Here is a 56,850-nt window from a genome sequence, read left to right as displayed (position 1 = left end):
ATAGGCGTATTTGCGGTGCCACTTGACCAGCGGAATCTTGTTCAGCGCTGGGGCCTTTTTTGGCTGGTCGGCAAAGAAAGCACGGCTGCGCGGCCCACCCTGAATCCACAGATTGCCATAGGTGGGGTTTTTGGTGATTGAGTAATTGCCGCTGTCGAACCATTGCGCGATTTCCAGCGGGTCCTGACCGGGCTGATAGGGCATATCGCCCAGTTTCCCCTTGGGATAGACATCAACCAGCATGGCGCTGAAGCTGCGGATCGAGGACCCGTCAAGCCAGTCGGTCAATGCCTGGATCGGGCGGGTGTCACAGAACGGGTAGATAAAGAACTCGTCCGGATCGACAACCAGCGTCCAGTGGCCGTGCGCATAGCTCCGCTTGAGGTAATTCATCCAGTCCACGCCGTGGGTCGCGCGGCGGTAGCTGTGACGCGTGTGCCAGACCGAGATGTCGCTTTGCCCCGATAGGTACTCCAGCGTGCCGTCACTGCTGTCGTTATCGACCAGCAGGAAATGGTCGATACCCATCTCGCGGTAGTATTTCAGGAAATAAGGCAGCCTGATCTTTTCGTTGCGGATGGTGCTGACCAGCAGGACATCGCCGGGTTTGATTGCACTGGTATTGTCATGAACATTTGACAGCTCGCGACCTTTCCGAAGGCACCGCAGCAGTCGGCGCCGGCGCCGCAACCTCATACGATAGGAATCCCACAGACTCACGACATGTCCAACCTTTGAGTGGTACGCCTGGACGGGCCCTAGCCGGAACGACCCGACATGGAGCGATGATTCAACATATAACCCATTTAATCGTATTGAATATCAATTGGGTTAAAATGCGCTATCTTTTTGGCTTTTGTGTCACGCCTCGGTGCCTAAGTGATGGGCAAAACCGGGTCGCGGGGAAATTTGCTTCGCCCCTCACCCCTTGAACAGAAAACTGGGAAACTGGCCCAGCGCGCGCGGACTCTGCATCGCTTGTGCGTTAGGTCTTGTGGTGCCATCCATTTGGCAATGTTGGTAGAAGGCCAGGCCATCGGCGAGCGTACGCATTGCGTCGGGGCGCATGTCCTCATTTATAAAAGGTGCATGGGTCGACAGGTACAGCGACGGGCGCTGCGCCTCCAGCCAGGGCAAAAGCGTCGGCAGCAGCGAAAACTCTGCCCCCTCCACATCCATCTTGACCAGTGAAACACCATTCAGGTCAACCGCTTGCACGATCTGGTCCCATGTGATGCCGATCACATCGGTGCCAAGTTCCGGGTCGCCCAGCACAGAAGTCATCGAGTCGCCTGCCTCGCCGCCGAGGCTGGCCATGCGGACGATGCCGGTCTCTTTCCAAAGTGCCACGCCAAAGGCCGAGACATTGCGGATGTTGTTCAGTTCAAGGTTCCAGATCAGATGGCGGTAGGCCACCGGGTCAGGTTCGAAACACCAGACATGACGGGCGCGCCGCGACGCGTAAAGAACGGTCGGTCCGGCCCAGGCGCCGATATCTACATAGTCGTGATCTGGCGACAAATGCTGGTCGAGAACGGCAAAGGTCTCGGGCTCCCACTGGCCTGCGGTGACCTTGCGCCAGAATTTCGAGTGATAGGGATCCAACCGGAATGGTTCGCCATTCAGCTTGCCGTTGTAATACCCACGAGCGCGGTAGAACATTTTACGCGCTTTGGTGAACATGGCTTGCCTCCGTGTCTTTTCTGCTCTCGTCCATCTTGTGGTCGTCGGGTGCCGTTCCGGCCTGCCTTACCCAGTTAACGTGGCAAGGTCGATAGGTCTTGGCCAAGCCCCGTCATCGCCCGCCCCAGCCGCCGCTGTTGAGCAGACCCAACCGCTCTAGCTGCTGCCAGTCCTCGTAACGCTGCGTTTGCGCGGTCCAGAGGGTCGGGGCGGCGGCAATCTGGTCGTAATAAGGACCAAAATCCTCGGGATGGGTGAAATGTTGTCCGCGCTGACGTTCTATCACCGTTTTGGGCAGTATATCGGGCTGGAATTTAATGTGCAGCAACACGCCCGAAGGCGTCGTGCCTCCGGGCCCGTCATAAGCGAAATTCAAATCGCGTGGCAGGATCGAGTGGCAGGAATTCACGTAAGCAAACCGCCGAGACCAGCGCACCAGCGGGATCTTGTTGAGCGTGGGTGAACGTTCGGGCCGGTTGGAAAAGAATACTCTTTCGCGCGCACCGCCCTGCACCCAGAGATTGCCTAGCGGCACCTGCCACTGCCCGCGATAGGGGCCAGGATCGAACCCGTTCACCACGTCCAGCGGGTTGGTCGCCGGATCCTGGCTTTGCGCGCCGATCGGTCCTTTGGGATAAAGATCCAGCATCAGTGCGCCAAATACCTGACGGTTCTGCGTGTCGAGCCAGCCGGTCAGATCGCGCAATCCTGAGCGGTCGCAATGGGCAAAGACCAGCAGCTCATCCGCGTCCGCCATCAGTACCCAATGCCCATGCGCATAGCGCATCTGCAACCACGTCACCCAGTCGAGGCCGAATCGCGCGTCGCGATAAGAGGCATCCGTATGCCACAGCGATACATCCGGTTGATCGCGCAGCAACTCGGTAGTGCCGTCGTCGCTGCCATTGTCGACAATTAGAAAGTGATTGATGCCCAGCTCGCGGTAATAGTCCAGAAAATGCGGCAACCGGGTGAACTCATTGCGCATCGTGGCAACCAGCAGGATATCCTCTGGCGCGATCAGCGTCGTCCGATCCACCAGCGCCAGCAGATGGTGGCGGCTGCGCCAGGACCGCCACAGTAACCGCCGCCGCTTCCATCGCAAGCGATAGGCGTCTTTCAACCCTATGGCGGTCGGCGGGTCGGAGGCGACAGCACGCATCGGATTACGTCTCGTAATGCCCGTTCTGATGCCAGCGCCAGGCATCGGCGATCATCAGGTCGAGCTTCGAGCGCTCCGGCTTCCAGCCCAGCTCCTGCAAGGCGCGGACCGAGCCCGAGACCAGCTTGGTGCAATCCCCCGCACGGCGCGGACCGATCTCATAGGGGACCTCGCGATTGGTGACCGATTTCGAATGATCGATCACTTCGCGCACCGAAAACCCCGATCCGGTGCCCAGATTGAACACTCGGCTGCCCTTGCCCTCGCGTAGCCAGTTCAACCCCAGCACATGCGCATCCACCAGATCGCAGACATGCACATAGTCCCGGATGCAGGTGCCATCAGGCGTATCGTAATCGGTGCCGAAAACGGTCAGTGCCGCGCGCTTGCCGTCGATGGCGTCCAGCATCAGCGGCACCAGATGGGTCTCGGGACGATGGAACTCGCCCACCTCGCCCTCGGGGTCGGCACCTGCCACGTTGAAGTAGCGGAAGACTACGTGGCGTAGCCCATGGGCGGCTTCGAAATCGACAAGGATATCCTCGATCGCGCGTTTCGAGGCACCATAAGCGTTGAGTGGCAGTTGCGGCGTGTCCTCGTCCAGTACCACATTGTCATGCTCGCCATAGGTGGCGCAGGTCGAGGAGAACACGAAATCCAGACACCCCGCGGCCACCGCCGCCTCAATCAGGTTCAGCGAGCCGGTCACGTTGTTCGACCAGTAGCGGCCTGGCTCTGACATCGCCTCACCCACTTGGCTGAGTGCCGCGAAATGCATCACGGCGGCGGGCTGATATGTGGCAAAGATCTGATCCAACCGCGCGCGGTCCAGCAGGTCGCCCTGTTCGAAGGGGCCGAATTTGACGGCGTCCTGCCAGCCGGTCACCAGATTGTCGAAGGTGACAGGAGTGAATCCCGCCGCGGCAAGCGCCTTGCAGGCGTGCGAGCCGATATAGCCCGCGCCGCCGGTTACCAAAATATTCGTCATGAACTGCCTTGCCTTATCCTGTAATTGCGCGGAATCTGGTCATTCTATCCCCATTTCCTGCATCATCGCTTCTAGCCGGGGCACATCCTCGGGGTTGTTGAGTTCCCAGAACTGACGGCCCCTGGCATCGACCTCGGTACACAGAACGCGGTGCCCCTGTTCCATGAAGCGCAACTGTTCCAACCCTTCCAGCTGTTCCAGCGGTCCGATCGGCCAGGCCGGGTACGAGGACAGCGCCTCGGGCCGGTAAGCATAGACGCCAACATGGTGAAAGACTGGGGTCGGTGCGTCATCGGCATAGATCTGGCTGGTGTAGGGCACGACTTCTTTCGAGAAATACATCGCGGTGTGGTTGGCTGAAAACACCGCCGTGGTCCCCCCGACGCGGTCGTTTTTGCGGTCATGCAGGAAGCTGTTCAGCGCTGCGCCATCGCAGCGCAGGACCGGCGTTGCCACGCCCGCACCGGGCAGGTTGCGCAGGGCCGCGATCAGATCCTCGACAAACCAATGCGGGGTCAGCGGCGCGTCACCCTGCAAGTTCACGATAATCTCATAATCGCCACCCAGCGCCTCATGCGCCTCGGCGCAACGTTCGGTGCCGTTGCGGCAGGTGTCCGAGGTCATCACGACCTCGGCCCCGAATGCTTCAGCCGCGTCGCGGATGCGGTCGTCATCGGTGGCCACCACAACACGATCGACGCCGGAGACGGCGCACGCCGCGCGCCAGGAGCGTTCGATCAGAGTCTGCGACGTGCCAGTCGCACCTTTGAGCGGAACCAGCGGCTTGCCAGGATAGCGGGTCGAGGGGTAGCGCGCGGGGATGACGATCAGGACGGACATCAGGCTTCTTTCAGCTCGACGCCTGGCGCATAGGCGATGAAGAACGGGTTGGCATAGCCGTCCTTGCCGTAGGCCAGCGGTTCATGGGTGTCAAAGCGCACCACCTTGCCGCCCGCGCCTGCCAGAACCGCGTGGCCCGCCGCGGTGTCCCATTCCATGGTGCGGCCGACGCGCGGATAGATGTCGGCTTCGCCGGTGGCGACCAGACAGAATTTCAGCGACGACCCCGCGCTTTTGCTGTCCTTGACGCTGTATTTGTTGATGTAGTCGTCGGTAGCCTGATCGCGATGCGATTTCGAGGCGACCACCAACAACGCGGAATTGTCCGAATTTGACACCGAAATCGGTGCGGTCGCACCCGGTGTCGCCTTGTCCAGCGCACCGGTTTCTTCGACCGAGCAGCCATCGGCCTGCGTATAGAACATGCGGCCCTTGGCGGGGGCATAAACCACGCCGCGCGTCGGCACGCCGTTTTCGACCAGCGCGATGTTGACGGTGAAGTCGCCGCGCCGATGGATGAATTCCTTGGTGCCATCCAGCGGATCGACGATCAGGAAAGTGTCGCCCTTGGCGCTGTGCGAGGCCGCCTGTTCCTCGGTCACCAGCAGGATATCGGGAAAGGCTGCGCGCAGCCCGGCCGAGATCAATGCGTCAGCCGCCTCATCCGCCTCGGTGACCGGGCTGTCATCGGATTTGACTTTCACGTCGAAATCGTCGGAGTTGTAGATCTGCATGATCTTGTCCCCAGCTTCGATTGCCAGCCGCCGGATGACGGGAATTAGGTCTTCGTAAGTCACAAAAATGCTCCGATCTTGTGATTTGTTGCTCTGACGCATTGGTGCTCTTATGCTGTTCCTGTAACGGAACGGCAAGATTTCCGTGCGAGTTTTTGGGCAGCATCACGGGACGAACCAAACGTGTTTCGATACCGCCGGAATACATCTCTGCTGAGCGGCGCGCTCACCATGGCCGAATTGATCTTTCATTCGGTGGCGCGCAGCGTGCGGTCCAAACACAATAATGCCTTTCTCGCTCTGGGGCAGAACATGCTGCAGGTGGTCGTCATGGTGGCGGCATTCTACTTCATGTTTCAGCTGTTTGGGATCAGGACCGCACCGCTGCGCGGGGATTTCGTGCTGTTCCTGCTAACCGGCGTATTCCTGTTCATGACCCATGTGAAATCGGTTGCTGCCGTGATGGGGGCGGAAGGGCCGACAAGCGCGATGATGCTACATGCGCCCATGAACACCATCATCTCGATCAGCTCTTCTGCATTGGGGACGCTCTATATCAACATCCTGACGGTGCTTTTGATCCTGTTCGGGTATCACGCGATATTCGACGCGGTCGAAATTCAGAACCCCGCTGGTGCCTTCGGGATGCTGTTGCTGGCCTGGTTCACCGGATGTGCGGTGGGGCTGATGTTCCTGTCGATTAAGCCCTGGTTTCCAACAACGGTCGGGATCATGTCGACACTCTATCGCCGCGCACAGATGATCGCGTCGGGCAAGATGTTTGTCGCAAATACAATCCCGGCCTCGATGCTGGTGGTGTTTGACTGGAACCCGCTGTTTCACATCATCGACCAGAGCCGCGGTTTTGCCTTCCGCAACTATTTCCCGCACGTCACCAGCTGGCACTATGCGCTTGGCGTTGGTGTGGTGCTGATCATGTTGGGCCTGATGGGCGAATTCTATACCCGTCGCCATGTGTCGGCCAGCTGGTACGCCAAGCGATGAGAATGGTTTGCGCCCTGATGATCCTGCTGATGACAGGTCAGGTTGTTGCGGCAGATCCGTGGCCGCGGCTTTATGCGGTGACGGGCGTTGCCGCCGACGATGTCCTGAACATTCGCAGCGAACCACGTGCCAGCGCTGACAAGATCGGTGCGCTGGCCCCGGGTGCGCGTGATGTTGAGATAGTGCGGCGCGACCGCAGCGGCACCTGGGGTCGGGTCAATGTCATGGAACATGGCGGCTGGGTCTCGATGCGGTATCTTGCCGCGCAGTCCCCCGGTTTCGACGCGGAGTATTCCGGCCCGCTGCATTGCTACGGGACCGAACCGTTCTGGTCGCTAAGCGCCGATCCGGTGGGCACAGCAGAGTTTCGATTCTTTGACGCCGACCCCGTGGCGCTGAGCGCGGGCGCCCGCCAACCGGCCATGGGCTATTCCGACCGCCTGAGATTTGCGCTGGGCGATACCGGACTAGCGATCATCCGACGGGCCGAGTGTTCCGACGGTATGTCCGACAACGCCTTTGCGCTTGAGATCGATCTGATCCTGGATGAGAACCGCTTCCTGACCGGGTGCTGCTCGATCGCGTCGCGTTAGGTCACCACCCGCAGGGTCAGGTTGATGCGCCCGCCCTTGGGGAGCAATCGGGACGAGCCAAAGCGGATACGGTCGATCCCGTGATAGGTCAGCCGCGCTGGACCACCCATCACCACCACATCGCCCGAGTTCAGCCAGATCGATTCGGTCTTGCCACCGCGCGTGGTGTTACCGATCCGGAACAGCGCGTCATCGCCCAGAGACACCGACACGACGGGCCAGGAGAAGTCGGCCTCGTCCTTGTCCTGATGCAGGCCCATCCGCGCGCCATCGCCGTAATAGTTGATCAGGCAGCTGTCGGGGTGCCGGTCTAGTCCGGTAACTTCCTGCCAGATTCGCAGCACGCGCTCGGGGATCGCGGGCCAGGGCTGCCCTTTCGGATGTTGCGCCTCATACCGGTACCCGGCCCGGTCGGTAATCCATCCGACCGTCCCGGCCGAGGTCATGCGCACCGACATTTTCTGGCCCCGCGACGTTACCGGAGTGAACAGCGGCGCCGCTTTCAGAATCGGCCGCAGAACATCAACGAGACCCGCCTGAGCGGCCGCATCCAGATGCGCCTTCCTGATATCGAACCCGCGCAAAAGCAGCCTGTTCATCCCGAACTTCCCATTCCTTGCCAAAGCCTATCCAAAAAGCGCACAGATTCGCGAAAACCCGCGTTTCAGAGTGCTTGCAGCGCCTGTGCCCGACCCCTATATACGCCGGGACGCGCGATGGTGTAGTGCTGTCGCGCAACACAGAATCGGGATCTGAATGCCACAACGGGTTCGGATCTCGGGACATCGCCTTGAGACAGAAAGGGATCGAAACACATGAGCAAAGTTATTGGAATCGACCTTGGGACCACAAACAGCTGTGTCGCCATCATGGACGGCTCGCAGCCCAAGGTAATCGAAAACGCGGAAGGGGCGCGGACCACGCCCTCCATCGTCGCTTTCACCGATGAAGAGCGCCTGGTCGGTCAGCCGGCAAAACGCCAGGCGGTCACCAACCCCGACAACACCGTGTTTGGCGTCAAGCGCCTGATCGGCCGTCGTTACGACGACGCGGCGGTTGCAAAAGACAAGAAAATGGTGCCCTACACCATCGTCGATGGCGGCAATGGTGACGCCTGGGTCGAAGCCAAGGGGGAGAAATACTCACCCAGCCAGATTTCGGCCTTTACCCTGGGCAAGATGAAAGAAACCGCCGAGAGCTATCTGGGCGAGGAAGTCACGCAGGCAGTGATCACCGTTCCGGCCTATTTCAACGACGCTCAGCGTCAGGCCACCAAGGACGCGGGCAAGATCGCCGGCCTGGAAGTGCTGCGGATCATCAACGAGCCGACAGCCGCCGCGCTGGCCTATGGTCTGGACAAGGAAGAAACCCAAACCATCGCGGTCTATGACCTTGGCGGCGGTACCTTTGACGTGACCATCCTGGAAATCGACGACGGGTTGTTCGAAGTGAAATCCACCAACGGCGACACCTTCCTGGGTGGTGAAGATTTCGACATGCGGATCGTCAACTATCTGGCGGACCAATTCAAAAAGGAAAACGGTGTCGATCTGTCGAAAGACAAGATGGCCCTGCAGCGTCTGAAAGAAGCCGCTGAAAAGGCCAAGATCGAGCTGTCCTCGACCTCGCAGACCGAGATCAACCAGCCGTTCATCTCGATGGATCCGTCCTCGGGACAGCCGCTGCACATGGTCATGAAACTGACCCGCGCCAAGCTGGAGCAGCTGGTTGGCGACCTGATCAAACGGTCGATGGACCCTTGTAAGGCGGCCCTCAAGGATGCCGGCCTTTCGGCAAGCGACGTGGATGAGGTGGTTCTGGTCGGTGGTATGACCCGGATGCCGAAAGTGGTCGAAGAAGTGACCAAATTCTTCGGCAAAGAGCCGCATAAGGGTGTGAACCCCGACGAGGTTGTCGCTATGGGTGCCGCCATTCAGGCCGGTGTTCTGCAGGGCGATGTCAAGGATGTGGTTCTGCTCGACGTGACCCCGCTGAGCTTGGGTATCGAAACACTGGGTGGTGTCTTCACCCGCCTGATCGACCGCAACACGACCATCCCGACTAAGAAGTCGCAGGTCTTCTCGACAGCCGAGGACAACCAGAACGCGGTGACTATCCGCTGTTTCCAGGGTGAGCGCGAAATGGCTGCGGACAACAAGATCCTCGGTCAGTTCAACCTTGAAGACATCCCGCCAGCCCCGCGCGGCATGCCGCAGATCGAGGTCACCTTCGACATCGACGCCAACGGCATCGTGTCCGTGTCGGCCAAAGACAAGGGCACCGGCAAGGAACACAAGATCACGATCCAGGCCTCCGGCGGCCTGTCCGATGACGACATCGAACAGATGGTTAAGGACGCCGAAGAGAACGCCGAAGCCGACAAGGCCCGCAAGGAGCTGGTCGAAGCCAAGAACCAAGCGGAAAGCCTGATCCATTCGACCGAAAAGTCGGTGGAAGAGCATTCCGACAAGGTTGACCCAACCACGGTCGAGGCAATCGAACTGGCCATCGCGGCTCTCAAGGACGAGCTTGAGACCGAGAATGCCGACAAGATCAAATCGGGCATCCAGAACGTGACCGAAGCGGCCATGAAACTGGGCGAGGCGATCTACAAGGCGAGCCAGGAAGAAGGCGATGACGAGCCTGCCGCTGCCGATGAAGCGCCGGGCGAAGAAGACATCGTGGACGCCGAGTTCGAAGATCTCGACGACGACAAGCGTAACTAACGGGTCAACCGTGCCTGATTGGGCCGGTCCGGTATCCGGACCGGCCCATACTCGTTGAGGCAGAAGGAAAATCGGATGTCAAAACGCGACTATTACGATGTGCTCGGCGTGTCCAAAGGCGCTTCGGCGGATGAGATCAAGAAGGGCTATCGCAAAAAGGCCAAAGAGCTTCATCCCGATCGCAACAAAGACAATCCAAACGCGGAATCGCAGTTCAAGGAAGCCAACGAAGCCTACGAGGTTCTCAAGGACGGCGACAAAAAGGCGGCCTATGACCGGTTCGGCCATGCCGCCTTTGAGAACGGCATGGGCGGGGGTGGTGGTCGTCCGGGCGGCGGCGATTTTTCCAGCGCGTTCTCGGACGTTTTCGACGATCTGTTCGGTGATTTCATGGGCGGACAGCGTGGCGGCGGCGGTCGTCGTGCGGCGCGCGGTTCGGACCTGCGCTATAACCTGCGCGTCTCGCTGGAAGACGCGTATTCGGGTTTGCAAAAGACCATCAACGTGCCCACTGCGGTCGCTTGTTCGGCTTGCGAGGGGACCGGTGCCGAGGGTGGCGTCGAACCCAGCACCTGCCCGACCTGTTCCGGCATGGGCAAGGTGAGGGCACAGCAGGGCTTTTTTACCGTTGAACGTACCTGCCCGACCTGTTCGGGCCTGGGCCAGATCATCAAGAACCCCTGCAAATCCTGTCAGGGTGCGGGCCGGGTCGAAAAGGATCGCGCGCTATCGGTCAACATTCCGGCAGGCGTCGAAACTGGTACCCGTATCCGTCTGGCGGGTGAGGGCGAGGCCGGAATGCGCGGCGGCCCTCCGGGTGACCTCTATATCTTTGTCGAGGTGACGCAGCATGATCTGTTCGAGCGCGATGGCGTGAACCTCTATTGCCGGGTGCCGGTCTCGATGGCCAAGGCGGCGCTGGGCGGGTCAATCGAAGTACCGACAATTGACGGCGGCCGGGGCCGAGTTCAGGTCCCCTCTGGCAGCCAGTCGGGCCGTCAGATGCGCCTGCGTGCTAAGGGTATGCCTGCGTTGCGCGGTGCTGGCGTAGGTGACATGTTCATCGAATTGGCGGTGGAAACCCCGGTCAACCTGACCTCTCGGCAAAAGGAACTCCTGCGTGAGTTCGAGGATATCAGCGATGACAACAACCCGGAATCGAACAGCTTTTTCTCTTCCGTCAAATCCTTCTGGGACGGCATGAAGGGCTGAATACCGCAAAAATCCCTTTGTCAGAGCCGACCCATTGGGTCGGCTCTTTTGCTTTGCGCTTGTAACGTTGCGTCATTTCCCCCCTTGATTCTTTCCCGCGACCCTGAGATGAACGCGCAAACCGTTGGGGTGCCTCCGGGCTGAGAGCCGCATTTGCGTCGACCCATCGAACCTGATCCGGGCAATGCCGGCGTAGGAAACGGTCTCAGAATATCGAGCGTGCCCGCCGCCCATTGTCCACCCAAAACGGGAGAGCAATGAATGACGCCGATCGCCCTGACCATAGCCGGCTCCGACAGCGGAGGAGGGGCAGGCATTCAGGCCGATCTCAAGGCTATGTCGGCGTTGGGCGTCTATGGTGCCAGCGTCATCACGGCCGTCACCGCGCAGAACACCCAGGCTGTGACCGCTGTCCATGGCATCCCGCTGGACGTGATCCGCGCCCAGATCGACGCGGTGCTTTGTGATCTGGATGTGAATGCGATCAAGATCGGCATGCTGGCTTCACCCGCGATCATTCAAACGGTTGCAGAAGCCCTTCGCGGTTTTAGTGGCCCCGTTGTTCTTGACCCGGTGATGATCGCCAAATCTGGCGACGCGCTGCTTGCGGATGAGGCCGTGGAAACCCTGCGCGAGGTGCTGATCCCTCGGGCCACAGTCATCACCCCGAACCTGCCCGAAGCGGCGCGTTTGCTTGAGGTCAAACCAGCCGAGACACAGGAGCATATGTTCGCTCAGGCGCAGGCTCTGATCGCGCTAGGCGCGCAAGCGGTGGTGATGAAGGGCGGTCACGCCGATGGTCCGGTCTGTCACGACATGCTGGTCAATGGTGTTGGCCTGCTTGCCGACTACACCGCACCGCGCCGAGACACGATCAATACGCATGGCACAGGCTGCACATTGTCCTCGGCCATCGCGGCGGGGCTGGCACAGGGTCACAATCTGGAAGAGGCAATGCAGCGCGCCCATGGATACCTTCAGGGGGCTATCCTGAAAGCGGATGATCTGAAGATCGGGCAGGGTCACGGGCCGGTGCATCACTTTCATCAGGTCTGGGAACGTTGACATTGTACTCTGTCATAGGGGCAGGTGTGGCTGGTCTGACGGTCGCGACCGAGCTGTCCGCGCGTGGCGCGCAGGTGCAGGTTTTTGACCCTGCTGGTCCACCCGGTCCGCATGGCTGTTCGTGGTGGGCGGGGGGTATGCTGGCGCCCTGGTGCGAATATGAAAACGCCGAAGAGCCGGTGCTGCGCCACGGCAAGACCGCCATCGACTGGTGGGGGCGTCACACGAAGGTGGATCGCGCCGGAACCCTCGTAGTCGCCCATCGTCGTGACCTGCCCGACCTGCGCCGATTTTCACGCCGCACCGAAGGATATGCACAGGCCAATCAAGATGAGATCACCCAATTAGAGCCTGATCTTAGCGGTTTTGAGGCTGGGCTGCACTTCCCGCAAGAGGCGCATCTCGATCCCCGCACCGCGCTGCAAAGCCTGCGCAAGGCGCTCGTGGCGCAAGGCGCGGATTTCCACGCCAAACCCGCGCCCGAGACGCTCGACAATGCCATTGATTGCCGGGGTTTTGCTGCCCGCGACCACCTGACAGATCTGCGTGGCGTGAAGGGCGAGATGCTGATCATCCGCTGCCCCGATGTGACGCTCAGTCGTCCGGTCCGGTTGCTCCATCCGCGCATCCCGCTTTATGTGGTGCCGCGTGGCGAAGGTATCTTCATGCTGGGTGCAACAATGATCGAGACCGAGGACAAGTCGCGGATTACCGCCCGGTCGATGCTGGAGCTGCTCAGTGCCGCCTTTGCGTTGAACCCGGCCTTTGGCGAGGCGGAAATTTTGGAAACCGGCGTCGATCTGCGCCCGGCCTTTCCCGATAACCTGCCCCGCATCCGGCGCAGAAACGGGCGCATCTATGCCAACGGCCTCTACCGGCACGGCTATCTCATGGCCCCGGCGCTGGCGCAGGGCGTGGCCGATCTGGCGCTTGAGAACACACATTCGGAGTTCGTCGATGAAGATCATCATTAACGGTGAGCGCCGCGAGGTGTCGGCCATAACCCTGTCCGATCTGCTCACCGAATGCGGTTATTCCGGGCGGGTGGCCACGGCGGTGAACGAGATCTTTGTTGCCTCGTCCGCCCGGATCGGCCACGCGCTTGCCGATGGCGACCGCGTCGAAATCCTTGCACCGATGCAGGGGGGCTGAGCGATGCGAACGTTCTACGGCAGGGAACTTACCAATCCGCTGATGCTGGGAACGGCACAATATCCCAGCCCGGCGATCCTCGAGGCTGCGTTCCGCGACTCGAAAGCCGCCATCGCCACCGTCTCGCTGCGCCGCGAAGGGGCGGGCGGCGCGGGCCAGAGCTTCTGGCAGATGATCCGCGACCTAGATGTGCATATCCTGCCCAACACTGCGGGCTGCCATTCTGTGAAAGAGGCGGTGACAACCGCCCATATGGCCCGCGAAGTGTTTGACACGCCCTGGATCAAGCTGGAACTGATCGGCCATACCGACAGTCTGCAACCGGATGTCTTTCAACTTGTTGAGGCCGCGCGCATCCTGACCGAAGACGGGTTTCAGGTCTTTCCCTACACCACCGAAGATCTGATCGTGGGAGAACGCCTGCTGGGCGCGGGGTGTGAGGTGCTGATGCCCTGGGGTGCGCCGATTGGGTCGGGCCGTGGGCTGGCCAATGAATACGCGCTACGGGCAATGCGGGCCGAGTTTCCCGACACGCCGCTGGTGGTGGATGCCGGGATCGGCCTGCCGAGCCATGCAGCGCACGCGATGGAATTGGGGTTTGACGCTGTCCTGCTCAACACAGCCGTGGCCCGCGCCGGTGATCCCGCCAAAATGGCCCGCGCCATGGCGCAGGCGGTCGAGGCGGGCAGGTTGGCCCATCAAGCCGACCCGATCGAACCGCGCGATATGGCAACGCCATCGACTCCGGTGATCGGAAAGGCGTTCCTGTCATGACGCTCGACCGGTTCTACCCGATCTTCGACGATGTTTCGTGGCTGGCGCGCATGTTGCCGCTGGGCGTGAAGCTGGTGCAGCTGCGCATAAAAGACCGCCCCGAGGCGATCATCCGCACGCAGATCCGCACGGCCGCCGAACTGTGCCGAACGCATGATGCGGTGCTGGTGGTGAACGACTATTGGCAAATCGCTATAGACGAGGGCTGCGACTGGCTGCATCTGGGGCAGGAAGATCTAGACGAGGCCGACCTGCCCGCGATCCGAAAAGCGGGTCTAAAGCTGGGGCTTTCGACCCATGATGACGCGGAGTTGGACCGCGCCCTGTCGCTTGATCCTGCCTATATCGCGCTTGGCCCGGTTTATCCGACGATCCTTAAAAAGATGAAATGGCATCAGCAGGGTCTGCCGAAAGTGACAGAGTGGAAGGCTCTTGTCGGGTCGGTGCCGTTGGTCGGCATCGGAGGGATGAGTGTGGAGCGCGCTTCTGGCGTGCTGGAGGCAGGGGCCGACATTGTTTCGGTCGTGACAGACATCACGTTGAACCCTGACCCCGAGGCGCGTGTCCGGCAATGGATCGAGGTCACGCGATGAGCCGCTATGGGCGCCAGATGCAATTACCTGAGATCGGTGCCGACGGTCAGGCGCTGCTGTCCGATGCCCGCGTTCTGGTGATTGGCGCTGGTGGGCTTGCCGCACCGCTGCTGCCGTTATTGGCGGGCGCAGGGGTGGGGCATCTGACCATTGCCGATCCGGACGCGGTCGACCTGTCAAACCTGCACCGGCAGACGTTGTTCGCCGAAGTAGATTGCGGCCAGCCAAAGGCATTGCGTGCAGCGAAGCGTTGTCAGGAGATCAACTCGGAAGTCTCCGCGGTCGGTGTGGCAGAGGCTTTGACTCCCGCAAACGCGACGGCATATGTGAGAAATGTTGATATCGTGCTCGACTGCGCTGACAGCTATGCGGCCAGCTATGTTCTAAGCGATACCTGCTGCGATCTGAAAACTCCGCTAATCAGCGCCTCGGTTCTGGGGTTGAACGGTTATGTTGCCGGGTTCTGCGGCACCGGCCCCAGCCTGCGCGCCGTGTTCCCCGAAATGCCCGACAACACCCAAAGCTGCGCCAGTTCGGGCGTGTTAGGGCCTGTTGTCTCGATGATCGGGGCGCTGCAGGCGCAGATGGCGCTGTCGGTATTGCTGGGGTTTGATCCCTCGCCCATCGGTCAGATGGTGCAGGTGAATGCCAAGACCTTTCGCCTTTCAACCTTCCGTTTCGACACAGCATCAGAGCCCGAAAGCCGCTTCGCCTTCGTTGCTCCGTCAAGCCTCGGGGCACGGCATAAGATCATCGAGCTACGCGACAGTTCCGAAGCACCGGTTCCGGCCCATCCGGACGCTGTGCGTATCGCACCCGACGAGGTGCGCGCCGCCCTTCCCGATCCGGCGACACCACTTGCGCTGTGCTGCTCCACCGGCCTGCGGGCTTGGCGGGCGGCAGAACAGATCACAGAAATCTGGCCCGGTGAGATTGTTCTCGTCGCGGCCTCCACCTCATGAACAGGGTATTGATAACATGAAGAAAATTCTCACAACTCTGGCGCTTCTCGCCGCCACCCCCGGATTTGCCGGAGACAAGATGACCGTCCTTCTGGACTGGTTCGTGAACCCCGATCACGGACCCATTATCGTCGCGCAGGAAAAGGGCTATTTCGCCGAACAGGACCTCGATGTTGAAATCATCGCCCCCGCTGACCCCTCGGCTCCGCCGCGTCTGGTTGCGGCCGGTCAAGGCGATCTGGCGGTCAGCTATCAGCCGCAGTTGCACCTGCAAATCCATGAGGGCCTGCCGCTGAAACGTGTCGGCACGCTGGTGGCCACACCGCTGAACTGTCTGCTGGTGCTCAAGGACGGGCCGATCAAGACGCCCGCCGACCTGAAGGGCAAAAAGATCGGTTTCTCGGTCGCCGGTGTCGAAGAGGCGGTACTGAGCACGGTTCTCGGCAATTACGGCGTCAAGCTGGACGAGGTCGAGCTGGTCAATGTGAACTTCTCGCTGTCGCCCGCGCTGATGTCCGGTCAGGTCGATGCCGTGATCGGCGCATACCGGAATTTCGAGCTGAACCAGATGGATATCGAAGGTCATCCCGGCACTTGTTTCTATATCGAGGAAGAAGGTGTGCCGCCCTATGACGAACTGATCTATGTTGCCAATCCGGCGATGATGGATGCGGACAAGGTCGCGCGTTTCATTGCCGCGACCGAGAAAGCCACGCAGTTCATCGTGAACCACCCGCAGGAAAGCTGGGAGATCTTCTCGGGCACCTCGACCGAGTTGCAGGACGAGCTGAACAAGCGGGCCTGGAAAGACACGCTGACCCGCTTCGCGCTGCGCCCCGCAGGTCTGGATGCCGGGCGCTATTCGAGGTTCGAGGAATTCCTCAAGGACAAGGGCCTGACCGACAGCGTCAATCCGGTCAGCGACATTGCCATTGATGTGACCGCGCAATGAGTGCGGCCCCGGATTATGGTCGCGCTTTCGGCCTGATGCGCGCAGCCACCGGCGAGACGTGGCGGGACTATACCCGCCACGCCTTTGTCGAGAGCCTGAGCGACGGCAGCCTGCCGAATGACGCATTTCTGCATTATCTGCAGCAGGATTACGTGTTCCTGATCCATTTCTCGCGCGCCTGGGCGTTGGCGGTGGTCAAGGCTGAGACGCATGAGGAAATGCTGGTCGCCTCATCCACCGTGAATGGGTTGATCCACGAAGAGATGATGCTGCATGTCGGCGTCTGCGCCGAAGCCGGTATCTCTCACGACGCGCTGGCCGCGACGCCCGAACGGCCTGAAAACCTGGCCTACACGCGCTATGTGCTCGAGGCCGGGTATAGTGGCGATTTCCTGACCCTATTGGCCGCGCTTGCGCCTTGCGTCATGGGCTATGCCGAGATCGGCTTGCGGCTGAAGCAAGAGGCAGGCTCGGACGCTTATCAGCAATGGATCGACACCTATGCAGGCGATCAGTACCAGAGCTACTGCCGTGACGTTGGTGCCATGATCGACAGCGCTGTGGCCCGCCGCTTGGGCGAGGGATACGATCAACTGCCAGTCTGGCAGAGCCTGTGCAAGACCTTTCGCACCGCCACAGAGCTTGAGGTCAAGTTCTGGGAAATGGGCATGACCCCGTGACAGCAGCACCCGACATAACGGTCGAAGGGGGCGCATCAATCGACGGGGTGCCCCTTTTCGCGCCGTTGTCGCTTGTTCTGAAGGCGGGGGAATGGACCTGCCTGCTGGGCGGCTCGGGTGTTGGGAAATCGACGGTTTTGCGCCTGATCGCCGGGTTACAGACCGGGGCCACGTTTGACGGCACGATTCGCGCCTCGGACGGACAACCTGTGATGCCGCGTGTCGCTTATATGGCGCAGGACGATCTGCTGATGCCTTGGGCAGATGTGGCGCGAAACGTAACAATGGGCGCACGTTTGCGCGGGGAAAAGCCTGACGCTGACCGGTTGGCGAGGTTGCTGGGGCGCGTCGGTCTGACCGAACACGCCCACAAGAAACCTTCTGAAATGTCAGGTGGGCAACGGCAGCGCGCGGCGCTGGCGCGGACGCTGATGGAGGACAAGCAGATTATCCTGCTGGATGAGCCGTTCTCGGCGCTCGATGCCCGGACGCGGGCCGATATGCAGGAACTGGCGGTCGAATTGTTGCAGGGCCGCACCGTTCTGCTGGTGACCCATGATCCCGGCGAGGCTGCGCGTCTGGGTCAGACCATTGCGGTGATGTCGCATCGCAGTCTTGATCATTGTGCCGTGCCCGCTTCGCCTGCGCCGCGTCTGGTGGATGATATCGAGATGTTGGAAACCCAGGGCGCGCTGCTGCGTCTTTTGCGAGAGCGCGCGGCATGAAGATGGGTGCGCCTCTGGCGGCGGCGGTGTTTGCCATCCTGCTCTGGCAGGGTGTGGTGCTGTTCACTGCTCTGCCGCGCTTTATCCTGCCCGGCCCCATTGTAGTGGCCGAAACCTGGTGGGCGAACCGCGCTGTGATTGCTGAAAACACTCTTATCACCGCGCTGGAGGTCCTGATCGGCCTGATCGTCGGATCGGCGCTGGGTGCGGCCACTGCGATTCAGTTGGCCTCGTCACGGGCTGTTCGGGTGCTGGTGCAGCCGATGCTGGTCTTTACCCAGGCGCTGCCAGTCTTTGCCTTGGCGCCGATCCTGACATTGTGGTTTGGCTACGGGTTAGGGTCAAAAGTCGCGATGGCGGTGCTGATTATCTACTTCCCCGTGACCTCGTCCTTTTTCGACGGGCTCATGCGCACGCCCGAGGGGTATCTGGATCTGGCGCGCACGATGCAGGCCAGCCGCCGCGCGATCCTGTGGCAGATTCGAGTGCCTGCCGCGCTGCCCTCTCTAGCCTCGGGGCTACGCCTGGCGGCGGTCTATGCGCCGATCGGGGCGGTGATCGGCGAATGGGTCGGATCGTCGCGCGGGTTGGGCTATCTGATGCTGCTGGCCAATGGCCGGGCCAAGACCGACCTGATGTTCGCCGCGATGCTGACGCTTGGCGTGCTCTCGGTGCTGTTGCATCTGGTGGTTCGAAAGCTGACCGCCCGCATGGCGGGTGAGGCGCGTTAACCGGCTGGAAAGTGATTCCGGGGCAACCTCGCGATATGTCCAGTTCTGACGCCTTTCAAGAAGCCCCGATGTTGTTCGACCCGGATGAGGCTCCGACGGTTGCGCTGCCAACGGGGCGTATGCCGTCTTACATCAAGGATCACCGAACACGCCTGCGCGAGCGGTTCATGTCCGGCGGAGCGGCAGCGATGCCAGATTATGAGATGCTGGAACTGGTGCTGTTCCGCGCCATCCCCCGGCAGGATGTGAAGCCACTGGCGCGGCTGTTGCTGGACAGTTTCGGGGATTTCAACCGGGTGCTCAGCGCGCCACCCGACCGTCTGGCCGAGGTTGCGGGGGTGGGCGCGGCGATGATCACCGAACTCAAGATCGTCGAGGCCAGCGCACACCGGCTGGCCCGCGCTCGGGTGTTGCAGCGCCACGTGCTGTCCGGCTGGGACGCGCTGCTGGATTATTGCCACACCACTATGGCCCATCGCGAGACGGAGCAGCTCCGGGTGCTGTTCCTGGATCGCAAGAACGTTCTGATCGCCGATGAGGAACAGGCGCGTGGTACCGTCGACCATGTTCCGGTCTATCCGCGCGAGGTGGCGAAGCGGGCGCTGGAGCTGAATGCCTCGGCGCTTATCCTGGTGCACAACCACCCCTCAGGCGACCCGACCCCATCTCAGTCGGATATAGACATGACCATGCGCATTCAGGATGCCTGTCAGGCGTTGGGATTGACCCTGCACGACCACCTAATCATCGGCAAAGCGAATGAATTGAGCTTTCGCAGCGAAGGATATCTCTGAAGCGCAATCGGAATAGTGGCACCTTTTTTTGGACCAGATCGCGTGCCGATCAACGGGTCCAGACCTCGACCCGACGATTCACCTGACGGCCCCAGTCGCTGCCGTCACAGGCCATCGGCATCGCCTCGCCAAAGGCGTCGATGCTGATCTCCACCCGATCCAGATTAGCAGTTTCTGCAGCCGCAATCACCGCGTCGCGCACCGCCTGTGCCCGGCGCAGGGCTATATTCTGATTGCTGGTGACCGGACCGACCCCATCGGAAAACCCGACAAAGACCAGCTTGCGCGCATCATATGCCCCGATCTCCAACGCCTGCGCCAGTTGCTGGATATTCGAGCGGGATTGCGCATCGGGGCGAGATGATCCGGCTTCAAACCGGAACGAGGTGGTGAGCCGCGCCAGCGGTGACAGGACTTGCGTCAACCGTTGCAACTCGGACAGTGGCAACTCGTCCCCTGCCGATGCGATGGCATTGGCAAGCCGCGCGCCCTGCGCATCCATCTCCACCAATTCCGGTACCTGGTCGACGAACCCGGCCTCGCGAATGACCAACTGCGCCGACGGGCCACGCGTATAGGCTAGAAACTCGCGTGCGACCTTCGGCAGGCGGCGGGCGGGGATGTAGAGAAACATGGGCGAGTTGAGCGGATAATCTTCGGTTTTGATCGACCGCCGGTTGGCTGCGATCGAATACCCGCAGTCACCGCTCAGGGTCAGGGGACGGGCATTGCCGATCTCGGCAAAGCTCGCCACACCCAGTGCAAAGGGATCTGCCTCGACCGCGCGGGTCAGGCGGCTACCGCGTTGGTGCCGCGCCGCATCCCCCGTCGCCGCGGTGCCGACGGGCTTAAGGATGCGATCCTCGACTGCTTGCGCCAGACCAGATCCCTCCCCCGGCAAATGCACCGAAATCGGCGCATTCGGCCCGCCCAACTCTGCCCAGTTGGTCATTACGCCGGACAGAACCAGCGCCAGATCATCGACCGACATGCTACGCACAGGGTTGTCTGGCGCGACGATGGGCACCATGGCATCAAGACTCAGAACGCGGCTGTGGTTGGGATGTGTCATGTCGCCAAGGCCGGCCTCACGGGCGCGTTCACGCTCCTGGGGTCGGATCTCGCGCAGCGCCATGGCGACATCTGCGTGTCCGCTCAGCAGTGCATCGATGCCCTGATCGGTGGTCGAGATATCGAAGCGGAACCTTGCGGCGGGCAGGGTATGACCCGGCTGCTGCAACGCATAGACGAAGCCGCCACCGGGCAAGGGCAAGCGTTGGGTCACGTAACCATTGCCCTGAGCGAAGCCTTCAAGCAGGGCGGGCAGCAGCACCTCGGCCATGGACGAGGATCCGGCCAGCGTGATCTCGGCCACAAAATCGGTCAGCTTGGGGCAGGCGGGTCCGTCGCAGCTGACGCCCGAGGCATCGACCGTCAATTCTCCGAACCTGGTATCGACCCGATAAAACTCGCCATCATAGCCCAGTAGGTCACCGGTGACCGCCACCGCACCGTCGCGCGAGGTGAGTGTCACATCCTGCGCCAGCCCGGGCAGCGCCATGCCGGAAACGAAAAGCGCGGCAAAAACCGCCGCACGGAGCCAATTCATGAGGAACCTGATTTGCCTACGGATTATTTTCCGGCGATCTTCAGGTCTTCGACAAGATTATTCAACACCAGAAAGTCACCGGTCGCGTCGCAGCTTGGCATTGACAGGGTCAGGTCGCGCATCCGCAAACTGCGGTTTGCGCGCAGCTCCAGCGACTGCGCGGCGATGTCGCGGTCGCAATTGGCGGCGGTGACTTCGGCCTCGATCGTCAGCGATATTGCGTCCGAGCGCGCCAGCTGGTCGCGTGGAACGCTGTAGATTTCGGCCACACGAGAGGTGCTGTTGCCCAGCTTGCCAAGGCGGACGACATCACCATATGCGCTGTCATTGGCGGTGACCGGGGTCACCCCATTGTCGCTTTTGGCGTTGATCTGCAGGCCGGATTCGCCGCCCCACTGGATTGCCACACGCTCGAATTCCAGCAACTCGTCCACTTCGGCACGGGCGACCGCACCGGCGCCGTTTTCAAACTCGATGATGAACACCGCCTGCTCCGACAGCGCCGGGATCGTGACATCAAGCGCGCCTTTGCCGTCGGTGGTGTCGGTAAAGAACAGGCCACTGTGATGCACTGTTACCCGTTGGTTCGGAAAGCACGATGCCTCAACCGAAAGCGCGACGCGGGCCAGCGGCAACACCGATGAAGCGACAGTGACGTTGCATCCAAGCTCCGGGTGCATCGGGTCGCCTGGCGGTACAGGCAGCGAAAGCTCGCGCGCTGCGACTGCGCCATCTGTCACATGTTCCAGCGTCGGTTGAGCCAGACGAGTGGGCACTGGCAGGCCGGGCAAGGCCGAGGTCAGCTTGATATCGCGGACCTCAAGCATGGCATATTCATCAATGTCCGCGCGCGCAAATGGGGCCAGAACGCGCTGTTGCAACCCAGACGGATGCCGGATGATGGACGCATATTGCGAAGGCGCGTCGCGCTGCATGAAATATCCGATCGCCAGTGCGCAGAACGCCGTTCCGCCGACTGTCAGTAGGTTGCGTGTCCGAATCATCACCGACTCCCCCGGCTTTGTTCGGATTAACTTTCGTTAAAAAAGGCGGCCAGTTTGTGGCCGCCCTTGGGAGTCATTTTGTCCGAATAAGGGCAGTGCCCTCAGGTCAGCCGCCCGTGGCAATGTTTGAACTTCTTGCCAGAGCCGCAGGGACAGCGATCATTGCGCGAGGGTTTGCCCCAGGTTTCGGGGTCGTCTTCGACAAAACCGGGAGCTGCCTGAGCGCCGCCATCCGCCGCCTGATCCGCGCCCGCCATTGCGGGTTCTTTCGCTTCGGCGTTCTGTTGTGGTGCCTCGCCCGCTGCCGCGCTCTGCATCTGGGCCTGCTGGGCGGTCATCTGGGCCAGCATCTCGCGCTGTTCCTCTTCGCTCAGCGGACGGACCCGCGCCAATTGCTGGGTCACCGTTTCGCGCAGGCTGTCGAGCATCCCCTCGAACAGCTGGAAGCTTTCGTTCTTGTATTCATTGAGCGGGTCGCGCTGCGCATATCCCCGGAACCCAACGACCGAGCGCAGATGTTCCAGAGTCAGCAGATGCTCGCGCCAGTTGCCGTCGATGGTTTGCAGCAGCACCTGCTTTTCGATGTTGCGCATGTTCTCGGGGCCGAAATCGACCGCCTTCTTTGCCATGTTCTCATCGGCGGCCTTGATCAGGCGTTCGCGGATCTGTTCGTCATCGACGCCCTCTTCATCGGCCCAGTCGATGATCGGCAGGTCGAGACCCAGCTTTTCGATCACGGCTGCGTAAAGACCCTGTGTGTCCCACTGATCGGCATAGGATTTCGGCGGCATGTACTGGTCGATAATGTCGTCGATCACCTGCTCGCGCATGTCCGACACGATCTCGGACAGGTCTTCGGCGGCCATGATCTCGCGCCGCTGGCTGAACACAACCTTGCGCTGGTCGTTCATCACGTCGTCGAATTTCAGAACGTTCTTGCGCATGTCGAAATTGCGACCCTCGACCTTGGCCTGCGCGCGTTCCAGCGATTTGTTGACCCAGGGGTGAATGATCGCCTCGCCCTCTTTCATGCCCAGCGTTCTGAGCACCTTTTCCAGACGTTCCGAGCCAAAGATGCGCATCAGGTCGTCTTCGAGGCTGAGGTAGAACACGGTGCGGCCAGGGTCACCCTGACGGCCTGAGCGGCCGCGCAGCTGGTTGTCGATGCGGCGGCTTTCGTGGCGTTCCGAGGCCATTACGAACAGCCCGCCCGCCTCTAGCACCTTCTTTTTCTCTTCCGCGTGCTTGGCCTCTTCGGCGGCGCGCAGCTCGGCAGGATCGGCTTCGGGGTTTTCGGCCAATGCGGCCAGCACTTTCATCTCGACATTGCCGCCCAGCTGAATGTCGGTGCCGCGACCGGCCATGTTGGTGGCGATGGTGACCGCGCCCAGATGTCCCGCCTCGGCGACGATCTGCGCCTCTTTTTCATGCTGGCGGGCGTTCAGGACGTTGTGCTTGATGCCTTCTTCGGTCAGCAACTGGCTGAGCATTTCGGACTTTTCGATCGAGGTGGTGCCAACCAGGACCGGCTGACCTTTTTCGTTGGCTACCCGGATTTCCTTGATCATCGCGCCGTATTTCTCGCCCGTGGTGCGATAGACCTGATCGTCCTCGTCCACCCGTGCGATCGGCTTGTTGGTGGGCACCTCGACCACGCCCAGACCGTAGATTTCGGCAAATTCCTCGGCCTCGGTCAATGCGGTACCGGTCATGCCGCCCAGCTTGTTGTACAGCCGGAAGTAGTTCTGGAAGGTGACGCTGGCCAGGGTGACGTTTTCGGGCTGGATCGGCGCGCCTTCCTTGGCTTCGATGGCCTGATGCAGCCCGTCCGACAGGCGGCGGCCCGGCATCATCCGACCGGTGAATTCGTCGATCAGCACAACCTGCCCGTCACGAACGATATAGTCCTTGTCCTTCTGGAACAACTTATGTGCCCGCAGGCCCTGGTTGACGTGATGCACGATGGTTGTGCTTTCGGGATCATAAAGCGACTGAGCCTCATCCAGCAGGTCTCGCGCCTTGAGCTGGGTTTCCAGGAACTCGTTGCCCTCGTCTGTGAAGGTCACGTTCCGAGTTTTTTCGTCCAGTTCAAAGTGACTATCGTCCAAGGTTGGGATCACCGTGTCGATGGTCAGGTACAGGTCCGAGCGGTCTTGCGCCGGGCCCGAGATGATCAGCGGTGTCCGTGCCTCATCGATCAGGATCGAGTCGACCTCATCCACGATGGCGAAGTTGTGATGTTTCTGGAACAGCTGGTCCAGTTCCGCTTTCATGTTGTCGCGCAGATAGTCGAAGCCCAGCTCGTTATTGGTGGCATAGGTGATGTCACAGCCATAGGCGGCGCGTTTCTCATCCTCGGGCATGCCGGTCCAGATCACGCCGGTGGTCATGCCCAGCGCGCTGAACACCTTGCCCATCCATTCGGCGTCACGCTTGGCGAGGTATTCGTTCACCGTCACCACATGCACGCCCTTGCCGGTCAGCGCGTTCAGATAGGCCGGGAAGGTGGCAACCAGCGTCTTGCCTTCGCCGGTTTTCATTTCGGCAATGTTGCCCTGATGCAGGAAGGCGCCGCCCATCAACTGTACGTCAAAGGCGCGCAGGCCAAGCGCCCGCTTGGCGGCTTCGCGCACATTGGCAAAGGCCTCGGGCAGCAGGTCGTCAAGGCTTTCGCCGTCCAGGGCACGCTTGCGCAGGTCCTCGGTCTTGTCCTTCAGCCCGTCATCAGACAGTTTTTCGAACTCTTCTTCCTGCGCGTTGATCTTTGCGATCAGCGGGCGGGTCGCCTTGATCTTGCGGTCATTCGGCGTTCCGAACACCTTTTTGGTGAGCGTTCCCAGTCCCAGCATGTTCACTCCAGCGGATCTATTCTTATCGAGGTTGCGACAGGCTTGCCCGCCCTGCGCGCAACCCATAGATACGGGGGGTGAAGGCGGCCCTGTCCAAGGCTTCAAAGCGATGTAAGCGGCAGGTCTAAGAGTGTCAACGCCGCGCCCTGTCGTGGTCTGAATATAGGATGAATACATGCCCAAAGGCTTCACTTTTCTGCCAGCTTTGGCCCTTGCGGCGGTGATGGCGCTGCCTGCGACTGCACAAAACCAGCCCGATGCCGATACTGTTGTCGCAACTGTCAACGGCGAAGACATCACGCTGGGCCATCTGATCCTGGCGCGGGCCGCGCTGCCCCAGCAATACCAGCAGGTCGAGGATCAGGTGCTGTATGACGCCATTCTCGATCAACTAATCCAGCAGAACCTGCTGCGCGAGGCGCTGGGCGACGAGATGCCGCGCCAGATCGCGCTGACGCTGGAAAACGAGAAACGCTCGCTGCTGGCCGCCACCATGATCGACCGGCTAACCGCAGAGGCGGTGACCGACGAGGCGCTGCAGGCGGCCTATGACGCACAGTTCAATGATTGGGCCGGTGCCGATGAATATGACGCCGCCCACATCCTGGTCGAAACCGAGGATGAGGCCAAGGCGATCAAAGGTGAGCTGGACGAGGGGGCAGATTTTGCGGAAACCGCGAAAGAGAAATCCACCGGGCCTTCGGGCCCCAATGGCGGTGCGCTTGGCTGGTTCGGGCCGGGCCAGATGGTGCCCGAGTTCGAACAGGCAGTGATGGCGCTGGAACCCGGCCAGGTCTCGGACCCGGTGAAGACGCAGTTCGGCTGGCATCTGATCAACCTGAAAGACAAGCGCAAATCCCAGGCCCCTGCGCTGGACGATGTGCGCGGCGATCTGGCGCAGCAGATCCAACGCGAGGTGATCGAGGCGAAAGTGGCGGAGCTGACCCAGTCCGCAACAGTGGAACGCCCCGAGGTCGAAGGCCTGACACCCGAGATGCTCAAGCAGCTCGACCTCGTGCAGGAGTAAGCGCTTTGGCGACAATCACCAAGGTTTCGCCGCTGGCGCCCGCGCGTTTTCCAGACCTGCCGCGGCTTGGCGGCGTGCGCTTTGCCACCGCCGCGGCGGGCGTCAAATATGCCGGGCGCACTGATGTGATGCTGGCGGTTCTCGATGCGGGCACGTCGGTCGCGGGTGTTTTCACCCGCTCCTCGACGCGCGCGGCTCCGGTGCTGGACTGTCAGCAGAAACTGGGTGGGGGAAGCTCTGGCCCCGCCGCGATCCTTGTGAATTCGGGCAATGCCAATGCGTTTACCGGCCAATACGGGCAGGCCTCGGTCGCCGAGGTGACCAAGGCGGTGGCCGAGACAACCGGAGTACCTGAGCAGCGCGTCTTCACCGCTTCGACGGGGGTTATTGGCGAGCCGTTGCCCCATGACCGAATCGTGTCGCAGATAAACGACCTGAACGCGGGCCTGTCGGGCGACGCTATCGAAGATGCCGCGCGGGCGATCATGACCACCGACACTTTCGCAAAAGGAGCAAGCGCGCAAGTCGAGGTCGATGGCAAGACGGTGTCCATCGCCGGTATGGCCAAGGGATCGGGCATGATTGCGCCCGATATGGCGACGATGCTGGTCTATATCTTCACCGATGCGGGCTATGATCAGGCGGCGTTGCAAAGCGCGGTTTCGGCCATGGCGGATCGAACGTTCAACTGCATCACGGTCGACAGCGACACTTCGACTTCGGACAGCCTGCTGGTCTGCGCTACCGGTGCTGCGGGCGTGGATGCGACAGGCGTTGCCCGGTTTGATGCAGCACTTGAGCAGGTGATGCGCGAGTTGGCGCATCTGGTGGTGCGGGACGGCGAAGGCGCGACCAAATTCATCGAAATCCGCGTCACCGGCGCTGTTTCGGATGCAGAGGCCAAGACCCATGGCCTGTCGGTGGCCAATTCTCCGCTAGTCAAAACCGCCATCGCCGGAGAGGACGCCAATTGGGGCCGGGTGGTGATGGCGATCGGCAAATCGGGGGCCACGGCGGACCGGGACATGCTGAGCATCTCGTTCGGGGATATTTTGGTGGCGGAAAAGGGCTGGGTCAGCCCGGATTACCGCGAAGAAGACGCCGCCGCCTATATGAAGGCGCAAGATCTGGTGATCGCCATCGATCTGGGGCTGGGCGCGGGCAAGGCCACGGTCTGGACTTGCGATCTGACCCACGGATATATCGAGATCAACGCGGATTACCGGTCGTGAAACCGGAGCACGCCCCGCAAAAAGTGGAACCCGGTTTTGCGTCCGGGATTGTGACAATGAATATTGTACTTGTCTCGGCCGTTGCGCTGATTGATCCCGATGGCCGGGTGCTGTTGGCGCAACGCCCCGAGGGAAAATCCATGGCCGGGCTATGGGAGTTTCCGGGTGGCAAGGTCGAACCAGGTGAAACGCCCGAAATGGCGCTGATCCGCGAACTGGAAGAAGAACTGGGCATCAACACCTGGAAATCCTGCCTTGCGCCGCTCACTTTCGCGAGCCACGGCTATGATGACTTTCACCTTCTCATGCCGTTGTTTGCCTGCCGGAAATGGGAGGGCATCCCGCAATCCAATGAAGGCCAGAGGTTGAAATGGGTCCGTCCGAATGACCTGCGCGACTATCCGATGCCGCCTGCTGATATTCCGCTCATTCCGATCCTGAGAGATTGGCTGTGATCTGACCACCCGCGTCTTTTGGTTGCATTCCGATCCCAGCTTCTCTCGACATTTCGTCGCGGAATAGACTCCACACGCTACATGTGGGACGTTAGCGCGCGCTCCGTTTGGCAACCTGACGCTAAACAGTGTCCATTTGCGGTTTTTTCGTGTATAGTGAATTCATCCAAATGGCAATTTGGGAGGATGTCACGTGCTACGTACAATTACGATTGGTACGTGTGTGTTCGTACAGGGCACATATGTGCGCGCGCTTGCCGATGGACGTATCGAAGTGAAGATCGGCAAGAAGCATTTTGCTGGACGTCCGGTCAAGGCTGCGGCCTGACGAAACGGCACACCGCCACTCACATGACTAGGGGTTGGCCCATCGGCCAACCCCTTTTGTTTCAACACGTCGGGACAGGTCAGTCCAGCGTGCGAGTGACTTCTTCGCGCTCGAAGATCTCGATGACGTCGCCCTTGCGAATATCGTCGTAGTTCTCGAACGCCATACCGCATTCCTGACCCGACTGAACCTCGGCCACTTCGTCCTTGAAGCGTTTGAGCGTCTTCAGCGTGCCTTCGTGGATCACCACGTTGTCGCGCAGCAGTCGCACACCGGCCGAACGACGGGCGACACCTTCGGTGACCAGACAGCCCGCAACCTTGCCGACATTAGAGACCTTGAATACGTCCTTGATCTCGGCATAGCCGATGAAGTTTTCCTTGATCTCGGCGCTCAGCAGACCTGAAGCGGCGGCTTTGACGTCGTCCACAAGATCATAGATCACCGAGTAATACCGGATCTCGACACCTTTCTGGTTCGCCGTGTTCCGCGCCGAGGTATTGGCCCGCACGTTGAAGCCCATGACGGGCGCGCCCGAGGCTTCGGCCAGACCGATATCGGTTTCAGTAATGGCACCGACGCCGGAATGCAGCACGCGCACGCGCACTTCGTCATTGCCGATCTTTTCCATCGCCTGAACGATGGCCTCGGCCGAACCCTGCACATCCGCCTTGACCAGAATCGGCAGCTCGGAGACGCTTTCGTCTTCCTTGGCCTTCTGCATCAACTGTTCAAGCGTGGTCGCGGCACCGGCGGCGGCGCGTTTGTCCTTGGCGGCCTGTTCGCGGTAATCCGCGATCTCGCGGGCCTGCGCTTCGGTCGAGGTCACGTTCAGAACGTCCCCGGCCTCGGGTGTCCCGTTAAGGCCAAGAACCTCCACCGGAACCGATGGCCCGGCTTCTTTCACCCGGTCGCCCTTGTCGTTGATAAGCGCACGGACCTTGCCATATTGCTCACCCACAACAAAGATGTCGCCCTGACGCAATGTGCCTTTCTGAACCAGAACGGTCGCGACGGGGCCACGGCCCACATCCAGCTGCGCCTCGATCACTGCGCCTTGGGCGGCGCGGTCGGAATTGGCCTTCAGCTCCAGAATCTCGGCCTGCAGCGCGATCGCTTCAAGCAACTCGTCCAGACCCTGACCGGTGATGGCGGACACTTCGACGTCCTGAACCTCACCCGACATCTTTTCGACGATCACCTCATGCTGCAGCAGGTCAGTGCGCACTTTGTCTGGGTTGGCGTCGGGTTTGTCGACTTTATTGATCGCCACGATCATCGGTACTTCGGCCGCCTTGGCGTGATTGATGGCCTCGATGGTCTGTGGCATGACCGCGTCATCGGCCGCCACTACAAGCACAACGATATCTGTCACCTGTGCCCCGCGCGACCGCATCGAGGTAAAGGCCGCGTGGCCCGGTGTATCGAGGAAGGTCAGCGTGGCACCACCATCGGTTTTGACCTGATAGGCACCGATATGCTGGGTGATGCCGCCCGCTTCGCCGGCAACAACCTTGGCGTCGCGGATCGCATCTAGCAGCGAGGTCTTGCCGTGGTCGACATGGCCCATGATGGTGATGACCGCAGGGCGCGGTTCCAGATCGTCGTCCTTGTCCTCGATATCGGCGATGACATCTTCGACATCGGCATCGGACACACGTACAACGTTATGGCCGAATTCCTCAATGATCAGTTCGGCAGTGTCTGCGTCGATCGATTGGTTCTGAGTGACCATCATGCCCATGTTCATGAGCGATTTGACCACGTCTCCGACCCGTTCGGCCATGCGGTTGGCCAGTTCGGACACAACGATGGTTTCCGGCACCTGCACGTCGCGAATCACCTTTTCACGCTCGACCGAGCCGCCCATGGCTTTTTGCCGGGCGCGTTCCTGCTTGCGCTTCATCGCGGCCAGCGATTTCTGCCGGTTGCCTTCGCCACCCGACAGAGCCTGGTTCAGCGTCAGCTTGCCCGAGCGGCGGTTGTCGTCACGGCCCTTGCCGCGCGTCTGGCGCTGTTCGCGCTCGCGACGCGGGGCTTCGCTGGGCGCGGGTCGACCACCGGTGGGTGCGCTGCGCTGCTCCGGCTTGGGTGCCTCTTTGGCCGTGGCCGCTTCGGCCGCGGCGCGACGGGCGTTTTCCTCGGATTCCTTGCGTTGGCGCTCCTCGTCGGCGGCTTTTTGCTTGGCGCGCTCTTCGGCCTCGCGCTGCTCGCGTTCCTTCGCCTCGGCCTCGGCCCGGCGCCGCTCGCGATCTTCGGCGCGCGCTTTTTCTTCAGCGGCACGGCGCGCGGTTTCTTCGGCCTCGCGTGCCTTGGCGGCCTGGACCGCCTTCAGGCGGCGGGCCATCTCGGCATCAGAGATCCCGGCGGGGCGACGCGATGGATCACCCGACGGCGCAGAGGACCCGGCCCCGGGCTTTGACGCACCGGGCTTGGGGACCACAACGCGCTTGCGCTTGGTTTCCACCACGACATTCTTGGTCCGTCCGTGGCTGAAACTCTGTTTCACATTCCCCGAGCGGGGCGCCCCACGCAGACCCAATGTCTTTTTGCCGTCACTATCGCTCATCAAGCTTACTTACCCTTCCGTGCGGCCGTTGCCGCCGTCATCCGTTTCGCGCAAGCCACGCAGGCGCTGCGCTTCCTCTACAACACGTTTGGCGAGTCCACCAGAGGCCAGCGCCGCATGTATCATTGTTTGGCGACCAAATGCCATGCCCAATTCGTCCGCCGTGAGCCAGCCGATGTATTTACCGAAATGCGGCGTGCTCAATTTCGTCTTTCCGCGCGCCGATCCATCGCTGGCCTGAAGCAGAACCTGAGCCTCTTCCTTGTCGAGCCAGGTCTTGACCTTCTCAAAGCCCGCCACCGCATCACCCGACTTGCGTGCCAGGCTCAGCAGGTCGACGACGCGGCGCGACAATTGCCGTTCCAGTTCGTCGATCAGACCGTCCGGGACGCTGGCCTGCATCTTCAGGCCGCGGCTGAACAGCTTCTTGTCCACTGCTCGCTGCAGAGCCGCGCGGTCCGCCGCGACATAGACGCCCCGCCCCGGCAGCTTGCCCATCACATCGGGCACAACCGTGCCGTCCGGACCGGCAACAAAGCGGATGAGTCCATATTTAGGACGCACCTCACCCGTGGCGACGCATTTGCGTTCGGGACCGTCCGACCGGTCTTTTGAGGCGCCACCGCGGCTCATCAGGACCCCAACCGGGCCTGAGATCAGGCCCCGGCCTCCGCGCTGGTTTCTTCGCCTTCCTCAGACTCGACCTCTTCTTCGTCGGCCTCAAGTTCGGCCGGATCAACCCAGCCCAGCAGAACGCGTGCGGTCATCACCATGGATTGCGCTTCTTCGAGGCTCATGCCGAACGGTTCCAGAATGCCGTCATCCTTGACGCGCTCGCCATCAACCGTGGTCCAGCCGCCCGCCAGCTCCCAGTCGGCGCAAGTGGCAAAATCTTCCAGCGTCTTGACGTCGTCCTTGGCCAACGCCTCGATCATCTGGGGTGAGAGCCCCTCGAATTCAACCAGGCTGTCCTCGACACCCAGCGCGCGCGCGTTGTCCAGCGCCTGCTTGGCCTGCGCTTCCAGATAGTCGCGGGCGCGGGCCTGAAGTTCTTGTGCAGTGCCTTCGTCGACGCCATCGATGACCAGCAACTCGTCCAGTTCGACATAAGCGACTTCTTCGAGATTGCCAAAGCCTTCGGAGACCAGCAGCTGGGCAAAGAACTCGTCCAGATCCAGTGTTTCCATAAACAGGCTGGTGCGCGCCTCGAATTCCTTCTGGCGACGGGCCGATTCTTCGGCCTCGGTCATAATGTCGATATCAAGATTGGTCAGTTGGCTGGCCAGACGCACGTTCTGACCGCGGCGGCCAATGGCGAGGCTCAGTTGTTCCTCGGGCACGACAACTTCGATCTTGCCGGCTTCTTCGTCCAGAACGACCTTGCTGACCTCGGCGGGTTGCAATGCGTTCACCAGGAAGGTTGGCTGATCTTCGTTCCACGGGATGATGTCAATCTTTTCGCCCTGCAATTCGTTGACGACCGCCTGCACACGGCTGCCACGCATACCAACGCAGGCACCGACCGGATCGATCGAGCCGTCATAAGAGATCACGGCAATCTTGGCGCGCGACCCGGGGTCGCGGGCGACCGCCTTGATGTCGATAATGCCGTCATAGATTTCCGGCACTTCCATCTTGAACAGCTCGGCCATGAATTCCGGCGCGGTGCGCGACAGGAAGATCTGGTGCCCGCGCGGCTCGCGACGGACCTCTTTGATAAAGGCGCGCAGACGGTCATTAGGGCGATAGCTTTCGCGACCGATCTTGTCGTTGCGGCGCAGCACAGCCTCGCCACCTCCGATATCGACGATCACATTGCCGAACTCTTCGCGCTTGACCTGACCGTTGATGATGGTGCCGGCGCGGTCCTTGAATTCCTCGTACTGACGGTCGCGTTCGGCTTCGCGCACCTTCTGCAGGATCACCTGCTTGGCCGATTGTGCGGCGATGCGACCCATTTCGACCGGCGGCACCTCTTCGACGTACTGGTCACCCACGGCAGGGTTTTCCAAATATTGCTTGGCCTGTTCCATGGTGAACTCGGCCTGATAGTTCTCAAGCTCTTCATCCTCGACCACGGTGCGGACGCGGGTAAAGGTGGCCTTGCCGGTCTTGCGGTCGATGCTGACGCGGATATCCATCTCGGCGCCATAGCGGCTCTTGGCGGCGCGGGCGAGGCTTTCTTCCATCGCCTCGACCACCAGACCGGGATCGATCATCTTTTCCCGGGCCACGGCCTCGGCGGTTTGCAGCAGTTCCAGCTGGTTGGCTGAGGTGATTGCCATCAATTCGTCTCCTCTTCGGACCCTTGCTCGGGCACGATTTCGTCGCCCCGCAGGGGCGCGCCTTCAACTTCATCACCCCGCAGGGGCGCATCTTCAACTATCTCGTCGAATTGGTCTTCGTTCAGGTCTTCGGGCAGCGCGCCCGCCGCCTTGCGCTGGCGCAGCATTTCCTTGATCAGATCGTCGGTCAGCACCAGCTTGGCGTCGCTCAGCCAATCGAATTGCAACCCGATTGTGATCGTCTCACCATGCTCGGGAATGTTGATCAGTACCTCGTCGCCCTCGACCCCGGCAAGTTCACCCTTGAAGCGGCGACGGCCATCGATCAGTTCGGCGGTCTCAAGTTTAGCCTCATAGCCTTCGAACATGTCGAAATCTTTGAGCCGCGTCAGTGGGCGGTCGATTCCGGGGCTGGACACTTCAAGCGTATAAGCGTCCAGGATCGGGTCCTCGACATCCAGCGTGGCGCTGACTGCATTCGAGATCTCGGCGCAATCATCCACCTCGATGCCGCCATCGGATTTGTCAGCCATGATCTGCAACGTCGACTGCTTGCCGCTCATCAGACGGATGCGCACCAACTCGAACCCCAGATCCTCGATCACAGGGGTGACGATCTCGGCCAGTCTCCGGTCGATCGCTGCCTTTGCTATCAGGTCGTTGGTCATCTTGGTCCAAACACAAAAAAACGGGCCCGCGGCCCGTCGATATTTCCCGGTGGAGCCTCAGGCCAGAGCCCGACGCGCCGCTGTTGAGAGGCATATACGTGGTGGCGGGTGAGTCTGCAAGAGGCGAAAACGCGCCCGCTGTTCACCTTCGCGATCTCAGTTCATCTCACGACAAATTCCGCGTGTAGAGCCCCTGCGGCATTGATGGTCTTGAGAATGTCGATCATGTCCCTTGGCGAAACCCCGAGCGCGTTCAATCCCGCGACCACCTGCGACAGTGAAGTTCCCTCGGGCACCTCGGCCAGTTTGATACCTTCATCCTCTTCAAGTGCTGCGGTTGTGCGCGGGACAACTACTGTTCGCCCATTGGCAAAGGGGTTCGGCTGCACGACAAGCGGCGCTTCTTCAATCCGCAGGGTCAGGTTACCCTGCGAAACGGCAACGCGTGAAATACGTACATCATCGCCCAGCACGATCGTACCGGATCTTTGATCGACCACCACACGCGCCCGACGCTCCGGCGTGACGAGGATGTTTTCAACCCTCTCAATGGCATGGGCGACCGAGACTGCGCGGGTCGCCGCGACATCAAGCTCTACTGTGCCGGAATCGCGCATTACCGCCACCGGGCGTCTGAATTCGCGGTTCACAGCTGTTTCGATGCGCCCCGCCGTGGTGAAATCGGGTTCTCGCAAAGCCAGGCGCAGGCGCCTCAGCGATGAGAGATCAAAGTCGATCTCTTTCTCGACCCGCGCGCCCGAGGGGATGACGCCCGAGGTGGGCACACCGCGCACCACCGAGGCCGCCTCACCTTCGACACTGGCGCCACCAGCCAGCACAGTGCCCTGCGCGACGGCATAGATTTGCCCGTCGGCGGCGTTGAGCGGGGTCATGATCAATGTCCCGCCGAGCAGGCTTTTCGAATCACCAATCGCGGACACCGTGACGTCGATCTGCGAGCCCACCCTCGAAAATGGCGGCAAACTGGCGGTCACAAAAACGGCGGCGACGTTTTTCGGGCGAAACTGCTCTCCGGTGACGTTGACGCCGAGGCGTTCCAGCACATTTGACAACATGTCTTCGGTGAAGGGTGCATTGCGCAGCCCGTCGCCGGTTCCGTTCAATCCCACGATCAGGCCATAACCGATCAGGTCGTTGCCGCGGACGCCATCGAAATCGACAAGGTTCTTCAGGCGGATTTCTCCGGCATTGGCGGGCAGGGCCATCAGTAAGGTCAGGGCAAGAAGTCTGAAAATGCTCATCTGAGGTAGTTCACCAGCGACAATTGCGAGGACCGGACGGTGGCGGCGTAGAGGCTCTCCAACTGGAACTGGGCCGCTTCCAGATGTGTTGCCGTGTCATAGGGGTCCGCCGCCAAAAGTATGTTGCGGGCAAATTCCGTGGCCGTCGCGGTGGCGGCGTTTTGGGTCTTTGCCGCTTCGATGCGTGACTCCGTATGACCCAGATCGGCTTGCAGCAGGGTCAAGTCTTCCTGGCTACGCAGTAAACCCGCCCCGGTTCTGTGCAGCAGATCGGACTGAACCGTTTCCGAAAACCCCAACGCCGGGTCGGTTGCAAGCGCGGCTAATGCGGTGTCGCGCAGCATGGCTCGAAACGTTGGATGATCGGCGCGCAGCGGCAGGCTAGCGTCCTGGGTATCGGATACACTGATCGGGTCCAGGCTCTGGTCGGAGCCTTGATAGATAACTGCTTCGAACCCGGCAGGGTCGTTGAACCAGTCCGTGGCGGCCTGGATAATGTCAACCGGCGTTGTCTGACCGCTCACCACCGTGCGCAGGGCTGCCAGCAGGGTTTTGTCATCGGCGAGCGGCGTCGTATCTAGGGCCTGCCCGGCAAACAGGCTGCGCCCGCCCGATCTGGTGTTCAGTGTCGATACCAGAAGCTTGAGGTCGTCGGCGGCCTGGTTGCTCATGTGTTGGCGCGTGACCTCCTGGCCGGGTTTGGAAAACGTGACCAGTTTTGCCGAGAGGTCACCCACCCGGTCATGCAGGTTCGCAAGGCCCGTCTGTATACCGCTGGCCCAGGCACCCGCCTCGGCGGTGACGGTCTTGAACGCCTGCAGATGGCGCAACCGGCGATCCATATCGGTTAGCTGCGAATAGTCGCCAGCAAGCCGAGTATTCACGTCCTTGGTCTGGCCGGAACTGAGTTCATCGGTCAGCGTAGCGATCCGGGTCTTGATTTCGACGCTGCGGGTGCGCAATGCCAGCGAGCTGGCCAGATCACCGATTGATGTCAGGGGCATGGGTCAGATCCTCAGCAATGTATCCATCAGGGTCCCGACAACCTCGAGAACCCGCGCGTTGGCGGCATATGCCTGTTCAATCTGCATCAGGGATTGCAGCTCCGCGTCGGTGTCCACGCCAAGGGCCTGTTCGATTCGCTGAAATTCGGTGAATGTTGCCGAGGCGAAGGCCGACCGCTGTTCGGTCTCGGCCGTGGCCTGTGCGGTGATTGACAACATTCCGGTTGCCACCCCGGCTGCGCTCAGTGCGCCGGGCCCGAAATTCGCACTCGCCAGCGTTCGGGGCGTGGTAAGCGCCGCGCTCATCGCCTTGAGCAGGGCGGCGCCGCCCTGAGGGCCGGGACCCGAAGCGTTCAACCCGTCACGCAAGCGCCAGCTTTGGCCGCCTTGGGACGGATCGGCAGCTGTGTTGAACTCCAGCCGGTTCGACAGGCCGAGAGCGTTTGCCGGCAGAAAGGCGGCGCCGGCGTCGGTGAACAGGCCGGGATCGGTCGCGGCCAGCGTCGGGTCAACCGCCGGATCGGCAAAGCGTTCGATCAGGTCGCGGGCGAGAGCGTCGAGATTCTGTTGCGCGTCGACGGCAAGATCGTCACGGATCTGAAATTCGGCGGCCAGCGTGCCACCCCGGATCGGCGATGCCTCGCCCCCGGTCCGCATCGGCATGCCGTTGATCTCAAGGTCGGAGAGCAGCCCGTTCGCCTGAGTCATATGAGGTTCAGCAGAGGTGGCGGGGGCAAAGCTGAGTGTGGCGGCGGAGCCATCAAGCAAAATGGCGCCGCCCTCGCTATAAAGCGCAATGCCGTTATGTTCGCGGCCGGCGATCTTGGCCGGTATGACGGTGTTGACCTGGTCCACCAGTTGCTTACGCTGATCGAGCAAGGACGCGGTATCCGAACCTGACAGCTCAACGCGCCGGATGCGGGCGTTGAGCGCCTCGATATCCTGCAACGTGCCGTTCAGCCTGTCGACCTGTTGGCTGATATTGCGATCCGCGCGCGTGCGCAGGTCACTCAGGCCCTTGCCCGCAGACTGAATTGCCTGTGCCAGATCGCTTGCGGCGGTGGCAGCAGCATCTAGCCGTGTGGGGGCATTTGGGTTGCTTGCTGCAGTGATCAGAGCGGCCTCGAGCTCGGCCACGCGGTGGCTCAGTGATGCGGGATCATCGGTGGAACCGATCAGGGCCCCGAACTCGGCATGAAACCGGGTCAGCGTATCAACATTCCGCGACGTGGCTTCGGCGCTGCGTCGATTGTCCGTCAGGACCGGGTCGGTGCGGCGGGTGACGCCCAGAACGCGGACGCCCTGACCGGCGGTTGCATTCGAGGTCAGCTCGAGACTGCGCTTCGCATAACCCGGTGTCAGCGCATTCGCGATATTGTCCGAGATCACACCCGATGCGCGACCGCTGGCCGTCAGACCGCTGAGTGCGTTGTTGAACGCTGCCGAGATTGTCATATCCGCCCTCCTTCCATGGCCCTAGCGGGTGCTCTGTCAGCGTTTGATATTCGTGGTTTCCTGAAGCATCTCGTCAACAGTCTGGATCACCTTGGCGCTGGTGGAATACGCGCGCTGGGTCTGGATCATTGCGGTCAGTTCGGTTGCGATGTCGGTCTTGGATTCCTCGCGCGCGAAGGACACCATGTCGCCGGTGGGCCCGTCGCCCGCGTCCCACAGGAAATAGGTGCCGCTTTCACGAGAGGGCGCATAGGTCTGCTGGTCGAGCGAGAACATCCCGTTTGGATTGGGCAGGTCGACCAGGGGAACCTGATAGACCCGCTGGCTGATACCGGAATCGAAGAAGGCATAGACGTAGCCGTTTTCGTCGATTTCCACTTTGGTCATGGTGCCCACTGCCGATCCATCTTTGGTGGTCGAGACCGGTGCAAACGTGTCAGAGAGCTGCGAAATGCCGTCGGTATCGCCCAGCAGGCCGATATTGATCTCCATTGGGCCGCCGGCGACACTAACCACAAGGCTGCCCGTGGCGGGATCATAGGCGCCGCCCGAAACGGCTGTGACGCTGGCCAGAGTGCCCCCGGCCGTGCGGCTGTCATCGAAGGTCAGGGTATATTCACCGATCGTCGCCCCGCCAGACGCAGTGTCGCGCAGTATCATCGTCCATTCATTGCTGACACCTGTGGCGGGCACCGTCGGAACCAGCTCGATCTGAACATTCTCCGATTTGCCCAGATTGTCAAAATACTCCACCGAAAGCGGTTGAGAATCTCCCGCTGCGCCGGCTTCGGTCGCGGTTGCGGGCAGGTTCATGCGCAGACCCATCCGGGTTGTCGGGGACCCCGAAACCTGGTTCACGCCCATCTGAATCGGTTGCAACCCTTCCGACGTATCGCGCGGATAAGAGGGCATCGAACCGTCTGCGGCAGCGGGCCAGCCCAGCAGAACCAGACCCGATTCGGTAACCAGATATCCCTGTTCGTCGGTTCGGAATGACCCGGTCGTAGTCAGCAACATCTGCGAAGACCCGGCATCCGAAATCTCGGACGTGTGCCGCACTGGCAGCATGCCGCGACCCCGGATGGCGAGGTCGGTGGCATTGCTGGTCGACACGATTGAGCCGGCCTGATCGATCAGACGGCGGTTGGTCGTACGGACCCCGCCCGCGGAATAGGTGCCGCCCGAGGACGAAGTAACCATTGAATGAAAGTCCGTTTCGACCCGTTTGTACCCGAAGGTCGAGGCATTCGCGATATTGTCGGAAATGGTCGCCAGTCGGTTGGCATTGGCTGACAGCGCAGCCACGCCCGCGTTCAGCGAAGAGGAAATGGACATCGGAGCCCCTTTTGTTGCTTTGGTCATTCAGCCTTCTGCAACAGCTACGCGCTGGGGTTTAACAGCGCGCTAACAGCTAAAATACGAGCTATTCTGTCGAAGAGCTGCGCAGCAGCGTGATCTCAACCCGGTTGTTGCGGGCAGCCATAGGGTTTTCGTCCCTGAGCTTGCGGTCGGCATGCCCGGTCACCCGCTGAATGCGGGCCGGGTCCAGTCCGGAGCGTTCCAGAAGTGTCTTGCTGGTCGTGGCGCGATCCATGGACAGGTGCCAGACCGGGCTGCGCGCCAGCACAACAGGACGCGCCTGCACATGGGCGCTTACCGCGACATGGTTGCTGACGCTCGCCGCCGCCATCGCCACAACCGCCGCCAGGTCTTGCATCGTCTGGGTCGGCGTGTCGGAATGCCGATCGAAAAGCGGCACCTGATCGGTTGCCGAAAGCTCGATGATCAGTCCCTCGTCGGTAACCCGGGTGACGATGTGTTTCAGCAGCCGGTCAGAGACCTGGCTTTCACCGCTGCGCCCCTGCAGCATATTCTGAACGGCGCTGAATTCGTCCACCGACGCGTCCTCTTCCCCGTTTTGGTCGACGCCGGTTGCACCCCGTGCGCGGCGCGATTCCGTCAGGTGCTGCTTTGTCGCGCCGCGCCCATCCAGAACTACGGCATCATCCGAGAACACGTTTTCGCCCCCAAAGGCACCATCACCGCCGCCCGAAACCGGGCTGAGCGGGATCGACGGTGAAAAGTAATCCGCCAACCCTTTGCGTTGTTTTTCGGTTGTTGCGTTCAGCAGCCACATCAACATGAAGAACGCCATCATGGCCGTCACGAAATCGGCATAGGCCACCTTCCATGCGCCACCATGGTGGCCACCGCCACCAACGACTTTCTTACGTTTGATGATGACTGGCGCCGCATTTGATTGCGCACCCATCTCCACCACCTTTTTTCACCCACCACCGTGGTAGCGGTGCAGGTGTTAAGAGGGGGCTAACAGATAAAATTGTGTGGGTAATTCGGTAATTTCCGGGTCGTAGGTTGCAAGCCGCCAACGCGAGGCGACATCAGGTATTCCTGTCTATACAGGCTCTAACAAGACCGATTTTCCGCTTGCGGCAGAGCGCTGGGCTGCAAGCCCCATCCGCACCGCCATCCAGCCATCCAGCAGTGACACGTCCGGCCCGTCGCGTTCGCCACGTAGGAGCTGCAGAAACGCCTGATGCTGATAAAAGGTCGATCCGTTGTGGTCGCCTGCATCAAGCAGGTCCCCGTCCACCGGGATTTCGGTCGTCACCGGCCCTTTGGGTGCGCGCGGGCTGACGATCAGTTTCGGGACCGGGGGCGCGCCCAGTTGCGCGGGCCAGAAACGGCCCGGCCCGGGCACCAGCGCTTCGATCTTGCCTGCGGCGCCGATGGCCGAAACCTCCTCCTGATAGGTTGCACCCTCGGCAAACATGCACAGTTCCAGCATCGCCCGCGCGCCATTGTCGAAATCGACGATGACATAGCCGTTGTCGAGAATGTCGGGCACCTCGCCCTCGTAGCGCTCGTCCAGATGGTTGAGCGATTGTGCTGCCGAGGCCATGATACGCACCGGCTCGGCCTGCAGCGCCAGCCTCATCAGATCGAAGAAATGGCAGCATTTTTCAACAAATGTCCCGCCGCTGTTGCGATTGAACCGATTCCAGTTGCCGACTTTGTCCAGAAACGGAAACCGATGCTCGCGCAGGGTCAGCATCCTGATGCCGCCAGTGGCGACATCGGCCTGTTCCAGAAACGCCGCGATGGGCGGCATGTAGCGGTACTCCATCGCCACCCAGATCGGGGCCGGATAGCTCTCGCGCAACGCAAACATCGCCTCGGCATCCGCCGGGTCGGTGAACAGAGGCTTCTCGACCAGCAGGGGCAGGGGCCGTGTTTCCGCGATCTGCAGAACCTGCGACACGTGGCGGTGGTTGGGGCTGGCGATCAGCAGGCAGTCCAGATCCGGCAATGCTAGTAGCGCCTCCAGCGACGGCACAAGTGTTGCTTCGGGTGCGATCTGGCTGGAGGCCTCTGCCATTCCGGCATCGGGTTCAAAGATCGCGGCAACGCGCGCGCCTTCAAGCAGTGCGATGTTCTTCAGATGCTCCTGCCCCATCATGCCGCAGCCGATGATCCCGTAGTTGATCTCTCGGGTCACGCGTCTCTCCTTATCTGAGCCGTTGGACATAAAGCGCGCGGTCCGGGTCGAACCAGGTGCGCGAGAATTCGACCGGTTGCGGCGAGTCGGCCCAACTGAACCGTTCGATATACCCGATGGGTGTCCCGTGGGGTTTTGTAAATTGCGCGGGCGCCCAATCCGGCACCACCCCGACCGAGACCCTGTCTTCGGCGCGTCTGATCCAGAACCCAAGCTGGTTCTGGTAATAGTGATAGAGCGAATCGGACACATCCCGCCGCCGGATCAACCCGGCAGAAGCATCCAGCCAGATCTCTTCGACCGCGATCACCGTGTCATTGAGATAGCGCAGCCGCCGCACCCGTGATCCGTTGTCTAATATGCCAAACTTCGGTAGATCGTCGGGTTTGGGCAGCAGATCGACCGACAGCACATCCGCGCGCGGCAACCCGCCGCCTTCGGGCAGTTCCAGCCGGAACATGGCATAGACGCTGTTGGTCTCGGACCCGTTGCGCACATAATTGCCCGACCCCTGCACGCGCTCCAGCAACCCGCGTTCGCTCAATTGGTGCAGGGCTTTGCGCAGCGTGCCGACTGAGGTGTTAAGTTGCGTCGCCATCTCGCGCTCGGGCGGCAGGCGCTCGCCCTCGATCAGACGGCCCGCCGCTATATCGCGGGTTAGCCGTTCAGCGATCTGCACATAGAGCGGCAAGGCGTTCGGGCTCGGGCCGGGCTGTGTCACGGGGTGCGGCGTCCTGTCGCGGAAAAAATTGATACACTATTGATCTACATCAAGGCGCCTGTTACGCAAGAGAAAAAGCCACACCGCGCGGAGAAACCCCCGAATGACCATCGTGCCCATCACATCGCCCGACCTTGATGCTGCCGAGGTGTCGTGGTTTTCGGCGCTTTGTTCGGACGATTATCAGTTTCTGGGTCAACCCGACGGCGCGCTGCGCTCAAGCTGGGATCATTGCTCGGCTATTGTGAAAGAGGCCGAGGCGCAGGGATTTCGCAACATCCTCTGCCCGTCCTCGTTTCAAGTGGGGCAGGACACGCTGTCCTTTGTTGCGGGATGCGCGCCGATCACCGACCGCATCAACCTGCTGGCCGCCGTTCGCTGCGGCGAGATGCAACCGATCATGCTAGCCCGGACCATCGCAACGCTGGATCACATGCTAAAGGGACGGCTGACGGTCAATATCATCAGCTCGGACTTTCCCGGTGAAAAGGCCGACAGCAACTACCGCTACCAGCGCTCGCGCGAAGTGGTCGAGATTCTGAAACAGGCCTGGACGCAGAATGAGATAAACCATGAGGGCGAGGTCTATAACTTCGCGGGCCTGACCACCGATCCGGTGAAACCGTATCAGACCGGTGGGCCGCTGCTCTATTTTGGGGGATATTCCCCGGCGGCGCTGGAGCTGTGCGGGCAACATTGCGATGTCTATCTGATGTGGCCCGAGACCAAGGACGCGCTGGAAGGGCGGATGAAAGCGGTGAACGAAGTTGCCCAGCGTTATGGACGGACGCTGGATTACGGTCTGCGCGTCCACATGATCGTCCGCGATACCGAGGCCGAGGCGCGCGAATATGCCGAATATATAGTCTCTAAATTGGACGATGAGTATGGTCGGCTGATCCGCGAGCGGGCGCTCGATTCCACCTCGTTGGGTGTGTCGCATCAGGCGCGGGCCCGCGAATTGGCAGATCAGTTCGGCTATACCGAGGATCATTTGTGGACCGGTGTGGGCCGCGCCCGTTCGGGCTGTGGCGCGGCGCTGGTTGGGTCGACCGATCAGGTCATGTCCAAGATCGAAGACTATCAAAAGATGGGCATCCGCGCCTTTATCTTCTCGGGCTACCCGCATATCGACGAGGCCCGCCATTTTGGCAGCCGGGTGTTGCCGAACCTGAAAACCTGTTCGCTGCCGCAGGCCTATGGCCGGGTGCCGTCGGACACACCCGCAACGCCGTTGGGCAACGGAGTACGCCGCTAATGGATCGCGTCAAACTGGGCACAAAACTGGAGCTGAGCCGCATCGTCTATGGCATGTGGCGGCTGGCCGACGGCGCGGACACCTCCGTGGACCACGTGAGCGCCAAGATAGGCGCCTGCCTGGATCAGGGCATCACCTCATTCGATCAGGCAGATATTTATGGCGCCTACGCAGCCGAAGAGGTTCTGGGCAATGCGCTGAAATCCGACCCCGCCCTGCGCAACAGGATGGAGATCGTGACCAAGTGCGGCATCGTCGCGCCCATCGGCCGCTATGCCGATGCCAGGGTCAAATATTACGACACGTCGCGCGCCCATATCGAGGCATCGGTGGATCATTCGCTGCGGCTGATGGCAATCGACCATATCGACTTGTTGCTGATCCACCGGCCTGATCCCTTGATGGACCACCACGAAGCGGGCGCGGCGCTGGATGCGGTTGTGGCTTCGGGCAAGGTGCGCAGCGTTGGCGTCTCGAATTTCCGCCCTTGGGACTGGTCGCTGCTGCAATCGGCGATGAACACGCAGCTGGTGACAAATCAGATCGAGATATCCCTTTCCGAAATAACACCTTTCTCGAATGGCGATCTGGCCTATCATCAACACAACGGTCATCCCCTGATGGCCTGGTCCCCGCTGGGAGGGGGTGCGCTTATGGCCGGACAGAGCAAAGCCGCTCAGATCGCAGATGAGATCGCTGCCGAAGCGGGCGTGGACCGGTCTGCCGTGGCAGTGGCCTTCCTGCTGGCCCATCCTGCCAACATCCTGCCAGTGATGGGCACCAACAATCTTGATCGGATCGCCCGTATCTCGGACGCGTTGAAGGTCACGCTCGACCGGCAAAGCTGGTTCCGCCTGTATGAGGCAGCGCTGGGCAAGGAGGTGCCGTGATGAACGCGTTCTCTCCGAAGACGCCGGTGGTGTTTGAACCCGATACCGCCAATCCGCGGCAATTGCGCGACGCTTTCGCGAAATTTGCCACTGGGGTAACGGTGGTGACCTGCGCCGGTGAAACCGGGCCGCTTTGCATCACGGCCAACAGTTTCTCGTCGCTGTCGCTGGACCCGCCACTGGTGATGTGGGCGCCTAGCAAGGGCTCTCGCCGGTTTCCACTGTTTCGCGATGCCAGGGAATTCGCCGTCCATGTGCTGTCTGCCGAGCAAAGTGCGCTCTGCTGGGCCTGCTCGCAGGACGCCTCGGCGTTGAACGATTTCGATTATCTCGAAAACGAATGCGGTGTTCCGCTGATCCCCGGCTGTCTGGCGCGGTTCGTCTGCAGCCATGTGGCCTGCCACGAGGCGGGCGATCACGTGATCATCGTCGGAGAAGTTGACCAGGTCGAAATGTGTGAAGGAGACGCATTGGCCTTTTTTGCCGGCAAGTTCGGCCAATTCGCGCAGCAATAAGCGCGCCAACACCTGCCGAACCCGGGAGGTACCAAAGGGAGGGCGATCCGCATGGGCGGATTATTATCGGTGCTCGCACCGATCGGCTTCGTGAACGAATTTGCCTTGCGGATCGGTCGCGCCATCGGCGTTGTCGCGATTGCCGCGATGGTCGTTGCGATCCTGATTCAGGTGTTTTTCCGATACGTTCTGAACAATGCGCTGCCTTGGCCGGACGAGGCTGCGCGGTTCTGCATGTTATGGATGACCGGCCTGATGGCACCCACCGCATTCCGGCGCGGCGGCTTTGTTGCCATTGACATGTTCGGCCGCGCGCTGCCCTCCATCCCGGGCCAGATTCTGAGCCTGTTCCTGCTGGCCGTCTCTTTGCTGGTTCTTGTCGTTGCGATCGGGATCGGATGGGGCGAGGTCACCGGGTTTGGGGGCAAGTTTACCACCGCCTCTCTCTATCTTCCGACCTCGTTTTCCTTTGATGAATGGTATCGGATTCCGCGCAGTTGGATGATGGCCTCGCTGCTGGTCGGGGTAGTCTTGCTGACCTCGGTCAATATCGAACTGATCCTGCGGGGCCTTGTGACGCTGATGGGTGGCAGTGACCGTTTACGCCCCATCGATGATGTCGAAATGTTGGGGAGCGAGTAGATGCTGATCTGGTTCCTGCCCGCCTTCCTGTTCTTCCTGCTGATCGGCTTGCCGGTCTTTTTCGGGCTGCTCGCCGCACCCGGTCTGCTGTTGTGGCTCAACGGGCAGGAGAAGGACATCACGCTGCTCTACCGCAATGTCTATAACGGGATGGACAGCTTTCCGCTGATGGCGATCCCGTTCTTCATGTTGGCGGGCGAGATGATGAACCGCGGTGGCATCACCATCCGGTTGGTCGAGTTCAGCCAGGCGCTGATGGGGCATCTGCGCGGGGGGCTGGCGCAGGTCAATATCCTCAGTTCGATCCTGTTTGCTGGACTGTCCGGCTCGGCGGTTGCCGATACCTCGGCACTGGGCTCAATGCTGATCCCGGCGATGGAGAGAGAGGGCTATAGCCGCAAATTCGCCGCCGCGATCACGGCGGCCAGTTCGGTCATCGGGCCGATCATCCCGCCTTCGGGAATCATGATCATCTATGCCTACGTGATGGGCGAAAGCGTCGCGGCCCTGTTTCTTGCGGGTATTATCCCGGGCATTTTGGTGGGTGTCGGGCTGATGGTGATGGTTCGGCTGATGGCCGACCGCTACGATCTGCCACCGGCGCATCGCGTGGTGTTGACCGGCACCCAGCTCGGCAAAACCGAAACTTGGGTGTCCTTCCTGCTGGTGCGGTTGAATCTGGGGCTGCTGCTGTGGTCCTTCATGCCGGTCGGGGCCGAGGCGAGCAGTGCGATCCAATGGGGCCTGCTGATCGGTGCGCTGTTGATTGCGCATGGCATCTTCCTTGGGTTGCGTCGGGTGGTCAGCCATGATTTCCGCATGGTCTGCAAACGCGCCATGGTGCCGTTGCAGACACCGATCCTGATCCTCGGCGGCATTCTGGCCGGTGTCTTTACGCCGACCGAGGCCGCTGCCGTTGCCGTGGCCTACGCGGTCTTTGTTGGTTTTTTCATCCTGCGCAGCCTCAGTCTGCGTGACATGCCGCAGATTCTGACCAATGCCGGGATCACCTCGGCGGTGGTGTTGCTGCTGGTGGGCGCGGCGATGGCGTTCAAGACCGTGGTCAGCCTGAGCCACGCACCCGAACAACTGGCGGGGTTCATCCTGAACCTGAGCGAAAACCCCTTGATCCTGTTGTTCCTGATCAACCTGCTTCTTTTCATCGTCGGAATGTTTCTGGACGCGGGGCCTGCGATCATTATCCTTGGGCCTATTCTCGGTCCGATCTTTACCGATCTCGGCGTCGACTCGATCCACTTTGCCATCATCATGAGCGTCAACCTGACTGTGGGTTTGGCAACGCCTCCGATGGGGCTTGTCCTATTTGTCGCGGCGGCGGTATCGAAAGAGAGGGTCGAGACCATCGCAAAGGCTATTCTGCCATTTTTGGCCGTGGAAATTCTGGTGATTTTCCTGATCACCTATGTCCCGGCAATATCAATGACGATCCCGAGACTGACCGGGTTCGCACAATGAGTATCTGAACAGGGAGGAAACGCTGTGCTCAAAACTGCCTTAAAATCGGTGGCCGTGGCGGCCATATTGGCTGGCTCTGCCATCACGGCGTCCGCGGCGGACTTTACGTTGCGGGCGACGGCCAATTCGAACGAAAATGACGAGGATTATGACGGTCTGATCGTCTTCAAGAACTATGTTGAAGCTGCCTCGAACGGTGCGATTGAGGTCGAGCTGTTCATCGGCACGCAGCTCTGTTCGAACGGCGCTGAATGCCTTCAGGGCATCGCTGATGGCAGCGTGGATATCTACATCTCCACCTCGGGCGGCGCTTCGGGCATCTTTCCCTTCGTGCAGGTGCTGGATCTGCCCTATCTGATGTCGGATGACCGCGTGGCCGAGGCCGTGCTGGCCAGCGACAGCGATTTCATGCAGGCGATGAAGCAGATGGTCTCGGACGTGTCCGGTGGCATGGTGCGGCTGATGACCGTGGGCAATACCGGCGGTTGGCGGAACTTTGCGAACACTCAGAAGCGGGTGCAGAGCCCGTCCGACATGGAAGGTCTGAAAATCCGCACTGTGGTGGCCGACTTACCGCAGGTTCTGGTCACGTCGCTGGGCGCATCGCCCACCCCGATCCCGTGGCCGGAACTGTTCACCAGCTTCCAAACTGGTGTTGTTGAAGGCTCTAAAAACGGCATTACCGATATCATGAACATGAAGTTCCCCGATGCCGGGTTGCAATATGTCACGCTGGACGGGCATGCCTATATGGGCGCTCTGTGGTTCATGAATAACGAGAAATTCATGGCGATGCCGCCGGAATTGCGCACTGTTGTCGTGGATGGGTTCTATCAGCTTCAACAGGCAACTTTTGCCTCGCCCAAGCGTAAGTCGATCCAAGCCTATGAGGATTTCGTAGCCGGTGGTGGCGACCTCTATGTGCCGACGCGCGACGAGAAAGCGGCGTTCAAAGAGGCGGCAACACCCGTCTATGAGTGGTTCACCTCCAATGTGGATGGCGGCCAGCAGGCCTATGATGCGCTTGTGGGGTCCGTGGCCCAGGCCGAAGAGCGGATCAATGCTAGCCGTGCGGCGGATACGCAGTAACCTGACAAAGTGGCGGGCGGTTCAGGCCGCCCGCTTACGCTTAGCGAAACGGGTACATCCAGGGTTGATAATCGTCGATCAGTTCCTGCGCCTTGGCGATCTCTTGCGGCGTCATCTTCTTGACGACGTCCTCAAGGCTGATCGCCGCATCGGGGTCACCGCCGATGGCCGAGAGCGCATACCAAAGATAGGCACGTGTCAGGTCGGGCGCGGGCAATCCGCGACCAACCTCATAATACCAACCGATGCCCGATTGCGCGCCCGGATGCCCCTTCATCGAGGCACGCAGATACCAGTCGAAAGCACGCATATCGTCCCGCTCGACACCCAGACCCATCGCATACATCACGCCGATCAGTTCTTCTGCATCGGCGTTACCGGAGCGCGCGGCGGGCCAAAGCGCCTCATAGGCGGCGTCAAACTGCCCCGCTTCCATCAGATCGCGCGCCTCTTCGATATCGGCAAAGGCGGGCTCCGCAAAAACCAAAAGAAACAGCAGGCGATACATGGCTTAATCTTCCTCGTCTTGTCTGTGCCCTTGGCGGCAGAACCGCTGCCACCTGCGTTGAGCGATGCAGATTTCATTCAAGTCGATCCGAGACAGGCAGCACTTGGCCACCAACTCTTTTACGATCCGATCCTGTCGGGCAACCGGAATATCACCTGTGCCCATTGCCACCACCCCGATTTCGGCACTTCGGACGGGCTGTCGCTGGGGATCGGAGAGGGGGGTGTTGGGCTGGGAACCGAGCGCCTCGCGGGTACGGGCGACAGCCGGATCAAGAAACGCATTCCGCGCAATGCGCCAGGCTTATGGAACCTGGGCGCGCGCGATCTGCACACGTTTTTTCACGATGGTCGGTTGAGCAAGTCGGATCAATTCGGCAATGGGTTCGACTCGCCTGCCGAAGAGTGGCTGCCGCAAGGGTTGAACTCGCTTCTGGCCGCGCAGGCGCTGTTTCCGCTGGTGGCGCAGTTTGAAATGGCGGGCAATCCGGCCGAAAACGAGATCATCGGTGCGGTGCATGACCGGATCGACGCGGCCTGGCCGATCCTGGCAAAGCGGGTGCGCACCGATCCAAAATATCAGCGGGCGTTCATGACAGCGTTCGACCATATTGATATGCCGGATCAGGTGAGCATTGTCGAGATCGGCAATGCGCTGGGTGCCTTCATGGCGGTTGAATTGCAGAGCATCGACAGCCCGTTCGATACATATCTGCGCGGTGACAAGGCCGCGCTGACCACTTCGCAGAAACGCGGTATGGAGTTGTTTTATGGCAAGGCGGGCTGCGCCGCGTGTCATTCCGGGTCTCTGCTGTCCGATCAGAAGTTTCACGCGCTTGGCGTGCCGCCCTTTGGCCCCGGCAGAACCCGCCGGTTCGACCCTTACGCGCGCGATGTTGGGCGGATGGGTGAAAGCGACCGGCTTGAGGATGCCTACAGATTTCGCACTCCGATGCTGCGAAATGTGGCTCTAACAGGACCATATGGGCATAATGGCGCCTATCCCACGTTGGAGGGGATCATTCGTCACCACCTGAATCCCGCACAGGCGCTGTCTCGTTGGAGTCCTGAGATGGCGCAACTGCCCGAGGCAGAATGGCTTGCCACAGGTGATTTCGTGATCTGGCAGGATCGGCGCGAAATGCAGCGCCAGCGCGCAGCACGGGATATCGAATCGGTGGCGCTGGGTGACAGTGAAATTGCCGATTTGGTGGCCTTCATGCACGCCTTGACCGGCCAGGGTGTGAGTAAAACACCTTTTGGTGTGCCTTCGGATTTTGCGCCATGATGGGCCTATCCTGACATAATCATAAAGGGTGAAGTCGGGCCGCGACATTATTGTTCGTTCTCGAGTTTGCCCCCATTCAACACAGCCTATTGTTTCCTGTTGGGGTTGTATCCGCCCGAGACTCGGCATTAGGAAAGGGGATGAGAAACGTTATCAGGGAGGGAGAACCATGATGACTCTATCGATCAAAACCACACTTTTATCCGCCACCATCCTTGCAGGTCTGACAAGCGCAGCAAGCGCTGCGACTTATATGCGGGGCAATGACGGCAACCCGGAAACGCTCGACCAGCACAAGACGTCGACCGTGGCCGAGGCGAACATCCTGCGCGATCTGTACGAAGGGCTGGTAGTCTATACCCCTGCCGCTGAGATCGCACCGGGCGTGGCCGAGGAATGGGAGGTCACCGATGATGGCCTCGTCTACACCTTCAAGCTGCGCGATGACGCGATGTGGTCCAACGGCGATCCGGTGACCGCGGGTGATTTCGTCTATTCATTGCAGCGGATCATGACGCCTGAAACCGGCGCAAAATATGCCAACATCCTTTATCCGATCCAGAATGCTGAGGCGATCAACAAGGGCGAGGTAGAGCCGTCGGAACTGGGCGTGAAGGCGCTGGACGACAAGACGCTGCAAATAACGCTGAACGCAGCGACGCCGTTTTTTATCGAGCTTCTGACTCACCAGACCGGCCTGCCGGTGCATCCGGCGTCGGTTGATGCCCATGGTGCCGATTTTGTGCAGCCGGGCAATATGGTGTCGAACGGCGCCTATTCGCTGACCTCGAACATCCTGAACGACAAAATCGTTCTGACCAAGAACGCCAATTTCCATGATGCCGACAATGTTGCGCTCGAAGAGGTGAACTATCTGCCCTTCGAAGACCGCGCGACCTGCGTGCGTGCCTGGGAAGCGGGCGAAGTGCATAGCTGCTCGGACCTGCCTGCCGAAGATATCGAACGCTTGCGCGGCCAGCATGACGCTGCCGTTCGCGTTGTTCCTTATCTGGGCACCTATTATTACGCGCTGAATCACGAAGACGACACGCTGGCCGATCCCGAAGTGCGACAGGCTCTGTCGATGGTGATTGACCGTGAATTCCTGGCCGATGAGATTTTCCAGGGCACCATGGTTCCCGCCGAAAGCTTCGTGCCGCCCGGCATCGGCAACTATGCCGCCGGTTCTCCTGTGACCGAGTATTTCGACATGTCGATGCTGGATCGCGAAGACAAGGCTGCCGAAATCCTCGCCGCCAAGGGCATCTCGCCCGACAGCCCGGTCACCATCGAGTTGATGTACAACACCAGCGAGAACCATAAGAACGCGGCAACCGCGATCGCCGATATGTGGTCGAACCTGGGTGTGAACGTCGAATTCAACGTCCGTGATGCCTCGGCCCATTATGCGCATCTGCGCGACAAGGGTGATTTCGATGTCGCGCGTGCCGGCTGGATCGGTGACTATTCCGACCCGCAGAACTTCCTGTTCATGGTCGAGTCGGACAATGACGGTTTCAACTACGCCAACTACAACAATGCCGAATATGACGGATTGATGGATCAGGCCGCTGGTGAAACCGATCTGGACAAGCGCGCCGCGCTGCTGCAGCAGGCCGAGGTTCTGTTCATGCGCGATCTGCCATTCATTCCGTTGCTCTACTATTCCTCGCGGTCGCTGGTTTCGCCTGACCTGCAGGGTTGGGAAGACAACATCCAGAACGTCCACGCGTCACGATACCTGAGCCTGCCTCAGTAACCATTCCTTGCGCGGCGCCGGTCTTTCCGGCGCCGCCCACTTTTGGTGAACCCCTCAGATGCTAAGCTATGCACTCCGGCGGCTCTTATCCGCCATTCCCACGCTATTTATTATCGTCACCGCTGCGTTCTTCATGATGCGCCTCGCGCCCGGCGGTCCCTTCGATCAGGAGCGGACGCTTGAGGCCACGGTGATGGCCAATCTCAACGCCACATTCGGGCTGGATAAGCCACTGTGGCAGCAATACGGGATCTACCTGAGCAACCTGTTTCAGGGTGATATGGGTCCGTCCTTCATCTATCGCGACAAACGGGTCCACGAAATTCTGGCCGAGGGCCTGCCGATTTCGATCCAGCTTGGCGCGACCGCTTTGATCCTGGCGTTGCTGCTGGGCGCGCTGCTAGGCTCCATCGCCGCGTTGCGCCAGAATACCAAGACCGATTTCGCGGTGATCGCGGTGGCGACCTTTGGCATTACGGTGCCGAACTTCGTAGTTGCACCGGTCCTGTCGCTCGTTTTTGCGGTGATCCTCAGTTGGTTGCCTGCGCAGGGCTGGGGGCAATGGAACCAGATGCTCCTCCCGGTGATCGCGCTGGCGCTGCCACAGATCGCGGTGGTAACGCGGCTGATCCGGGGTTCGATGATCGAGGCGCTCAGGTCCGACCATGTGCGCACCGCGCGCGCTTACGGATTGCCCACTCACATGGTTGTCGGCAAACACGCGCTGCGTGCCGCGATCCTGCCTGCGATCAGCTATCTCGGCCCCGCTGCGGCGGCGCTGCTGACAGGCTCTATCGTGGTGGAACAGGTGTTCAACCTGCCGGGCATCGGGCGCTATTTCGTGATCGGCGCGCTGAACCGCGACTATACGCTGGTGATGGGCACGGTGGTGATCGTTGCCGTCTTTGTTGTGGTCTTCAACCTGATCGTCGACCTTCTTTACGCCGTTCTCGATCCGAGGGTGCGCTATGACTGATATGACTGTTGATAACGCCCCGGTTCAGGGGCAGAGCCGTTCGCTCTGGGCAACCGCGATGCTACGGCTGCGACGCAACAAGGCCGCGATGGCCTCGATCTTTGTGCTGATCATCCTGGCGCTTGCAGGGATTTTTGGACCGATGCTGGCACCCCATTCTTATTCCAAGGTCTACCCGGAATTCGTCAAGGTGAAGCCCTCGCTCGAATCCTATCCGCAGGAAGAGCAGGTCATTCCGGCGGCCGAATCTGCACTGCGCCGGGCGCGAGTGGATCTGGGGGCGATTGACGTCGATGACGGCAAGGTCCGCATCGAAGTGTCGAGCGAAAGCCGCGACATCGACCCCCGCATCTCGCGCTATCTCGACCGGTCCAGCGTCTTCTCCGATGCCGAGATCACAATTGATCCGGCAGACCCGAAGAAAGGTGTGATCGAGGCGTCGGTCCAGCAGCTCTATTTCCTGATGGGTACGGATGCGAACGGGCGCGATCTGTTCTCGCGCATTCTGATCTCGCTGAGAATCTCGCTGATGATCGGTGCGCTGGCCACGGCTGTAGCGCTGACGATCGGGGTGATTTATGGCGCGACCGCAGGGTTCATCGGAGGCCGCGTCGATAATGTGATGATGCGCTTTGTCGACGTGATGTATTCGTTGCCCTTCGTGTTCTTCGTGATCCTGCTGGTGGTGTTCTTCGGCCGCAATCTGGTGCTGATGTTCCTTGCCGTGGGTGCGGTGGAATGGCTAGATATGGCGCGAATCACGCGCGGCCAGACCCTGTCGCTCAGGCGGCGCGAGTTCGTGCAGGCGGCTGAGGCGCTGGGCGTGTCCGGCAAATCGATCATACGCCGGCACATCATCCCCAACACCGCCGGGACGGTGATCATCTACATGACGCTACTGATCCCAAAGGTGATCCTGCTGGAAAGCTTCCTCAGCTTCCTGGGGCTTGGCGTGCAGGAACCGCTGACCTCGCTTGGGGTGCTGATCTCGGAAGGGGCCAAGAACATGCGCAACGCGCCGTTCATGCTGTTCTATCCGGCGGCGACAATGACTATCCTGCTCTTTGCCCTGAACTTCCTGGGCGATGGCCTGCGCGACGCGCTTGATCCGAAGGACCGCTGATATGGCAAAGGAAATCCATAAAGATCGCGTTCTCGAGATCGACAATATCCGCGTGAACTTCGAAACGCCCGACGGCACGGTCGAGGCGGTGCGTGGGGTTTCGATGCATGTCAGACGCGGCGAGACTGTTGCCGTGGTGGGCGAAAGCGGCTCTGGCAAAAGCCAAATCATGATGTCTGCCATGGGTTTGCTGGCCTCTAACGGGCATGCCGAAGGCTCGGTGCTATACCGCGGCGACGAGATTCTGAACCTGCCGATTAAGAAGCTGAACAAGATCCGCGGTGCCAAGATTTCGATGATCTTTCAGGAGCCGATGACCTCGCTCGACCCGCTTTATACCATTCAGGATCAGCTCTGCGAGCCGTTGATGGTGCATGGCGGTCTGTCGCGCTCAAAGGCGCGGGCGCGGGTGTTGGAATTGCTTAAGCTGGTGCAGATCCCCGACCCCGAGCGACGGATGAAATCTTATCCTTACGAGATGAGCGGCGGGCAGCGGCAACGCGTGATGATCGCCATGGCGCTGTCCAACGATCCCGACCTGCTGATTGCGGATGAACCGACCACGGCGCTGGATGTGACCATTCAGGCCGACATCCTGCATCTGCTGGCCGAGCTTCAGAAACGGTTGGGCATGTCGATCCTGTTCATCACCCACGATCTGGGCATTGTCGAAGCCTTTGCCGACCGGGTCTATGTGATGCGCAAAGGGCGGTTGGAGGAAGAGGGCGAGACCGAGCAAATCTTCCACAACCCCGCGACCGATTATACCCGCATGTTGCTGGATGCCGAACCCTCGGGCGAGAAAGACGCGCCCGCCGGGGATGCCGAGGTGATGTTGTCGGGCAAGGATGTGGTAGTGACCTTTGGCGCGCCAGGTGGTTTTCTGAGCAAGGACACGCAGTTCACTGCCGTGAAGGGCATCGACGTCGCCTTGCATCGGGAACAGACGATCGGGATCGTGGGCGAAAGTGGCTCGGGTAAGTCGACCCTGGGTCGTGCTCTGCTGCAATTGCTGCCCTCTGAGGGACGGGTGGTCTATCTGGGGCAAGAGATCAGCGGGTTGGACCGAGCCCATATGAAGCCCTATCGCGATGGGCTGCAAATGGTGTTCCAGGACCCTTACGGCTCGCTCTCGCCCCGGATGACGGTCAGCGAGATCATCACCGAGGGACTGTTGGTTCATGAGCCGGGCCTGTCCCAACGCGAGCGCGCCGAACGCGCGGCGCAGGCGCTGGAGGATGTCGGGCTTGAGGCCTCGATGCGCAACCGCTTCCCGCACGAGTTTTCGGGAGGGCAACGGCAGCGTATCGCGATTGCACGCGCCGTGGTGCTGCGGCCCAAGGTGATCGTTCTGGATGAGCCGACCTCGGCACTGGACCGGTCCGTGCAGAAACAGGTGATCGAGTTGCTGCGACGGCTGCAAAAGGAACATTCACTGTCCTACCTGTTCATCAGCCACGATCTGGCTGTGGTCCGGGCGCTGTCGGATTACGTGATGGTCATGCGCGAAGGCGAGGTGGTAGAGCAGGGCCTGACCGAGCAGGTGTTTGACAATCCGACGCAGGATTACACCCGCAACCTGATGCGCGCGGCCTTCGACCTGCGTGAGATCCTGCGCGAGAAACTGGCCTGATCAGGCCGTGCGTGGCCCGTGCACCTCGCGGGCCACGTCCATGAAAGCGCGGATCACACGCACTTCACGGCGCTGGGCAAGATGCACGATGGCCTCGCTCATCTCGGCCTGCACATCGCTGAGCGGAATCTGGCGCAGGCGGGCATCTTCGACATATTCCGCGCGCGAGACAAAGCCGATGCCCGCGCCCGAAGCGACCACTTCGCGCACCGCCTCGCGACCCTCGGCGGTGATGGCCGGTTTCAGTCGGATACCGCGCGCTTGGGCCTGTTCCTCAAGCTTTTGGCGCGTTTTCGAGCCTGCTTCGCGGAAAATCAGCGGATACTGGAGCAGGTCGGTCAGCGTCAGTCTGCTCTTTCCCGGCACCAACTCCACGGAGGCAAACGCAGTGATTTCGGTTGAGGCCAGCTCGATCACCTCCATATCGCGGCCCGGAGGTAACCCGCCGACAACACCGATCTCGGCGGCATAACTGCGCAGATGCTCGACCACGTCTGCGGTGTTGCCCGAGCGCAGGGAAATCGTCACGTTTGGATAGCGCGCCCGGAACCGACCCAGTAGCTCGGTCACGTGATGCGCGGAATCGGCGATGATGCGCAACTCGCCATCCATGGCTGCGCCGGATTCCGACATGAATTCCTCGATCTGCTCTTCGACTTCGAAAAACTGCCGGGTCAGGTGAAACAGACGCTCACCGGCCTCGGTCAGGCGCACCCGTTTGCGCTCGCGGTGGAACAGCAGCACGTCGTGATCCTGTTCCAGCCGGCGCACTTGCTCGGAAATCGCCGGTTGCGTCAGACGCAGCGCGTCCGCCGCGCGCGAAAACCCTCCGGTTAGAGCCACATTGTGAAACGCCTTCAACTGGCTGTAACGAACCGGAACCGACGCGGATTTACGCATAAACAAAACCTATGGATTGATTGTTTTATTCAATTTCACATATGGATGACACTTTGGCAAACATGCAGGCAACGCAGCAACCGGGGAATCGTGGCCATGACTTCGGACCATCGCATGATCGACGCACCGAAGTTGGGGGAGCCTTATCTGCTGACGCCGGGTCCCCTGACCACTTCGTATGAGGTGAAAGAGGCGATGCTGCGCGACTGGGGCAGTTGGGATGATGATTTCCGCGCCATGACCCGCGAGATGCGGACACGGCTGCTGTCCCTGCTTGGGACGGGGGCAGAGGAGTTCGATTGCGTGCCGATGCAGGGGTCGGGTTCGTTCTCGGTCGAGGCGATGCTGGGGTCTTTCATTCCAAAGGACGGCAAGGCGCTTGTGCTGGCGAACGGGGCATACGGGCAGCGGTCAGCGCAGACCATGGCCTATCTGGGCCGCGATCACATCGTGCTGGACAAGGGCGATTACTTGCCGCCACGAGGGGCCGAAGTGGCGCAGATACTGGCGGATGATCCGGAGATTACCCATGTTGTCGCCATTCATTGCGAGACCTCCAGCGGCATTCTCAACCCGATTGACGAGATTTCCGAGGCTGTTTACGCCGCCGGGCGCAAACTTCTGGTGGATTCGATGTCAGCCTTTGGCGCGATTGACCTGCAACCGTCGGATATCTGCTATGAGGCAATGGTGTCGTCTGCCAACAAGTGTATCGAGGGCGTGCCGGGCTTTGGTTTCATCATCGCGCGTACGTCCGAACTCGAGGCCGCCAAGGGCAACAGCCATTCCCTGAGCCTGGATGTACATGCGCAATGGGCGGCGATGGAAAAGACCGGCCAATGGCGATTTACCCCGCCAACGCATGTGGTCGCGGCCTTTCTGGAGGCGCTGCGCGCGCATGAGATCGAAGGCGGCGTCGCCGGTCGTGGCGCGCGCTATGCCCGCAACCGCGACGTTGTGGTAGAGGGGATGCGCGGACTGGGGTTCGAGACGCTGCTGGATGACCGCTGGCTCAGCCCGATCATCGTCACCTTCTTCTGCCCCAACGACCCGAAGTTCGAATTTGCTCGGTTCTATGATCTGATGAAGGCCAAAGGCTTCATCATCTATCCCGGCAAGCTGACCGTTGTTGACAGTTTCCGTATCGGGTGTATCGGCCAGATGGACGAAAATGTGATGCGGCAGGTCGTCGACTCTGCCAAGGAAACATTGAACGAGATGGGGGTGGCCAGCGCCGCGCCACCCGCCGCCGCCCTGAAAGAACGCGCCAAACTGGCTGCCTGAATCTGACAAAGGAACTGAGATGACTCTTCACACCCCTGTTGAGGCGAATGAGCGTGTTTATCCGATGCCGAAGGTGCCCGCGATTGCCATCTGTCTTGATGGCTGCGAGCCGGAGTATCTGGAGAAGGCCATCGCCGACGGTCTGATGCCG

General features: G+C 60.7%; 54 protein-coding genes and 1 riboswitch (1 of these 55 only partly in view). Of the genes, 31 read left to right on the top strand and 23 right to left on the bottom strand.

What is annotated here, in order from left to right:
* The 6 genes from AB1E33_RS24050 to cysQ form a co-directional block, all read right to left on the bottom strand.
* A protein-coding gene (locus tag AB1E33_RS24050; protein WP_372579781.1) for a glycosyltransferase family 2 protein crosses the window boundary here: on the bottom strand, window positions 1-696 show its 5' portion. Its footprint begins 291 nt before the window's first position; only the first 696 of its 987 coding nucleotides appear in the window; the start codon lies at window positions 694-696; its stop codon lies off the left edge, out of view.
* Window positions 697-921: 225 nt separating this feature from the next.
* Window positions 922-1,683 carry an FkbM family methyltransferase gene (locus AB1E33_RS24045; RefSeq protein ID WP_372579780.1) on the bottom strand — a complete coding sequence of 254 codons (762 nt, stop codon included), beginning with the start codon at window positions 1,681-1,683 and terminating at the stop codon, window positions 922-924.
* A 112-nt stretch (window positions 1,684-1,795) separates the two neighbouring features.
* The gene (locus AB1E33_RS24040; protein ID WP_372579779.1) at window positions 1,796-2,845 is read right to left on the bottom strand and encodes a glycosyltransferase family 2 protein; all 1,050 of its coding nucleotides are present in this window, start codon (window positions 2,843-2,845) and stop codon (window positions 1,796-1,798) included.
* 4 nt (window positions 2,846-2,849) lie between these two features.
* Complete coding sequence (gene galE, locus AB1E33_RS24035; RefSeq protein WP_372579778.1) at window positions 2,850-3,833, bottom strand: UDP-glucose 4-epimerase GalE; 984 nt, start codon at window positions 3,831-3,833, stop codon at window positions 2,850-2,852.
* A gap of 39 nt (window positions 3,834-3,872) precedes the next feature.
* The gene (locus AB1E33_RS24030) at window positions 3,873-4,673 is read right to left on the bottom strand and encodes a 3-deoxy-manno-octulosonate cytidylyltransferase (RefSeq protein ID WP_372579777.1); all 801 of its coding nucleotides are present in this window, start codon (window positions 4,671-4,673) and stop codon (window positions 3,873-3,875) included.
* Window positions 4,673-5,470, bottom strand: a complete 798-nt coding sequence (gene cysQ, locus AB1E33_RS24025; RefSeq protein WP_372579776.1) for a 3'(2'),5'-bisphosphate nucleotidase CysQ — start codon at window positions 5,468-5,470, stop codon at window positions 4,673-4,675. Before cysQ ends, AB1E33_RS24030 begins: the two co-directional genes overlap by 1 nt.
* A gap of 120 nt (window positions 5,471-5,590) precedes the next feature.
* Between cysQ and AB1E33_RS24020 the strand changes: the two genes are divergently transcribed.
* On the top strand, window positions 5,591-6,412 hold the full coding sequence (locus AB1E33_RS24020) for an ABC transporter permease (protein WP_372579775.1): 822 nt from the start codon (window positions 5,591-5,593) through the stop codon (window positions 6,410-6,412).
* 2 nt (window positions 6,413-6,414) lie between these two features.
* The gene (locus AB1E33_RS24015; RefSeq protein WP_372579774.1) at window positions 6,415-7,005 is read left to right on the top strand and encodes an SH3 domain-containing protein; all 591 of its coding nucleotides are present in this window, start codon (window positions 6,415-6,417) and stop codon (window positions 7,003-7,005) included.
* On the opposite strand, the gene AB1E33_RS24010 is transcribed toward AB1E33_RS24015, so the two are convergent.
* A complete protein-coding gene (locus AB1E33_RS24010; protein WP_372579773.1) occupies window positions 7,002-7,604 on the bottom strand; it encodes an alpha-ketoglutarate-dependent dioxygenase AlkB family protein in 603 nt (200 codons plus the stop codon). The genes AB1E33_RS24015 and AB1E33_RS24010 overlap by 4 nt on opposite strands.
* A 216-nt stretch (window positions 7,605-7,820) precedes the next feature.
* On the opposite strand from AB1E33_RS24010, the gene dnaK reads away from it, so the two are divergent.
* From dnaK to radC, 13 genes are all read left to right on the top strand, one after another.
* Window positions 7,821-9,731, top strand: a complete 1,911-nt coding sequence (dnaK, locus tag AB1E33_RS24005) for a molecular chaperone DnaK (protein ID WP_372579772.1) — start codon at window positions 7,821-7,823, stop codon at window positions 9,729-9,731.
* Window positions 9,732-9,806: 75 nt separating this feature from the next.
* Window positions 9,807-10,943 (top strand): molecular chaperone DnaJ, encoded by a 1,137-nt coding sequence (gene dnaJ, locus AB1E33_RS24000; RefSeq protein ID WP_372579771.1) that lies wholly within the window; start codon window positions 9,807-9,809, stop codon window positions 10,941-10,943.
* Between the two features lie 115 nt (window positions 10,944-11,058).
* A riboswitch (TPP riboswitch) is annotated at window positions 11,059-11,159 on the top strand.
* Between the two features lie 45 nt (window positions 11,160-11,204).
* Window positions 11,205-12,008 carry a bifunctional hydroxymethylpyrimidine kinase/phosphomethylpyrimidine kinase gene (gene thiD / locus AB1E33_RS23995; protein ID WP_372579770.1) on the top strand — a complete coding sequence of 268 codons (804 nt, stop codon included), beginning with the start codon at window positions 11,205-11,207 and terminating at the stop codon, window positions 12,006-12,008.
* A complete protein-coding gene (locus AB1E33_RS23990; RefSeq protein ID WP_372579769.1) occupies window positions 12,005-12,982 on the top strand; it encodes an FAD-dependent oxidoreductase in 978 nt (325 codons plus the stop codon). The genes thiD and AB1E33_RS23990 overlap by 4 nt, the downstream gene beginning before the upstream one ends.
* Window positions 12,966-13,160, top strand: a complete 195-nt coding sequence (gene thiS, locus AB1E33_RS23985) for a sulfur carrier protein ThiS (protein ID WP_372579768.1) — start codon at window positions 12,966-12,968, stop codon at window positions 13,158-13,160. The genes AB1E33_RS23990 and thiS overlap by 17 nt, the downstream gene beginning before the upstream one ends.
* A 3-nt stretch (window positions 13,161-13,163) precedes the next feature.
* On the top strand, window positions 13,164-13,934 hold the full coding sequence (locus AB1E33_RS23980; RefSeq protein ID WP_372579767.1) for a thiazole synthase: 771 nt from the start codon (window positions 13,164-13,166) through the stop codon (window positions 13,932-13,934).
* A complete protein-coding gene (locus AB1E33_RS23975; protein ID WP_372579766.1) occupies window positions 13,931-14,527 on the top strand; it encodes a thiamine phosphate synthase in 597 nt (198 codons plus the stop codon). The genes AB1E33_RS23980 and AB1E33_RS23975 overlap by 4 nt, the downstream gene beginning before the upstream one ends.
* The gene (locus AB1E33_RS23970) at window positions 14,524-15,489 is read left to right on the top strand and encodes a HesA/MoeB/ThiF family protein (protein WP_372579765.1); all 966 of its coding nucleotides are present in this window, start codon (window positions 14,524-14,526) and stop codon (window positions 15,487-15,489) included. Before AB1E33_RS23975 ends, AB1E33_RS23970 begins: the two co-directional genes overlap by 4 nt.
* A gap of 16 nt (window positions 15,490-15,505) precedes the next feature.
* The gene (locus AB1E33_RS23965) at window positions 15,506-16,441 is read left to right on the top strand and encodes an ABC transporter substrate-binding protein (RefSeq protein ID WP_372579764.1); all 936 of its coding nucleotides are present in this window, start codon (window positions 15,506-15,508) and stop codon (window positions 16,439-16,441) included.
* Complete coding sequence (gene tenA / locus AB1E33_RS23960; protein WP_372579763.1) at window positions 16,438-17,121, top strand: thiaminase II; 684 nt, start codon at window positions 16,438-16,440, stop codon at window positions 17,119-17,121. Before AB1E33_RS23965 ends, tenA begins: the two co-directional genes overlap by 4 nt.
* Window positions 17,118-17,846 carry an ABC transporter ATP-binding protein gene (locus AB1E33_RS23955; protein ID WP_372579762.1) on the top strand — a complete coding sequence of 243 codons (729 nt, stop codon included), beginning with the start codon at window positions 17,118-17,120 and terminating at the stop codon, window positions 17,844-17,846. The genes tenA and AB1E33_RS23955 overlap by 4 nt, the downstream gene beginning before the upstream one ends.
* Window positions 17,843-18,577: an ABC transporter permease gene (locus AB1E33_RS23950; RefSeq protein ID WP_372579761.1), complete on the top strand. Its 735-nt coding sequence runs from the start codon at window positions 17,843-17,845 to the stop codon at window positions 18,575-18,577. The genes AB1E33_RS23955 and AB1E33_RS23950 overlap by 4 nt, the downstream gene beginning before the upstream one ends.
* A 35-nt stretch (window positions 18,578-18,612) precedes the next feature.
* Window positions 18,613-19,371 (top strand): RadC family protein, encoded by a 759-nt coding sequence (gene radC, locus AB1E33_RS23945; RefSeq protein ID WP_372579760.1) that lies wholly within the window; start codon window positions 18,613-18,615, stop codon window positions 19,369-19,371.
* Between the two features lie 49 nt (window positions 19,372-19,420).
* On the opposite strand, the gene AB1E33_RS23940 is transcribed toward radC, so the two are convergent.
* The 3 genes from AB1E33_RS23940 to secA all read right to left on the bottom strand — a co-directional run bounded on the left by AB1E33_RS23940 (window position 19,421) and on the right by secA (window position 24,833).
* Window positions 19,421-20,980, bottom strand: a complete 1,560-nt coding sequence (locus AB1E33_RS23940; protein WP_372579759.1) for a substrate-binding domain-containing protein — start codon at window positions 20,978-20,980, stop codon at window positions 19,421-19,423.
* A 23-nt stretch (window positions 20,981-21,003) separates the two neighbouring features.
* Complete coding sequence (locus AB1E33_RS23935; protein ID WP_372579758.1) at window positions 21,004-21,984, bottom strand: hypothetical protein; 981 nt, start codon at window positions 21,982-21,984, stop codon at window positions 21,004-21,006.
* A gap of 101 nt (window positions 21,985-22,085) precedes the next feature.
* Complete coding sequence (secA, locus tag AB1E33_RS23930; protein ID WP_372579757.1) at window positions 22,086-24,833, bottom strand: preprotein translocase subunit SecA; 2,748 nt, start codon at window positions 24,831-24,833, stop codon at window positions 22,086-22,088.
* Window positions 24,834-25,008: 175 nt separating this feature from the next.
* Between secA and AB1E33_RS23925 the strand changes: the two genes are divergently transcribed.
* From AB1E33_RS23925 to AB1E33_RS23910, 4 genes are all read left to right on the top strand, one after another.
* Window positions 25,009-25,860, top strand: a complete 852-nt coding sequence (locus AB1E33_RS23925) for a peptidylprolyl isomerase (RefSeq protein ID WP_372579756.1) — start codon at window positions 25,009-25,011, stop codon at window positions 25,858-25,860.
* Between the two features lie 5 nt (window positions 25,861-25,865).
* Complete coding sequence (gene argJ, locus AB1E33_RS23920) at window positions 25,866-27,092, top strand: bifunctional glutamate N-acetyltransferase/amino-acid acetyltransferase ArgJ (protein ID WP_372579755.1); 1,227 nt, start codon at window positions 25,866-25,868, stop codon at window positions 27,090-27,092.
* A gap of 56 nt (window positions 27,093-27,148) precedes the next feature.
* On the top strand, window positions 27,149-27,547 hold the full coding sequence (locus AB1E33_RS23915) for a (deoxy)nucleoside triphosphate pyrophosphohydrolase (RefSeq protein WP_372579754.1): 399 nt from the start codon (window positions 27,149-27,151) through the stop codon (window positions 27,545-27,547).
* Between the two features lie 193 nt (window positions 27,548-27,740).
* Complete coding sequence (locus AB1E33_RS23910) at window positions 27,741-27,875, top strand: hypothetical protein (protein ID WP_372579753.1); 135 nt, start codon at window positions 27,741-27,743, stop codon at window positions 27,873-27,875.
* 79 nt (window positions 27,876-27,954) lie between these two features.
* On the opposite strand, the gene infB is transcribed toward AB1E33_RS23910, so the two are convergent.
* The 11 genes from infB to AB1E33_RS23855 all read right to left on the bottom strand — a co-directional run bounded on the left by infB (window position 27,955) and on the right by AB1E33_RS23855 (window position 41,359).
* Window positions 27,955-30,444 (bottom strand): translation initiation factor IF-2, encoded by a 2,490-nt coding sequence (gene infB, locus AB1E33_RS23905; RefSeq protein ID WP_372579752.1) that lies wholly within the window; start codon window positions 30,442-30,444, stop codon window positions 27,955-27,957.
* A gap of 9 nt (window positions 30,445-30,453) precedes the next feature.
* Complete coding sequence (locus AB1E33_RS23900) at window positions 30,454-31,077, bottom strand: RNA-binding protein (protein WP_372579751.1); 624 nt, start codon at window positions 31,075-31,077, stop codon at window positions 30,454-30,456.
* A 23-nt stretch (window positions 31,078-31,100) separates the two neighbouring features.
* A complete protein-coding gene (nusA, locus tag AB1E33_RS23895; RefSeq protein WP_372579750.1) occupies window positions 31,101-32,729 on the bottom strand; it encodes a transcription termination factor NusA in 1,629 nt (542 codons plus the stop codon).
* Window positions 32,729-33,397 carry a ribosome maturation factor RimP gene (gene rimP / locus AB1E33_RS23890; protein ID WP_372579749.1) on the bottom strand — a complete coding sequence of 223 codons (669 nt, stop codon included), beginning with the start codon at window positions 33,395-33,397 and terminating at the stop codon, window positions 32,729-32,731. The genes nusA and rimP overlap by 1 nt, the downstream gene beginning before the upstream one ends.
* Before the next feature lie 161 nt (window positions 33,398-33,558).
* Window positions 33,559-34,659: a flagellar basal body P-ring protein FlgI gene (locus tag AB1E33_RS23885; RefSeq protein ID WP_372579748.1), complete on the bottom strand. Its 1,101-nt coding sequence runs from the start codon at window positions 34,657-34,659 to the stop codon at window positions 33,559-33,561.
* Window positions 34,656-35,663: a flagellin gene (locus tag AB1E33_RS23880; protein ID WP_372579747.1), complete on the bottom strand. Its 1,008-nt coding sequence runs from the start codon at window positions 35,661-35,663 to the stop codon at window positions 34,656-34,658. Before AB1E33_RS23880 ends, AB1E33_RS23885 begins: the two co-directional genes overlap by 4 nt.
* A gap of 3 nt (window positions 35,664-35,666) precedes the next feature.
* Entirely contained in the window at window positions 35,667-37,118 is a 1,452-nt protein-coding gene (gene flgK, locus AB1E33_RS23875; RefSeq protein WP_372579746.1) for a flagellar hook-associated protein FlgK, read from the bottom strand.
* 36 nt (window positions 37,119-37,154) lie between these two features.
* Window positions 37,155-38,480 carry a flagellar hook protein FlgE gene (locus AB1E33_RS23870; RefSeq protein WP_372579745.1) on the bottom strand — a complete coding sequence of 442 codons (1,326 nt, stop codon included), beginning with the start codon at window positions 38,478-38,480 and terminating at the stop codon, window positions 37,155-37,157.
* Between the two features lie 61 nt (window positions 38,481-38,541).
* Complete coding sequence (locus AB1E33_RS23865) at window positions 38,542-39,390, bottom strand: flagellar motor protein MotB (RefSeq protein WP_372579744.1); 849 nt, start codon at window positions 39,388-39,390, stop codon at window positions 38,542-38,544.
* Window positions 39,391-39,534: 144 nt separating this feature from the next.
* On the bottom strand, window positions 39,535-40,638 hold the full coding sequence (locus AB1E33_RS23860) for a Gfo/Idh/MocA family protein (protein ID WP_372579743.1): 1,104 nt from the start codon (window positions 40,636-40,638) through the stop codon (window positions 39,535-39,537).
* A 10-nt stretch (window positions 40,639-40,648) separates the two neighbouring features.
* Entirely contained in the window at window positions 40,649-41,359 is a 711-nt protein-coding gene (locus AB1E33_RS23855; protein WP_372579742.1) for a GntR family transcriptional regulator, read from the bottom strand.
* 103 nt (window positions 41,360-41,462) lie between these two features.
* Between AB1E33_RS23855 and AB1E33_RS23850 the strand changes: the two genes are divergently transcribed.
* The 6 genes from AB1E33_RS23850 to AB1E33_RS23825 are packed head-to-tail and all read left to right on the top strand — an operon-like array spanning window position 41,463 to window position 47,229.
* On the top strand, window positions 41,463-42,617 hold the full coding sequence (locus AB1E33_RS23850) for an LLM class flavin-dependent oxidoreductase (protein ID WP_372579741.1): 1,155 nt from the start codon (window positions 41,463-41,465) through the stop codon (window positions 42,615-42,617).
* Window positions 42,617-43,507 (top strand): aldo/keto reductase, encoded by an 891-nt coding sequence (locus tag AB1E33_RS23845; protein ID WP_372579740.1) that lies wholly within the window; start codon window positions 42,617-42,619, stop codon window positions 43,505-43,507. The genes AB1E33_RS23850 and AB1E33_RS23845 overlap by 1 nt, the downstream gene beginning before the upstream one ends.
* Window positions 43,507-44,022 (top strand): flavin reductase family protein, encoded by a 516-nt coding sequence (locus AB1E33_RS23840; protein WP_372579739.1) that lies wholly within the window; start codon window positions 43,507-43,509, stop codon window positions 44,020-44,022. The genes AB1E33_RS23845 and AB1E33_RS23840 overlap by 1 nt, the downstream gene beginning before the upstream one ends.
* A 51-nt stretch (window positions 44,023-44,073) precedes the next feature.
* Entirely contained in the window at window positions 44,074-44,664 is a 591-nt protein-coding gene (locus AB1E33_RS23835) for a TRAP transporter small permease (protein WP_372579738.1), read from the top strand.
* Window positions 44,665-46,140: a TRAP transporter large permease gene (locus tag AB1E33_RS23830; protein ID WP_372579737.1), complete on the top strand. Its 1,476-nt coding sequence runs from the start codon at window positions 44,665-44,667 to the stop codon at window positions 46,138-46,140.
* A 24-nt stretch (window positions 46,141-46,164) separates the two neighbouring features.
* A complete protein-coding gene (locus tag AB1E33_RS23825) occupies window positions 46,165-47,229 on the top strand; it encodes a TRAP transporter substrate-binding protein (RefSeq protein WP_372579736.1) in 1,065 nt (354 codons plus the stop codon).
* Between the two features lie 40 nt (window positions 47,230-47,269).
* Here AB1E33_RS23825 and AB1E33_RS23820 read toward each other — a convergent pair whose 3' ends face one another.
* A complete protein-coding gene (locus AB1E33_RS23820) occupies window positions 47,270-47,737 on the bottom strand; it encodes a tetratricopeptide repeat protein (RefSeq protein WP_372579735.1) in 468 nt (155 codons plus the stop codon).
* Window positions 47,738-47,794: 57 nt separating this feature from the next.
* Between AB1E33_RS23820 and AB1E33_RS23815 the strand changes: the two genes are divergently transcribed.
* The 5 genes from AB1E33_RS23815 (at window position 47,795) to AB1E33_RS23795 (ending at window position 54,515) form a co-directional block, all read left to right on the top strand.
* Window positions 47,795-49,024, top strand: a complete 1,230-nt coding sequence (locus tag AB1E33_RS23815; RefSeq protein ID WP_372579734.1) for a cytochrome-c peroxidase — start codon at window positions 47,795-47,797, stop codon at window positions 49,022-49,024.
* A 169-nt stretch (window positions 49,025-49,193) separates the two neighbouring features.
* Window positions 49,194-50,783, top strand: a complete 1,590-nt coding sequence (locus tag AB1E33_RS23810; protein WP_372579733.1) for a peptide ABC transporter substrate-binding protein — start codon at window positions 49,194-49,196, stop codon at window positions 50,781-50,783.
* Window positions 50,784-50,841: 58 nt separating this feature from the next.
* Complete coding sequence (oppB, locus tag AB1E33_RS23805) at window positions 50,842-51,759, top strand: oligopeptide ABC transporter permease OppB (protein ID WP_372579732.1); 918 nt, start codon at window positions 50,842-50,844, stop codon at window positions 51,757-51,759.
* Window positions 51,752-52,882 carry an ABC transporter permease subunit gene (locus AB1E33_RS23800; RefSeq protein ID WP_372579731.1) on the top strand — a complete coding sequence of 377 codons (1,131 nt, stop codon included), beginning with the start codon at window positions 51,752-51,754 and terminating at the stop codon, window positions 52,880-52,882. Before oppB ends, AB1E33_RS23800 begins: the two co-directional genes overlap by 8 nt.
* 1 nt (window position 52,883) lies before the next feature.
* On the top strand, window positions 52,884-54,515 hold the full coding sequence (locus AB1E33_RS23795; protein WP_372579730.1) for an ABC transporter ATP-binding protein: 1,632 nt from the start codon (window positions 52,884-52,886) through the stop codon (window positions 54,513-54,515).
* On the opposite strand, the gene AB1E33_RS23790 is transcribed toward AB1E33_RS23795, so the two are convergent.
* Entirely contained in the window at window positions 54,516-55,415 is a 900-nt protein-coding gene (locus AB1E33_RS23790; RefSeq protein WP_372579729.1) for a LysR substrate-binding domain-containing protein, read from the bottom strand.
* Window positions 55,416-55,511: 96 nt separating this feature from the next.
* Between AB1E33_RS23790 and AB1E33_RS23785 the strand changes: the two genes are divergently transcribed.
* Complete coding sequence (locus tag AB1E33_RS23785; protein ID WP_372579728.1) at window positions 55,512-56,699, top strand: 2-aminoethylphosphonate--pyruvate transaminase; 1,188 nt, start codon at window positions 55,512-55,514, stop codon at window positions 56,697-56,699.
* The last annotated feature ends 151 nt before the right edge of the window (window positions 56,700-56,850 follow it).

It is taken from the genome of Ruegeria hyattellae (assembly GCF_041537925.1).
Taxonomy (GTDB): Bacteria; Pseudomonadota; Alphaproteobacteria; order Rhodobacterales; family Rhodobacteraceae; genus Ruegeria_C.
Note: the sequence above shows the minus strand (reverse complement) of the source record. Positions and strands in the feature narration are given on the sequence as shown.

Excerpts from the sequence above, each read along its gene's own strand:
- AB1E33_RS24045 (WP_372579780.1), bottom strand. The coding sequence starts at position 1,683 with ATGTTCACCAAAGCGCGTAAAATGTTCTACCGCGCTCGTGGGTATTAC.
- AB1E33_RS24040 (WP_372579779.1), bottom strand. The coding sequence starts at position 2,845 with ATGCGTGCTGTCGCCTCCGACCCGCCGACCGCCATAGGGTTGAAAGAC.
- galE (WP_372579778.1), bottom strand. The coding sequence starts at position 3,833 with ATGACGAATATTTTGGTAACCGGCGGCGCGGGCTATATCGGCTCGCAC.
- AB1E33_RS24030 (WP_372579777.1), bottom strand. The coding sequence starts at position 4,673 with ATGTCCGTCCTGATCGTCATCCCCGCGCGCTACCCCTCGACCCGCTAT.
- AB1E33_RS24015 (WP_372579774.1), top strand. The coding sequence starts at position 6,415 with ATGGTTTGCGCCCTGATGATCCTGCTGATGACAGGTCAGGTTGTTGCG.
- AB1E33_RS24010 (WP_372579773.1), bottom strand. The coding sequence starts at position 7,604 with ATGAACAGGCTGCTTTTGCGCGGGTTCGATATCAGGAAGGCGCATCTG.
- dnaK (WP_372579772.1), top strand. The coding sequence starts at position 7,821 with ATGAGCAAAGTTATTGGAATCGACCTTGGGACCACAAACAGCTGTGTC.
- dnaJ (WP_372579771.1), top strand. The coding sequence starts at position 9,807 with ATGTCAAAACGCGACTATTACGATGTGCTCGGCGTGTCCAAAGGCGCT.
- thiD (WP_372579770.1), top strand. The coding sequence starts at position 11,205 with ATGACGCCGATCGCCCTGACCATAGCCGGCTCCGACAGCGGAGGAGGG.
- thiS (WP_372579768.1), top strand. The coding sequence starts at position 12,966 with ATGAAGATCATCATTAACGGTGAGCGCCGCGAGGTGTCGGCCATAACC.
- AB1E33_RS23980 (WP_372579767.1), top strand. The coding sequence starts at position 13,164 with ATGCGAACGTTCTACGGCAGGGAACTTACCAATCCGCTGATGCTGGGA.
- AB1E33_RS23975 (WP_372579766.1), top strand. The coding sequence starts at position 13,931 with ATGACGCTCGACCGGTTCTACCCGATCTTCGACGATGTTTCGTGGCTG.
- AB1E33_RS23970 (WP_372579765.1), top strand. The coding sequence starts at position 14,524 with ATGAGCCGCTATGGGCGCCAGATGCAATTACCTGAGATCGGTGCCGAC.
- AB1E33_RS23965 (WP_372579764.1), top strand. The coding sequence starts at position 15,506 with ATGAAGAAAATTCTCACAACTCTGGCGCTTCTCGCCGCCACCCCCGGA.
- tenA (WP_372579763.1), top strand. The coding sequence starts at position 16,438 with ATGAGTGCGGCCCCGGATTATGGTCGCGCTTTCGGCCTGATGCGCGCA.
- AB1E33_RS23950 (WP_372579761.1), top strand. The coding sequence starts at position 17,843 with ATGAAGATGGGTGCGCCTCTGGCGGCGGCGGTGTTTGCCATCCTGCTC.
- radC (WP_372579760.1), top strand. The coding sequence starts at position 18,613 with ATGTCCAGTTCTGACGCCTTTCAAGAAGCCCCGATGTTGTTCGACCCG.
- AB1E33_RS23940 (WP_372579759.1), bottom strand. The coding sequence starts at position 20,980 with ATGAATTGGCTCCGTGCGGCGGTTTTTGCCGCGCTTTTCGTTTCCGGC.
- AB1E33_RS23935 (WP_372579758.1), bottom strand. The coding sequence starts at position 21,984 with ATGATTCGGACACGCAACCTACTGACAGTCGGCGGAACGGCGTTCTGC.
- secA (WP_372579757.1), bottom strand. The coding sequence starts at position 24,833 with ATGCTGGGACTGGGAACGCTCACCAAAAAGGTGTTCGGAACGCCGAAT.
- AB1E33_RS23925 (WP_372579756.1), top strand. The coding sequence starts at position 25,009 with ATGCCCAAAGGCTTCACTTTTCTGCCAGCTTTGGCCCTTGCGGCGGTG.
- AB1E33_RS23915 (WP_372579754.1), top strand. The coding sequence starts at position 27,149 with ATGAATATTGTACTTGTCTCGGCCGTTGCGCTGATTGATCCCGATGGC.
- infB (WP_372579752.1), bottom strand. The coding sequence starts at position 30,444 with ATGAGCGATAGTGACGGCAAAAAGACATTGGGTCTGCGTGGGGCGCCC.
- AB1E33_RS23900 (WP_372579751.1), bottom strand. The coding sequence starts at position 31,077 with ATGAGCCGCGGTGGCGCCTCAAAAGACCGGTCGGACGGTCCCGAACGC.
- nusA (WP_372579750.1), bottom strand. The coding sequence starts at position 32,729 with ATGGCAATCACCTCAGCCAACCAGCTGGAACTGCTGCAAACCGCCGAG.
- rimP (WP_372579749.1), bottom strand. The coding sequence starts at position 33,397 with ATGACCAACGACCTGATAGCAAAGGCAGCGATCGACCGGAGACTGGCC.
- AB1E33_RS23885 (WP_372579748.1), bottom strand. The coding sequence starts at position 34,659 with ATGAGCATTTTCAGACTTCTTGCCCTGACCTTACTGATGGCCCTGCCC.
- AB1E33_RS23880 (WP_372579747.1), bottom strand. The coding sequence starts at position 35,663 with ATGCCCCTGACATCAATCGGTGATCTGGCCAGCTCGCTGGCATTGCGC.
- flgK (WP_372579746.1), bottom strand. The coding sequence starts at position 37,118 with ATGACAATCTCGGCAGCGTTCAACAACGCACTCAGCGGTCTGACGGCC.
- AB1E33_RS23870 (WP_372579745.1), bottom strand. The coding sequence starts at position 38,480 with ATGACCAAAGCAACAAAAGGGGCTCCGATGTCCATTTCCTCTTCGCTG.
- AB1E33_RS23865 (WP_372579744.1), bottom strand. The coding sequence starts at position 39,390 with ATGGGTGCGCAATCAAATGCGGCGCCAGTCATCATCAAACGTAAGAAA.
- AB1E33_RS23850 (WP_372579741.1), top strand. The coding sequence starts at position 41,463 with ATGACCATCGTGCCCATCACATCGCCCGACCTTGATGCTGCCGAGGTG.
- AB1E33_RS23845 (WP_372579740.1), top strand. The coding sequence starts at position 42,617 with ATGGATCGCGTCAAACTGGGCACAAAACTGGAGCTGAGCCGCATCGTC.
- AB1E33_RS23840 (WP_372579739.1), top strand. The coding sequence starts at position 43,507 with ATGAACGCGTTCTCTCCGAAGACGCCGGTGGTGTTTGAACCCGATACC.
- AB1E33_RS23835 (WP_372579738.1), top strand. The coding sequence starts at position 44,074 with ATGGGCGGATTATTATCGGTGCTCGCACCGATCGGCTTCGTGAACGAA.
- AB1E33_RS23830 (WP_372579737.1), top strand. The coding sequence starts at position 44,665 with ATGCTGATCTGGTTCCTGCCCGCCTTCCTGTTCTTCCTGCTGATCGGC.
- AB1E33_RS23820 (WP_372579735.1), bottom strand. The coding sequence starts at position 47,737 with ATGTATCGCCTGCTGTTTCTTTTGGTTTTTGCGGAGCCCGCCTTTGCC.
- AB1E33_RS23810 (WP_372579733.1), top strand. The coding sequence starts at position 49,194 with ATGATGACTCTATCGATCAAAACCACACTTTTATCCGCCACCATCCTT.
- oppB (WP_372579732.1), top strand. The coding sequence starts at position 50,842 with ATGCTAAGCTATGCACTCCGGCGGCTCTTATCCGCCATTCCCACGCTA.
- AB1E33_RS23800 (WP_372579731.1), top strand. The coding sequence starts at position 51,752 with ATGACTGATATGACTGTTGATAACGCCCCGGTTCAGGGGCAGAGCCGT.
- AB1E33_RS23795 (WP_372579730.1), top strand. The coding sequence starts at position 52,884 with ATGGCAAAGGAAATCCATAAAGATCGCGTTCTCGAGATCGACAATATC.
- AB1E33_RS23790 (WP_372579729.1), bottom strand. The coding sequence starts at position 55,415 with ATGCGTAAATCCGCGTCGGTTCCGGTTCGTTACAGCCAGTTGAAGGCG.
- AB1E33_RS23785 (WP_372579728.1), top strand. The coding sequence starts at position 55,512 with ATGACTTCGGACCATCGCATGATCGACGCACCGAAGTTGGGGGAGCCT.